51 protein-coding genes and 1 pseudogene (2 of these 52 cut by a window edge) are annotated in these 57,671 nt (G+C 30.4%); 41 read left to right on the forward strand and 11 right to left on the reverse strand.

Annotation, left to right across the window (positions count from 1 at the left end; translation table 11 throughout):
• Window positions 1–506 carry the 3' portion of a patatin-like phospholipase family protein gene (locus tag HGB55_RS06435; RefSeq protein ID WP_168815781.1) on the forward strand. It extends 1,714 nt beyond the left edge of the window, so the window shows 506 of its 2,220 coding nt (coding positions 1,715–2,220); its start codon lies off the left edge, out of view; its stop codon occupies window positions 504–506.
• Window positions 507–553: 47 nt separating this feature from the next.
• Here the strand turns inward: HGB55_RS06435 and HGB55_RS06440 are convergent, their stop codons facing one another.
• Both HGB55_RS06440 and HGB55_RS06445 read right to left on the reverse strand, forming a co-directional pair.
• Window positions 554–2,104: a ribonuclease E/G gene (locus HGB55_RS06440; protein ID WP_168815782.1), complete on the reverse strand. Its 1,551-nt coding sequence runs from the start codon at window positions 2,102–2,104 to the stop codon at window positions 554–556.
• A gap of 263 nt (window positions 2,105–2,367) precedes the next feature.
• Window positions 2,368–2,664, reverse strand: coding sequence for an HU family DNA-binding protein (locus HGB55_RS06445; RefSeq protein ID WP_168815783.1), 297 nt, complete (start codon window positions 2,662–2,664; stop codon window positions 2,368–2,370).
• Window positions 2,665–2,795: 131 nt separating this feature from the next.
• On the opposite strand from HGB55_RS06445, the gene mutY reads away from it, so the two are divergent.
• From mutY to HGB55_RS06470, 5 genes are read left to right on the forward strand one after another with little or no spacing between them, the layout of a single operon-like run.
• On the forward strand, window positions 2,796–3,836 hold the full coding sequence (mutY, locus tag HGB55_RS06450; protein WP_168815785.1) for an A/G-specific adenine glycosylase: 1,041 nt from the start codon (window positions 2,796–2,798) through the stop codon (window positions 3,834–3,836).
• Window positions 3,837–3,871: 35 nt separating this feature from the next.
• Complete coding sequence (locus tag HGB55_RS06455) at window positions 3,872–4,312, forward strand: single-stranded DNA-binding protein (protein ID WP_168815787.1); 441 nt, start codon at window positions 3,872–3,874, stop codon at window positions 4,310–4,312.
• 21 nt (window positions 4,313–4,333) lie between these two features.
• Window positions 4,334–5,644, forward strand: coding sequence for a gliding motility-associated protein GldE (gene gldE, locus HGB55_RS06460; protein WP_168815789.1), 1,311 nt, complete (start codon window positions 4,334–4,336; stop codon window positions 5,642–5,644).
• Window positions 5,645–5,653: 9 nt separating this feature from the next.
• On the forward strand, window positions 5,654–6,208 hold the full coding sequence (gene gldD / locus HGB55_RS06465; protein ID WP_247649186.1) for a gliding motility lipoprotein GldD: 555 nt from the start codon (window positions 5,654–5,656) through the stop codon (window positions 6,206–6,208).
• Entirely contained in the window at window positions 6,199–7,260 is a 1,062-nt protein-coding gene (locus HGB55_RS06470) for a COX15/CtaA family protein (RefSeq protein WP_168815791.1), read from the forward strand. The genes gldD and HGB55_RS06470 overlap by 10 nt, the downstream gene beginning before the upstream one ends.
• Before the next feature lie 56 nt (window positions 7,261–7,316).
• Here the strand turns inward: HGB55_RS06470 and HGB55_RS06475 are convergent, their stop codons facing one another.
• Both HGB55_RS06475 and HGB55_RS06480 read right to left on the reverse strand, forming a co-directional pair.
• Window positions 7,317–7,604: a hypothetical protein gene (locus HGB55_RS06475; RefSeq protein ID WP_168815793.1), complete on the reverse strand. Its 288-nt coding sequence runs from the start codon at window positions 7,602–7,604 to the stop codon at window positions 7,317–7,319.
• Between the two features lie 62 nt (window positions 7,605–7,666).
• Window positions 7,667–8,044, reverse strand: a complete 378-nt coding sequence (locus HGB55_RS06480; RefSeq protein ID WP_168815795.1) for a heavy-metal-associated domain-containing protein — start codon at window positions 8,042–8,044, stop codon at window positions 7,667–7,669.
• Between the two features lie 92 nt (window positions 8,045–8,136).
• On the opposite strand from HGB55_RS06480, the gene HGB55_RS06485 reads away from it, so the two are divergent.
• Window positions 8,137–9,006 carry a DMT family transporter gene (locus HGB55_RS06485; protein WP_168815797.1) on the forward strand — a complete coding sequence of 290 codons (870 nt, stop codon included), beginning with the start codon at window positions 8,137–8,139 and terminating at the stop codon, window positions 9,004–9,006.
• A gap of 50 nt (window positions 9,007–9,056) precedes the next feature.
• On the opposite strand, the gene HGB55_RS06490 is transcribed toward HGB55_RS06485, so the two are convergent.
• A complete protein-coding gene (locus HGB55_RS06490; protein WP_168815799.1) occupies window positions 9,057–11,111 on the reverse strand; it encodes a pitrilysin family protein in 2,055 nt (684 codons plus the stop codon).
• A gap of 14 nt (window positions 11,112–11,125) precedes the next feature.
• Window positions 11,126–12,445 carry a pitrilysin family protein gene (locus HGB55_RS06495; protein WP_168815801.1) on the reverse strand — a complete coding sequence of 440 codons (1,320 nt, stop codon included), beginning with the start codon at window positions 12,443–12,445 and terminating at the stop codon, window positions 11,126–11,128.
• A gap of 320 nt (window positions 12,446–12,765) precedes the next feature.
• Here HGB55_RS06495 and rplU point away from each other — a divergent pair, with 320 nt between their 5' ends.
• From rplU to HGB55_RS06575, 16 genes and pseudogenes are all read left to right on the forward strand, one after another.
• Window positions 12,766–13,407 (forward strand): 50S ribosomal protein L21, encoded by a 642-nt coding sequence (gene rplU, locus HGB55_RS06500; protein WP_168815803.1) that lies wholly within the window; start codon window positions 12,766–12,768, stop codon window positions 13,405–13,407.
• A 35-nt stretch (window positions 13,408–13,442) separates the two neighbouring features.
• Window positions 13,443–13,703 (forward strand): 50S ribosomal protein L27, encoded by a 261-nt coding sequence (gene rpmA / locus HGB55_RS06505; RefSeq protein ID WP_168815805.1) that lies wholly within the window; start codon window positions 13,443–13,445, stop codon window positions 13,701–13,703.
• Window positions 13,704–13,782: 79 nt separating this feature from the next.
• The gene (locus HGB55_RS06510) at window positions 13,783–15,018 is read left to right on the forward strand and encodes a 3-deoxy-D-manno-octulosonic acid transferase (RefSeq protein ID WP_168815807.1); all 1,236 of its coding nucleotides are present in this window, start codon (window positions 13,783–13,785) and stop codon (window positions 15,016–15,018) included.
• Window positions 15,015–15,647, forward strand: coding sequence for a Crp/Fnr family transcriptional regulator (locus HGB55_RS06515; RefSeq protein ID WP_168815809.1), 633 nt, complete (start codon window positions 15,015–15,017; stop codon window positions 15,645–15,647). Before HGB55_RS06510 ends, HGB55_RS06515 begins: the two co-directional genes overlap by 4 nt.
• Before the next feature lie 73 nt (window positions 15,648–15,720).
• Window positions 15,721–16,278 (forward strand): YeeE/YedE family protein, encoded by a 558-nt coding sequence (locus HGB55_RS06520; protein WP_168815811.1) that lies wholly within the window; start codon window positions 15,721–15,723, stop codon window positions 16,276–16,278.
• Window positions 16,279–16,282: 4 nt separating this feature from the next.
• Complete coding sequence (locus HGB55_RS06525) at window positions 16,283–16,696, forward strand: DUF6691 family protein (protein ID WP_168815813.1); 414 nt, start codon at window positions 16,283–16,285, stop codon at window positions 16,694–16,696.
• A gap of 13 nt (window positions 16,697–16,709) precedes the next feature.
• Window positions 16,710–17,342, forward strand: coding sequence for a Crp/Fnr family transcriptional regulator (locus tag HGB55_RS06530; RefSeq protein ID WP_168815815.1), 633 nt, complete (start codon window positions 16,710–16,712; stop codon window positions 17,340–17,342).
• On the forward strand, window positions 17,342–18,328 hold the full coding sequence (gene moaA / locus HGB55_RS06535) for a GTP 3',8-cyclase MoaA (protein ID WP_168815817.1): 987 nt from the start codon (window positions 17,342–17,344) through the stop codon (window positions 18,326–18,328). Before HGB55_RS06530 ends, moaA begins: the two co-directional genes overlap by 1 nt.
• Window positions 18,328–18,981: a phosphoribosylanthranilate isomerase gene (locus HGB55_RS06540; RefSeq protein ID WP_168815819.1), complete on the forward strand. Its 654-nt coding sequence runs from the start codon at window positions 18,328–18,330 to the stop codon at window positions 18,979–18,981. Before moaA ends, HGB55_RS06540 begins: the two co-directional genes overlap by 1 nt.
• A 4-nt stretch (window positions 18,982–18,985) precedes the next feature.
• A complete protein-coding gene (locus HGB55_RS06545) occupies window positions 18,986–20,188 on the forward strand; it encodes a molybdopterin molybdotransferase MoeA (protein WP_168815821.1) in 1,203 nt (400 codons plus the stop codon).
• A 67-nt stretch (window positions 20,189–20,255) separates the two neighbouring features.
• Window positions 20,256–20,561, forward strand: a pseudogene (locus HGB55_RS06550) (four helix bundle protein).
• Between the two features lie 29 nt (window positions 20,562–20,590).
• Entirely contained in the window at window positions 20,591–21,070 is a 480-nt protein-coding gene (gene moaC / locus HGB55_RS06555; RefSeq protein ID WP_211047357.1) for a cyclic pyranopterin monophosphate synthase MoaC, read from the forward strand.
• A complete protein-coding gene (locus HGB55_RS06560) occupies window positions 21,063–22,175 on the forward strand; it encodes an NTP transferase domain-containing protein (RefSeq protein WP_168815823.1) in 1,113 nt (370 codons plus the stop codon). The genes moaC and HGB55_RS06560 overlap by 8 nt, the downstream gene beginning before the upstream one ends.
• Window positions 22,168–23,004, forward strand: a complete 837-nt coding sequence (locus tag HGB55_RS06565; protein ID WP_168815825.1) for a DUF1835 domain-containing protein — start codon at window positions 22,168–22,170, stop codon at window positions 23,002–23,004. Before HGB55_RS06560 ends, HGB55_RS06565 begins: the two co-directional genes overlap by 8 nt.
• Window positions 23,004–24,083: a HesA/MoeB/ThiF family protein gene (locus tag HGB55_RS06570; RefSeq protein WP_168815827.1), complete on the forward strand. Its 1,080-nt coding sequence runs from the start codon at window positions 23,004–23,006 to the stop codon at window positions 24,081–24,083. Before HGB55_RS06565 ends, HGB55_RS06570 begins: the two co-directional genes overlap by 1 nt.
• Entirely contained in the window at window positions 24,084–25,853 is a 1,770-nt protein-coding gene (locus tag HGB55_RS06575; protein WP_168815829.1) for a DNA mismatch repair protein MutS, read from the forward strand.
• Here HGB55_RS06575 and HGB55_RS06580 read toward each other — a convergent pair.
• Complete coding sequence (locus HGB55_RS06580) at window positions 25,850–26,272, reverse strand: molybdenum cofactor biosynthesis protein MoaE (protein ID WP_168815831.1); 423 nt, start codon at window positions 26,270–26,272, stop codon at window positions 25,850–25,852. The two genes, HGB55_RS06575 and HGB55_RS06580, sit on opposite strands and share 4 nt — an antisense overlap.
• Before the next feature lie 35 nt (window positions 26,273–26,307).
• A complete protein-coding gene (locus tag HGB55_RS06585; RefSeq protein WP_168815833.1) occupies window positions 26,308–26,550 on the reverse strand; it encodes a MoaD/ThiS family protein in 243 nt (80 codons plus the stop codon).
• A 155-nt stretch (window positions 26,551–26,705) separates the two neighbouring features.
• Between HGB55_RS06585 and nrfD the strand changes: the two genes are divergently transcribed.
• From nrfD to queG, 3 genes are read left to right on the forward strand one after another with little or no spacing between them, the layout of a single operon-like run.
• Window positions 26,706–28,322: an NrfD/PsrC family molybdoenzyme membrane anchor subunit gene (nrfD, locus tag HGB55_RS06590; protein WP_168815835.1), complete on the forward strand. Its 1,617-nt coding sequence runs from the start codon at window positions 26,706–26,708 to the stop codon at window positions 28,320–28,322.
• Between the two features lie 16 nt (window positions 28,323–28,338).
• Window positions 28,339–31,230, forward strand: coding sequence for a molybdopterin-dependent oxidoreductase (locus HGB55_RS06595; RefSeq protein ID WP_168815837.1), 2,892 nt, complete (start codon window positions 28,339–28,341; stop codon window positions 31,228–31,230).
• 42 nt (window positions 31,231–31,272) lie between these two features.
• Window positions 31,273–32,199 (forward strand): tRNA epoxyqueuosine(34) reductase QueG, encoded by a 927-nt coding sequence (gene queG, locus HGB55_RS06600; RefSeq protein WP_211047358.1) that lies wholly within the window; start codon window positions 31,273–31,275, stop codon window positions 32,197–32,199.
• On the opposite strand, the gene HGB55_RS06605 is transcribed toward queG, so the two are convergent.
• On the reverse strand, window positions 32,181–33,218 hold the full coding sequence (locus HGB55_RS06605) for a LacI family DNA-binding transcriptional regulator (protein ID WP_168815840.1): 1,038 nt from the start codon (window positions 33,216–33,218) through the stop codon (window positions 32,181–32,183). The genes queG and HGB55_RS06605 overlap by 19 nt on opposite strands.
• Before the next feature lie 148 nt (window positions 33,219–33,366).
• Here HGB55_RS06605 and HGB55_RS06610 point away from each other — a divergent pair, with 148 nt between their 5' ends.
• From HGB55_RS06610 to HGB55_RS06680, 15 genes are all read left to right on the forward strand, one after another.
• The gene (locus HGB55_RS06610; RefSeq protein WP_168815842.1) at window positions 33,367–35,991 is read left to right on the forward strand and encodes a TonB-dependent receptor; all 2,625 of its coding nucleotides are present in this window, start codon (window positions 33,367–33,369) and stop codon (window positions 35,989–35,991) included.
• A gap of 190 nt (window positions 35,992–36,181) precedes the next feature.
• A complete protein-coding gene (gene gtfA, locus HGB55_RS06615) occupies window positions 36,182–37,651 on the forward strand; it encodes a sucrose phosphorylase (protein WP_168815844.1) in 1,470 nt (489 codons plus the stop codon).
• A 7-nt stretch (window positions 37,652–37,658) separates the two neighbouring features.
• Window positions 37,659–38,888: a sugar MFS transporter gene (locus tag HGB55_RS06620; RefSeq protein ID WP_168815846.1), complete on the forward strand. Its 1,230-nt coding sequence runs from the start codon at window positions 37,659–37,661 to the stop codon at window positions 38,886–38,888.
• 20 nt (window positions 38,889–38,908) lie between these two features.
• Complete coding sequence (locus tag HGB55_RS06625; RefSeq protein WP_168815848.1) at window positions 38,909–39,766, forward strand: carbohydrate kinase; 858 nt, start codon at window positions 38,909–38,911, stop codon at window positions 39,764–39,766.
• Between the two features lie 151 nt (window positions 39,767–39,917).
• The gene (locus tag HGB55_RS06630) at window positions 39,918–42,197 is read left to right on the forward strand and encodes an NADP-dependent malic enzyme (protein ID WP_168815850.1); all 2,280 of its coding nucleotides are present in this window, start codon (window positions 39,918–39,920) and stop codon (window positions 42,195–42,197) included.
• Window positions 42,198–42,238: 41 nt separating this feature from the next.
• On the forward strand, window positions 42,239–42,820 hold the full coding sequence (gene ruvA / locus HGB55_RS06635) for a Holliday junction branch migration protein RuvA (RefSeq protein ID WP_168815852.1): 582 nt from the start codon (window positions 42,239–42,241) through the stop codon (window positions 42,818–42,820).
• A 3-nt stretch (window positions 42,821–42,823) separates the two neighbouring features.
• The gene (gene sprA, locus HGB55_RS06640) at window positions 42,824–49,861 is read left to right on the forward strand and encodes a cell surface protein SprA (RefSeq protein ID WP_247649187.1); all 7,038 of its coding nucleotides are present in this window, start codon (window positions 42,824–42,826) and stop codon (window positions 49,859–49,861) included.
• 19 nt (window positions 49,862–49,880) lie between these two features.
• Window positions 49,881–50,261, forward strand: a complete 381-nt coding sequence (gene gcvH / locus HGB55_RS06645; RefSeq protein WP_168815854.1) for a glycine cleavage system protein GcvH — start codon at window positions 49,881–49,883, stop codon at window positions 50,259–50,261.
• Window positions 50,251–50,640 (forward strand): VanZ family protein, encoded by a 390-nt coding sequence (locus HGB55_RS06650; protein ID WP_168815856.1) that lies wholly within the window; start codon window positions 50,251–50,253, stop codon window positions 50,638–50,640. The genes gcvH and HGB55_RS06650 overlap by 11 nt, the downstream gene beginning before the upstream one ends.
• Before the next feature lie 41 nt (window positions 50,641–50,681).
• Complete coding sequence (locus HGB55_RS06655; protein WP_168815858.1) at window positions 50,682–51,401, forward strand: energy transducer TonB; 720 nt, start codon at window positions 50,682–50,684, stop codon at window positions 51,399–51,401.
• Between the two features lie 186 nt (window positions 51,402–51,587).
• Window positions 51,588–52,313 carry an energy transducer TonB gene (locus HGB55_RS06660; RefSeq protein ID WP_168815860.1) on the forward strand — a complete coding sequence of 242 codons (726 nt, stop codon included), beginning with the start codon at window positions 51,588–51,590 and terminating at the stop codon, window positions 52,311–52,313.
• A 204-nt stretch (window positions 52,314–52,517) separates the two neighbouring features.
• Window positions 52,518–53,252: an energy transducer TonB gene (locus HGB55_RS06665; protein ID WP_168815862.1), complete on the forward strand. Its 735-nt coding sequence runs from the start codon at window positions 52,518–52,520 to the stop codon at window positions 53,250–53,252.
• 113 nt (window positions 53,253–53,365) lie between these two features.
• The gene (gene deoC, locus HGB55_RS06670; protein WP_168815864.1) at window positions 53,366–54,109 is read left to right on the forward strand and encodes a deoxyribose-phosphate aldolase; all 744 of its coding nucleotides are present in this window, start codon (window positions 53,366–53,368) and stop codon (window positions 54,107–54,109) included.
• A gap of 1 nt (window position 54,110) precedes the next feature.
• Entirely contained in the window at window positions 54,111–54,689 is a 579-nt protein-coding gene (locus tag HGB55_RS06675; protein WP_168815866.1) for an acyltransferase, read from the forward strand.
• Window positions 54,690–54,699: 10 nt separating this feature from the next.
• Complete coding sequence (locus tag HGB55_RS06680) at window positions 54,700–56,769, forward strand: gliding motility protein RemB (RefSeq protein WP_168815868.1); 2,070 nt, start codon at window positions 54,700–54,702, stop codon at window positions 56,767–56,769.
• Here the strand turns inward: HGB55_RS06680 and HGB55_RS06685 are convergent.
• The gene (locus tag HGB55_RS06685; RefSeq protein WP_168815870.1) at window positions 56,766–57,026 is read right to left on the reverse strand and encodes a HypC/HybG/HupF family hydrogenase formation chaperone; all 261 of its coding nucleotides are present in this window, start codon (window positions 57,024–57,026) and stop codon (window positions 56,766–56,768) included. The two genes, HGB55_RS06680 and HGB55_RS06685, sit on opposite strands and share 4 nt — an antisense overlap.
• Window positions 57,027–57,107: 81 nt before the next feature.
• Window positions 57,108–57,671: the 3' portion of a hydrogenase nickel incorporation protein HypB gene (gene hypB, locus HGB55_RS06690; RefSeq protein ID WP_168815872.1), read on the reverse strand. 273 nt of this gene lie beyond the right edge of the window; 564 of the gene's 837 nt are visible here — the last part of the coding sequence; its start codon lies beyond the right edge, outside the window; it ends in the stop codon at window positions 57,108–57,110.

Consider the following 57,671-nt stretch of genomic DNA (forward strand, 5'->3'; position numbering starts at 1 on the left):
ATATTGATTATAGATGGTTTATAGCTTCATCTGATTATAGCGATACGTTTGAGTCTTTTTCTCAATTAAAAGGAAAAGTTGGCTTAGCGCATACATTTTTTAATAAGTTAACTACTCATATTGTATCAGAGGCAGGAATTACTATTGGTGATAATGAAAATAGAGCATTAGATTATAATATTGGAGGTTATGGTGAGAATTATATCAATAACTTTATTCCTTTTTACGGGTATGATTTTGCGGAAATGACAGAAAATTCATTTCTTAGAACGGGCATTACATTAAGATATGAGTTTTTACCTAAAAATTATTTATCTACAGCTGTAAATTATGGAAGGATTGAGAATGATATTTTTGAAGAAGGAAAAATTTTTGATAATACGAAAACCGGCTATATGGTTGGCTATGGGTTAAATACATTTATTGGACCTATAGAGATTAAATATACTTGGTCGCCTGACCATAGTGAAGATTATTGGTATTTTAATATTGGGTATTGGTTTTAAAAAAAGCCCTGTAAATATTACAGGACTTTTTAGATATTGTGAATGCCTTATTTAATTATTTTACCATTTTCATTGGTAAAGTCAAACATTAAATATTGGTAAGCATCTCTAGGTAAAATTTTAATCCACTTTTTATAATTTAAAAACCATCTGTGTTGTATAGATGGAAATCCTTTTTTTAGATATGCAGCAATAAAAGGGTGTACATTTAAAGTAACTTTTTTATGCATTTTTGAACTCATTATTTTATCAACTTCAACTTCAATTTTGTCTAATAAAACAATAGGAGCCTCAACTTCTCCTGAACCACCGGGGTTCGGTTCTTGAGTTTTTATAACCATTTCGGGTCTAACACGCTGTCTTGTAATTTGAACAAGTCCAAATTTACTTGGGGGCAGTATTTTATGTTTTGTTCTATCAAATGCCATTTCAGCTTTTAAATGATCATAGAGTTTTTGTCTATGTTCAGCTGTGTGCATATCAATAAAATCTACAACAATAATACCTCCCATATCACGTAATTGTAATTGTCGTGCTATTTCAGACGCAGCAATTAAATTAACTTCAAGTGCGGTATCGGCCTGTGAAGTAGCTTTATTCGACCTATTCCCACTATTCACGTCAATTACATGAAGAGCTTCAGTATGTTCAATTACCAAATAAGCTCCTTTACTCATTGAAACTGTTTTTCCAAATGATGTTTTTATTTGGCGTTCAATTCCAAACTTTTCGAATATTGGAATTTTCGAATTGTATAATGATACAATCGACTCTTTATCAGGTGCTATTTCTTCTAAATATTCTTTCACTTCTAAAAACAAGGTTTCGTCATTTGTTACAATACTTGAAAAGGAATCATTAAATAAGTCTCTTAAAATTGATGAAACTCTATTTAATTCGCTTAATACTTTTATTGGTGTTTGTTGTGCTTTAACCGATCTGATTTTTTTGCACATTACAATCCAACGTTCTAAAGAATTTTGAAGGTCTTTATCTAACTCAGCCACTTTTTTATTTTCTGCTACAGTTCTTATAATTACCCCAAACCCTTTAGGTTTAATACTTTTTATAAGTCGTTTTAATCGTTCTTTTTCTTGCGGATCAGCAATTTTTTGCGATACTGAAACCCTGTCAGAAAAAGGTACTAAAACTAAATATCTACCTGCAATTGAAATTTCAGAACTCATACGAGGTCCTTTGGTAGAAATAGGTTCCTTAACAATTTGTACTAATAAATTTTGACCTGTTTTTAGTACATCAACTATACTTCCATTTTTATCAATGTCTTTTTCTAGTTGAAAATTTTTTAAAGTGTAATCTCTAATTTTACCTGTGCTTATACCTTTTATAAATTTATTTAATGATAATAGTTGCGCACCTAAATCATGATAATGCAGAAAACCATCTTTTTCGTATCCTACATTAACAAAAGAAGCATTTAAACCGGATAAAACTTTGCCAATTTTGGCTAAAAATATATCTCCAACAGAGAATTTATTACCGTTTGTTTCTTTGTTTAGGGCTGTTAATTTACCATCTTTTAATAAGGCAAAATCAATATCAGAGGAGTTTGATCTAATAATTAATTCTGTTTTCACTCTGAATTGTTTTTGTGTCCAAATATTAATAAATGGACGATTTATAATAAGTTTTACAGGAATTTATACCCAACAATATTTGCACTTGTGCAAATATTTATTTCAATGAACTTTTAAAAATAAAGAAAAAGTAAGCTTAGCTTACTTTTTCTTTTTGTGTCTATTTGCTCTAGCTCTTTTTTTACGCTTGTGTGTAGAGATTTTAGCTCTTTTTCTTTTTTTACCACTTGGCATAATATAATGTTGTTTTTTGTTAATAATTTTTATACCTGTTCTACAGCTACTTTATCTTTTACGCCCTCTACAAATACTTTTGCAGGTTTAAATGCAGGAATGTTATGAGCAGGTATTTTTATTGTAGTATTTTTTGAAATGTTTCTACCAGTTTTTTCAGCTCTGGTTTTTATAATAAAACTTCCAAAACCTCTTAAATAAACATTATCACCTTTTTCTAATGATTTTTTTACCTCTTCCATAAACGCTTCAACAGTTGCTAAAACATCTGCTTTTTCTATTCCAGATTTGTCTGAAATATTCGATACAATCTCTGCTTTCGTCATTTTTTAATATAATTATTATGTTATTACAAATTTAAGACGGCAAATATATGACATATTAATCAAAATCAAAAAGTTAATTCACTAAAATTTAATCAATTAAAAGATGTAATATTGCATTTTATAAAAAAGTAATGATTTTTTCTAATCGTTTAATATACTGGTATTTACAAAATAAAAGAGATTTGCCATGGAGAAATACACATGATCCATACAAGATTTGGCTGTCTGAAATTATTTTACAGCAGACAAGAGTTGATCAAGGAATGGCTTATTATTATAAGTTTATAAAGCATTTTCCTACGGTTATTGATTTGGCAAAAGCTACTGAAGAACAAGTTTTGAAACTTTGGCAAGGTTTAGGGTATTACTCACGTGCACGGAATTTACATTTTTCGGCAAAATATATTGTTAATGAATTTAAGGCTGAATTTCCAACTACATACAATGAAATTATTAAACTTAAAGGTGTTGGCGATTACACAGCTTCAGCAATTGCATCAATTTGTTTTAATGAAACAGCTGCTGTAGTTGATGGGAATGTGTACAGAGTATTAGCTCGATATTTTGGTATTGATACACCAATTAACTCAACAAAAGGAATAAAAGAATTCAAGCAAATAGCTCAACAGTTAATCGATAAAAAAAATCCGGGGACACATAATCAGGCAATTATGGAATTTGGGGCTCGTTTATGCAAACCTCAAAACCCCGATTGTTTATTATGTCCTTTAAATGATAGTTGTGTTGCACTATCAGAAAAAAGAGTAAAAGAACTACCTGTAAAAGACAAAAAAATTACAATCAGAAAACGATATTTTAATTATTTGGTTATTCATACAAAAAATAACAAAACAAAATTTGTAAAAAGAAATAATGGCATCTGGAAAAACTTATACCAGTTTCCTTTAATTGAAACAGCTTCAGATATTAATGAACAACAACTTGTTGAACACAATAACTTTAATAGTATATTTAAAGGCTTAAATGTGACTATAAAACTTTTTAATAAAGATAGTACGGTACATAAATTATCACATCAGCATATTTACACAAAGTTTTGGATAATTTCTTCGGAAGAATCAGATAATTTCTCAGATTCTTGGGAAACTATCAATAATTATCCTGTACCTATATTAATCGACAAATTTATTAACCTGTATAAAGTAAGCTAATTTTTTAGTACTTTTGATTATTAAACACATAAGTTATGGCAGGAACTATTAATAAAGTAATACTTATAGGGCATTTAGGCGATGAAGTAAAAATGCATTATTTTGAAGGCGGAAATTCTATTGGACGTTTTCCTTTAGCAACTAATGAAACTTATACTAACAGACAAACAGGTGAAAAAGTAACTACAACAGAATGGCATAATATTGTAGTAAGAAATAAATTGGCAGAAATTTGTGAAAAATATTTAACAAAAGGAGATAAAGTATATTGTGAAGGCAGAATAAAAACTCGACAATGGGAAGGTGAAGATGGCGCTAAAAGATATACAACAGAAATTCATGTGGTTGATATGACATTTTTATCTGTAAAAAAAGAATTAAATACACCACAACAAAATACAACTTCAAAACCGGTTGAACCAACAAAAAATGAGATTTCTTCCGGAGATATTGAAGATGATGATTTACCATTTTAAGTTTAATTAAATTGTAAGAACTTGGACCCTGAACCCACGATTTTATTAATATTTTTAACTCAAACTTTTAATTATTGGCTTGTAATCAGCTTAATAGCACTTATTTTATTGTTAACCTCATCAGCATTAATTTCAGGTGCAGAAGTGGCTTTTTTTTCGCTGTCACAAACCGATTTAAATTTAGCTTCGGAGTCAAAATCCAGTAAAGAAAAAACCGTTGTAAGTTTATTGCAAAACCCTCAAAAACTGTTAGCTACCATATTAATTTCAAATAATTTTATAAATATTTTAATTGTTTTAATATTTGCGTACATAGGTGATTTTATATTTAGCGGTATAGCATCAATTCTTTTAAAATTTTTAATAGAAGTTGTGCTGGTAACTTTTTTAATTTTGCTTTTTGGTGAAGTTTTACCCAAAGTATATGCTTCCAGAAATTCACTGAAATTCGCTTCATTTATGGCTTATCCTATAAAAATAGTTGATTATTCGTTGTCGTTTATAAGTGTTCCATTAATGAATTTAACGAATATAATTGAAAATAAATTAGGGAAAAAGAAATCAAGTTTGTCTGTAGAAAAATTATCTCAGGCTTTAGAACTTACTTCAAATGAATCTACTACAAAAGATGAACAAAAGATTTTAGAAGGTATTGTAAATTTTGGGAATACTGAAACAGCTCAAATAATGACACCTCGTATTGATATTTTTGCGCTTTCTACAAAAGAATCGTACTCGGATGTGATTTCTAAAATAGTAACTAAAGGCTATTCAAGAAATCCTGTTTATAATGAAAATATTGATGATATTGTTGGGGTTTTATACGCAAAAGATCTTTTACTTCATTTAAATAAAACTGATTTTAATTGGCAAAGTTTGATTAGAGATCCTTATTTTGTTCCTGAAAATAAAAAATTGGACGATTTGTTAAAAGAATTTCAAGAAAAGAAAAATCATTTGGCAATTGTAGTTGATGAATATGGTGGAACAAGCGGAATAATTACATTAGAAGATGTTATTGAAGAAATTGTTGGAGATATTAGTGATGAGTTTGATGATGATGATATTTCTTATTCTAAACTCGACGACAGTAATTTTTTGTTTGAAGGAAAAACCAATTTGAAAGATTTTTATAAAATTTTAGAAATAGATAACTCTGAAATTTTTGAAGAAAATAAAGGTGAGTCTGAAACAATTGCAGGATTTATTTTAGAAGTACATGGTAAATTTCCGAAGAAAAGTGAAATAATAAAATTTGAGAATTTTTTATTTAAAGTTGAATCTATGGATAAAAAAAGGCTTAAAAGAATTAAAGTTACAATAAAAAGGTAGCTTAGTAATATGATGAAAAATTTTGGAATACTTTTTATATTGGCAACTATTGTTATTTCTTGTAAAAATGAAACTTTACCCAAGCCAAAATCATATTTAAAACTTCAATATCCGGAAGCTGTTTATAAAAAAATTGAGACAGATTGTCCATATAATTTTGAAATATCAAACTCTTCTAACTTTAATTTAAAAAACAATTGTTGGGCTAGTATTGAATATCCTCAAATAAAAGCTACAATTCATGTAACTTATAGAGCGGTAAATAATAATTTGGAAGAAATTTTAAAAGAAGTAGAAAAACTTACTTTTGAGCATACCATAAAAGCAAATGCAATTAATGCAATTCCGTATGAGAATTTAGATAAAAGAGTATTTGCCAAATTGTATAATATTGAAGGAGATGTAGCAACAAATATACAATTTAGAGCTACCGATAGCGTTAAGCATGTTCTTTCAGGATCGTTGTATTTTTATGCAAAACCTAATTACGATTCAATTTTACCCGCAATTAAATATATAGAAAAAGATATAGTTCATTTAGTTGAAACTTTAGAATGGAAATGAGAATAACTAATTATAAGTACACAAAAACAATTAGAATTTGGTTGTTAATAGGTTTAATTATGTTAATTGGACAAGTAATTTTAGGAGGAATTACCCGATTAACAGGCTCAGGCCTTTCAATTACAAGATGGGATGTTATAACAGGTGTTATACCTCCGTTAAATTCTGAACAATGGATAAATGAATTTGAATTGTATAAACAAACTCCTCAGTTTCATAAAATAAATTCAACATTTACATTAAAGGATTTTAAATTTATTTACTTCTGGGAATATTTTCACAGGCTTTGGGTTAGAACGCTTGGATTTATATTTTTGATACCATTTATCTTTTTTGTTGTTAAAAAGAAAATAGATTTTTATTTGATAAAAAGACTTGCTTTGGTGGTTTTGTTAACTATAATTACTGCTTCAGCAGGTTGGATAATGGTACAAAGCGGTTTGGTAAACAGGCCTTGGGTAAATGCATATAAACTTACCATACATTTTGTATTAGCACTATTAGTAATAGCGGCAATGGTTGAAACTGTAGCCGATGTTTATATGTTTGGCACTAAAAAATCTACCAATTTTAAAAAATTAGTTCTTGGAATTTTAGGTATAACATTTATACAAATGATTTTTGCCGGACTTATGTCTGGGATGAAAGCAGGATTATATTACCCAAGTTGGCCTGATATGAACGGAGAATTTATACCCGAAGTTTTACTAGATTCTAAAAATTGGAATTGGGGAAATATGATAAATTATGATAGTTATTTGTTTGCTCCTGCCTTAATACAATTTATTCATAGAATGCTGGCTTACATTTTAGTTTTGCTAACAATTTATATGTACTTTAAATTAAAAGGTAAAATTGTAACAACTTCTAAAAGATGGGTTAATTTTTCATTAACTTTTGTATTTATACAGGTTACTTTAGGAGTATTAACTGTATTAAATGTTGAAGGGAAAATACCATTATTTTTAGGTGTAAGTCACCAATTAGTAGGCTTGTTGTATTTTATGAGTTTACTGTTTTTATATTATTCTTTAAGAAAAAGTAAACTATAAAAAAACTCCAATAGCCTGGCTATTGGAGTTTTAGAATGTTTTAGAACTAAAAAATCTTAGTTTTCTACTGCTTCTTTAACAGCATCAACACCTTCTTTAACTTCTTTTACAGTTTCTTTTGTAGTATCTACAGCATCTTTTACTTTTGCAGCAGTACTGTCAATAACTTCTTCAGTTGCTTCAGCAGCATCTTTTACTGCATCTTCAGTTGCTTCAGCAGCGTCTTTAACAGTTTCTTCAGTTGCTTCAACAGCATCATTCATGTCTTTTTTAGTAGATTCTTTACATGACATAGCAAGAACACCAATAAGTGCAATTGCAATTAAAAATTTGATTTTTTTCATCTTCGATTGATTTTTATTGTTTGTACAAATTAACAACAAATATATTATAGTTTAAAATTAATTTATTCAGTTTTTTTAAATATTTTATCAATTTCTACTGTTTTTGTTACAGAATACAAATCTCCACCGGCAATTTCGCCTATTTTATTGGCTATATCGTCTTTAGAAAGCTTATTTGCATCATAAGTAAACTGCCCTTTTTTGTCTTCAAAACTAACTTTTGAGTACGAAATCCCGTCAACTTTTGATAATTTTGACTCAATTGTGCGCGCGCAACCAATCTCACACGTCATCCCTTCAATGTCAACTTCAACACTTTTATAATTTGCAACTATATCTTCTTTCTTTTCTTTTTGATTTTCAGGTGATGCTTCTTTTTTAGCTTCGTTACAAGAAATTAAAAAAAAGATACTAAAAAAAAGGAGCGTTAATTTTTTCATAATTAGAATTTTATAAAATATTTATGCGAATTTATAAACTAAAAATTTCAAATCCGAATATTTATTCGATTTTTGCTTTTTTAAATTGATAAATGGAGCAAAAAAAACTACGTTGGGTTTATTTAATAACGCTTTCAATTATTTGGGGGAGTTCATTTATTTTAATAAAAAAAGGGTTGGTGGGCTTAACTCCAACTCAGTTAGGCGCTCTTCGTATTGTTTTTACTACTATTTTTTTAGGTTCATTTGGTTTTAAAAGTATTAGGAATGTGAAACCAAAAGAATGGAAATGGTTAGCGTGGTCAGGATTTTTTGGTTCTTTTTTTCCTCCGTTTTTATTCGCATTGGCACAAACAAAAATTGATAGTTCAATTGCTTCTATTTTAAATTCATTAACACCATTAAATACTGTTATTTTAGGAGTTTCATTTTTTGGATTTATAATTACCAGAAGACAAGTTTTTGGAGTATTAATTGGTCTTATTGGCACCGTAATATTGATAAGTAAAGGAGGAGAGTTTTCTTCAAACCAAAATTTTTGGTATTCATTTTTAATAATTATAGCCTCTTTAGGGTATGCTTTAAATATTAATATTCTTAAAAAACATTTGGAGGGTTTAAGCGCTTTAGCTATTAGTGTTGGTCATTTTGTTTTAATAGGGTTGCCTGCTTTTATTATTTTAATTTACACAGGATTTTTCAATACAATTTTCGAATCTAAAGAAATGCAAATTGCAGTTTTGTACGTATTAATACTATCTTTTTTTGGAACTGCAATTGCAAAACTATTATTTAATAAAATGATAAAAATATCGAGTCCGGTTTTTGCAGCATCAGTTACTTACACAATTCCTTTAACTGCAGTTTTATGGGGAATTTTGGACGGTGAAAATATAAGCTTAACGCAACTGGTAGGAGGAGTAATAATTTTATTAGGCGTGTATTTAGCTAACAGAAAATAAAAAACCGAAACAAATTTGTTTCGGTTTTTTAAAATGTATGCTATTGTTTTTTATTCAAAATCACTTTCGGTAACTCCTTCATTAATTTTAGCATCAATTAAAGTGAATTCAACATTTTGAGGTCCTAAACTTCCTGTTTTAATTCCAGGGAATTTTACGCCGTTAAATTCTTTGTAATTACTATAACTAGCTTCTTGGTTTTGAGTTTGACCTCCCATACTAATTGTTTGAGCTTCTTTAACTTTTAAACCTGTTTCAACATCAAAATAGATAGAAGTTGAAACAATATCTCCTTTAGTGGTAATTACATAAGCATCTTTTCCTTCAATAAGTTCAATACCTGTAAGTTTAGAGTTTTCATTATTTAATAAACCCATTTCTAAAAATGTACCTAAAGTATAATTCATTTCACCTGCCATTGCAGGAGGTAAAGGCTGTTTATTCATAAAAACGCCATCTTTAGTCATAACCACTTTCATCATTACATTTCCGCCCATACTTGTTTCTCTTGCATATTTTTCAGTAGTTCTTTTTTCAGTATTTTGAATGGTATTACCCATAGCATTAGCTTCATATGTTACCAATGTACTAGCTAATGATTTTATTTTATCTAAACCTCCAATAGCATTAAAGTAATTTTCAATAACAGTTTGTTTTGTAACATTGGCCGGAACTTCTTTTTTCATTTCAGGTTTAGAAGCAGGGTTTGCTTCTTTATCAAAATAATTGATTTTATAAGGAAGTTTTTCTAAGTTTGGTAATACATCTATTGCCTTACTTGTAACAACAATTCTGGTATTGTCTTCACTAAAATATTTTTGAGCAACTCTTTGAATATCATCAACAGTAACAGCGTTTAGCTTTGCTAAGTATGTTTCGTAAAAATCTTCAGGTAAATTATTGGTTTTAATGTTTAGAGCATATCGAGCAACTGTTTCGGGTTTTTCAATATTTCTAACAAAACTACCTACATAAGCAGCTTTTACATTTTTAAGTTCATCTTCAGTAACTTTTTGACTTCTGATTTCTTTTAGCTCTTTCATTATTTCAATCACAGTGCTATCAACAACAGCATTTCTAACTTGTGCGCCTGCGTAAAACATTGCAGGAGTATATTTTTCTGCACTTAAATCAGATCTGGCTCCGTAAGTATAACCATTCTCTTCACGTAAATTCATATTTAAGTGACTGTTAAAATCGCCACCAAATATTCTGTTTGCTAACAAAGCGGCATGGTAATCGTTATCACTCATTTTAAAATCAACGGTGTTTACAACTGTTACGTCAGATTGAACAGCATTTGGCATGTCTATAAAATCAATTTCAGTTTTTGAAATATTTTCAGGAACCGGCAAGGTGTAAGTTGGAAGTGTTCCTTTTTGCCATTTACTGAAATTTTTGGTTATTAATTTTTTTACATCCTTAAAATTAACATCTCCGGTAATTACTAAATAAGCATTATTTGGTTTGAAGTAAGTACTATAGAAGTTTTGAACATCGGCTAAAGTTACTTTTGAAGCAGATTCTTGTGTTGAGAATTCTCCATAAGGATGATTTTTTCCATAAGCAAGAGCGTATTGAACTCTGTTTGAGATGTTGCCAACACTTTTTTCTTCTGATTTGATACCGTCTAATAAAATGTTTAATTGTTTATCAAATTCGTCTTGAGTAAAAATCGGGTTTAAAGCTGCATCTGCAGTTAATTCTAATACTCTTGGAAAATATTTAGACAGTGAACTGGCTCTGGCACTTTGGCTGGAAAAGAAAATTCGAGCTCCTAAATAATCAACTTCTTCATTAAAATCGTCTTTACTAATAGTTTTGGATCCTGCTCCAAGCATACTTCCGGTTAAACTTTTTACGCCGGCTTTATCTCCTTCAAATACAGGATTGTTATCAATAGTTAAAGTGGCTGATACTCTTGGTAATTTATGATTTTCAACTACCAGAACTTTTAAGCCATTTTTTAATTCGAAAGTTTGAGGTTTTCCTAAATTAATTTTTGGTGAAGATCCCGGTTTTGGTTGAACTGATCTATCTATTTGGGCAGACATTGAAAATGTCAATAAAAATACAGTTAGTATTGATATAATTTTTGTTTTCATGTTTGGTAAATGTTTTATTCTTTATCTTTTTCTGGTAAATAATCTAAAACTAAGCGTTGGCTTGGTTTTAAATACTTTTTAGCAACATCTCTAATTTCTTCTCTGGTAATAGAATTGTAAATATCAATTTCTGTATTAATTAAATTAATATCATCATACAATAAATAATAAGTTGCTAAAGAGTTTGCAATACCTTCAACACTTGAATTAGAGTTTACAAATTGATTTTCAAACTTATTTCTAAGTTTTTGAAGTTCTTTTTCAGAAATTAATTCGGTTTGAATTTTTACAATCTCTTCGTCTATTTCATTTACCAAATCATCTAAGGTGTTTTCGCCTAAAGGAAGTGAAAGCACAATATAAGCTCCATAATCTTCTAAAGAATAATTAAATGCGGCAACTTGTAGCGCTTTTTTCTTTTCGTCTACTAGTTTTTTATAAAGGCGAGAACTTTTACCGTCGCTTAAAATGGTTGAAACCATATCTAAAACTCTTGCATCGCGTGTTGTCATTGCAGGAGTTCTGTAAACAGTAAATACTGCAGGTATTTGAATGTTTGGGTCCTCGTATGTTACATTTAATTCTTCTTCAATTGGATCTTCATTTATAACGTTACGTTCTATAGTTTCTCCTTTTGGAATGTCACCAAAATAATCTTCAATCATTTTTTTTGTTGAAGTAGGATCAATATCTCCCGCTACAACAAGTACAGCGTTGTTAGGAATATAGAATTTTTTATTAAACGCTTGAAATTCTTCTAATGTGGCAGCATCTAAATGATCCATAGAACCAATTGTTGTCCATCTATACGGATGTTTTTTAAATAGACTTTTAAACATTTCACCAGTCCATTGACCGTAAGGTGAATTGTCAACACGCAATCTCTTTTCTTCTTTAACTACTTCATTTTGAGTATCTACGCCAATTTGATTGATAATTGGATGTAGCATTCTTTCGGATTCCATCCATAAGCCTAATTCAACATTATTTGAAGGGAAAACTTCATAATAATAAGTTCTGTCTTGTGTGGTGTTAGCATTGTTTGTTCCTCCATTAGAAGATACAATTTTAAACCATTCACCTCTTTCTATATTTTCAGTACCTTCAAATAAAAGGTGTTCAAAAAAGTGTGCAAAACCGGTTCGTTCAGGGTTTTCATCTTTGGCTCCTACATGGTACATTACTGATGTTGTAACAACAGGTGCCGAATTGTCTTGATGTAAAATTACATGTAAGCCATTGTCTAAGTCGTACTCTTCAAACTCAACTTTTTGTGCAAAAATACTAATGCTTAAAAAGAGAGTTAAAAAGCTAAGAAAATAATTTTTTTTCATAGTTATAAATAGGTTTGTTAAAATTTTATTATGTGTATATGACGCATGTTTTAGTTTGATGTTACAATTCTGAAAGGTTAGATTTTAAACATACAAGTCTTTATCATAGCATTAATACTGATTAAAAGTATCAAACTTTTAGTTATTTTACCCGAATAATTTAAAAATTAACAGAATATTAATAAAATAATTTAAATCACTCATAATGAGTGATTTCTTTAAAGAAATTTTGTTTTGTTGAATAAGAAAAAAGTCATATATTTGCACCCGCCTTAATTAAAATAAGGTAGTAAAAATTAATAATAGCGAAAAATTAACTTATGTACGCAATTGTAGAGATAGCAGGGCAACAGTTTAAAGTAGCAAAAGACCAAAAGGTTTACGTACACCGTTTACAAGAAGAAGAAGGAGCAAAAGTTTCTTTTGATAAAGTTCTTCTTTTAGATAATAATGGTGCTGTAACCGTTGGCGCCCCAGCTATAGAAGGAGCCGAAGTAACGGCTAAAATCTTAGGTCACTTAAAAGGTGATAAAGTTATCGTTTTTAAGAAAAAACGTAGAAAAGGATACAGAGTAAAAAATGGTCACAGACAATCTTTTACTGAAATTCAAATTGAAGGTATCGCAGCAAGTGGTGCTCAAAAAAAGACTTCAGCTAAAAAAGAAGCTAAACCAGTTGTAAAAAAAGCTCCTGTTAAAAAATCTTCTAAAGGAGATGATTTAAAGAAAGTTGAAGGTATTGGACCTAAAATTGCAGAAATATTTGTAGCTGCTGGGATTGATACTTTTGCTAAATTAGCTGCAACTGAAGTAGATAAATTAAAAGAAATTTTAACTGCTGCAGGACCAAGATATGCTTCTAAAACACCTGATTCATGGCCAAAACAAGCTAAAATGGCTGCTGAAGGGAAATGGGATGAATTAAAAGAATGGCAAGATAATACTAAAGGCGGTATTGAATAACCAAATTTGTTTAACAATTTTAAAACCATAATATAATGGCACATAAAAAAGGAGTAGGTAGTTCGAAGAACGGTAGAGAATCAGAATCGAAACGACTTGGAGTAAAAATATTTGGTGGTCAAGCTGCAATAGCAGGTAATATTATTGTTCGCCAAAGAGGAACTCAACACCATCCTGGTGAAAACGTTTATATGGGAAAAGATCACACATTACACGCTAAAGTTGATGGTGTGGTTAAGTTCCAAAAAAGAAAAGACAACAAATCATATGTTTCTATTGAGCCTTTTGAAGCTTAATAAAATGTGAAAATAAAATTAAAACTCCCAGACTAAAGTTTGGGAGTTTTTTTATGGGTTATTTTGTACATTTGCATTTATGTACTTTTTATACAACATACTTGTTTATACTGCACAGTTTTTATTGAAAATAATTGCATTATTCAATAAAAAAATTAAACTTTTTGTGAGTGGGCGTAAAAAAACATTTACACAATTACAACAAGCTATTTTTAAAGAAGATAATGTTATATGGATGCATTGTGCTTCACTTGGAGAATTTGAACAAGGTAGACCTATTATCGAAAAATTAAAGGAACAGAATCCTTTAAAAAAAATAGTAGTAACTTTTTTTTCTCCATCAGGATATGAGGTTAGAAAAAACTATGATGTAGCAGATGTTGTATGTTATTTACCTTTGGATACTGAAAAAAATGCTAAAAAATTTCTTGAAATTGTACACCCACAAACAGCTGTTTTTGTTAAGTATGAATTTTGGCCTAATTTATTGAAAGAACTTAAAACTAAAAATATTGAAACTATTTTAGTTTCAGGAATTTTTAGGGAAGATCAGCTATTTTTTAAATGGTATGGAGGTTGGATGCGAAAATCATTAAATGCTTTTTCACACCTTTTTGTACAAGATGAAAATTCAAAAAAATTATTAAGTTCTATTCAATATAAAAATGTTACCGTAAGTGGAGATACTCGTTTTGATCGTGTTTTAGAGATAACCAAACAAAATAATCAGCTTTCTTTTATTGAAGAATTTAAAGAAGATGCTTTTATATTGGTTGCCGGAAGTACATGGAAAGAAGATGAAGATTTATTAATTGATTATATTAATAATTCAACTTTTGAAAATGAAAAATTTATAATAGCTCCACACAATATAAATTCAAACGATATTAGCGAGTTAAAAAATAGGATTACAAAAAAAACGGTACTTTTTTCAGAAAAAGAACATAAAAATCTTTCAGAGTTCAATGTTTTTATAATAGATACTATTGGAATTCTTACCAAAATATACAGTTATGCCAATGTAGCTTATGTTGGAGGAGGATTTACAAAAACAGGTGTGCATAATGTGCTGGAACCCGCTACTTTTAGTGTACCAATAATAATTGGACCTAATTATTATAAATTTAATGAAGCTATAGAGCTAGTTAAAAAGGAAGCTTGTTTTGTGGTTGATAATTCTCAAAAATTATCCGTACTTTTAAAAACGTTTTTTCAAGAAAAAGAAAATACTATAAAAACAGGTAGTAAAGCAAAGAGTTATGTAATTTCTAAAACAGGAGCTACTACAAAAATTTTAAATTATATAGAAAGATGAGAGAAAAGTTAGACAGCTATTATTCATTTGTTTTTGAAAAAGAATTACTTGATGAAATTGAACAAGTTGGAGTTTATAAAAAACTTCGAGAAAATGAATTATTGGTCGACTTAGGTGATCAAATGAAAGGAGTTCCTCTTTTACTTAACGGAGCAATTAAAATTGTAAGGGAAGATAAAAAAGGAGAAGAAATCTTGTTATATTTTTTGGAAAGAGGAGATACTTGTGCCAGCTCTTTTGCAAGTGCTATATCTAACAATAAATGTGGAATTAGAGCCATAGCCGAAAAAGAATCGGAAATTATTTTTCTGCCAAAAGAAAAATTAGACGAGTGGTTGGTTAAATATAAGTCTTGGAGAAATTTTGTAATTGATAGTTACAATATTCGACTTAATGAAATGATGGAAACTATTGATACATTGGCATTTATGAGAATGGATGAGCGTTTGTATAAATATTTGACAGATAAAGCTCAAATTTTGAGAGAAACATCTCTAAACACAACACATCAAGATATTGCTTACGATTTACATACATCGCGTGTTGTTATTTCAAGATTGTTAAAACAACTTGAAAATGAAGGTAAAATCAAGCTGAATAGAAATAAAATTGAGATTTTAGAATTCTAACTTATGTAACAATAGTTACAAAGAGGCGCGATTTATACAATACATTAGATTATACTAACTAAAAATAATAATTATGGAATTTATAAGTCAACCTTGGGCTTGGTATGTTGCAGGCCCTGTAATTGCGTTGGTCATGTTTTTACTTTTCTACTTTGGCGAACGCTTTGGAGTTTCTTCAAACCTTGAAACATTTTGCTCTATTGGTGGTGCGGGAAAATTTGTAGATTATTTTAAAATTGACTGGAAACAAAATGTGTGGAACTTAATTTTTATTGCTGGTTCAATTGCCGGTGGTTTTATTGCTACCCAATGGCTTTCAACTACAGAAGTAGTAGATATAAACACACAAACGGTTAAAGATTTAGCCGATATAGGTATTGCTAATGCAGGAACATCTTATTTGCCCGATGAGATTTTTAGTATAGAAACTATGCTAACACTTAAAGGTTTTATTATTTTGATAGTAGCAGGGTTTATGGTTGGTTTTGGAGCACGATGGGCAGGTGGATGTACATCCGGACATGCTATTGTGGGATTAAGTAATTTAGAAATTCCTTCTGTAATATCAGTCATTGGATTTTTTATAGGTGGTTTAATAATGACCTGGTTTATTTTACCTCTAATATTTTAAAAAGATGAAATATATTAAGTTTTTTTTAGTAGGCATTCTTTTTGGAATAGTAATGACTAAAGGAGAAATTATATCGTGGTATAGAATTTACGAGATGTTTAAATTTCAGTCTTTTCATATGTATGGAGTTATAGGTTCTGCTGTAGTTCTAGGTATAGTAAGTATGTATTTATTCAGAAAAAAAATGGTAAAAACCTTTGAAGGAAACGAAATACATGTTGCCCCAAAGAAAAAAGGGTTGTATCGCAATCTTTTAGGAGGAATTTTATTCGGATTAGGTTGGGCTTTAGCAGGAGCATGCCCGGGACCAATGTTTGTATTAATTGGTAAAGGTGTTGTTTCAATTTTTATAGTAATTTTTGGTGCTACTTTAGGAGCTTTCTGTTACGGATTATTTAAAGATAAACTACCTCACTAAAAGGTATGTTCACATGAAAATAAATGAAATAGTTACGCAAAGTTTTTCAGATATTTTTGAAAAAAATTTACTTCAAGAAATATATAATTATGGTATTTTAAAACAAGCAACTTCTGAAAAAATAATTTTAGAAATTAGAAGAGAAATAAGCTTTATACCTTTAATTGTTTTTGGAGTTGTAAAAGTAATGAGAAGAGATGGTAAAGGTAATGGCATTTTTTTACATTATTTGTCTGAAAAACAATATAGTGCAATAGCAGTAACTTATGGTCTTGAAAATAAAGAAAGTGAAATTAGATTGGTAGCTGAAAGTGATGTTACTTACATTGCAATACCTATAAAAGTTGTAAATTCGTGGTTTTTAAAGTACAAATCTTGGTCGGTATTTTACAATAAATTAAATCATCAGCAAACATCTTATTTAATTCAAAATATTAATGATATTTGTTTTACAAATTTGGAATTCAGGTTGTTAAAATATTTAGAGCAAACACGTTCAGTTAAAAAAAGAAAAACTATTTTAAAAAAACATTTTGATATAGCACGTGATTTAAATGTATCTCGGGAAGCAATATCCAGAATATTAAAAAAATTAGAAAAAGAAGAAAGAATAACTTTAGGTAGAAATAAAATAATACTCAATTAATGGAGTTGTTAGATAAATTTGGCAGAAAAATTACTTATTTGCGATTAGCAGTTACCGATCGTTGTAATTTGCGTTGTCAATATTGTATGCCTGCACAAGGAATTGATATTGTTGATAGGAAAGAATTATTGTCGTACAAAGAAATGTATCGAATTACTCGTGTGTTATCAGAATTGGGAGTAAATAAAGTACGTTTAACCGGTGGTGAGCCATTTGTTAGAAAAGACTTTGTAAACTTTTTAGAATCGTTGAGTTTTAATGATAAGCTTGAGGAAATCAATATCACAACAAACGGGGCTTTAATTTCAAATCATATAAATAAGTTGGAAGAATTGAACATACATTCAATTAACTTAAGTATAGATAGTTTACAAAAAGAAAAGTTTGCTAAAATTACCAGAAGAGATGTTTTTGATGGTGTTTTTAACACATTTGATTTGTTAGAAAAAAGCAATCTTAAATTAAAATTGAACGTTGTAGTACAATCTGGTTTTAATACCGATGAAATTATTGATTTTATAGAGCTGTCAAAAGAAAAAGAGATAGAAGTTCGTTTTATTGAAGAAATGCCTTTTAATGGAAGTGGAAAAAGAAATGTTGAGGAGGTATGGAATTTTAACAAAATACTGGATTATATAAAAAATCACTATCCAACTATTGAAGAACTTAACTCAAAAAAATCATCTACATCTTATAATTATAAAATACCAAACTACAAAGGTTCATTTGGTGTAATTCCTTCATATACAAGACTTATTTGTAAAGATTGCAATAGAATTAGAATTACAGCCACAGGCTTGTTTAAAAATTGTTTGTTTGACGGTGGCGTTTTTAATGTGCGCGATTTTATTAGAAAAGGAGCAAACGATGATGATTTAAAAGAATTATTTATTTCAACAGTACATCACAAACCCGAAAATGGTTTTATAGCTGAAGCTAATAGAGCAACTAACGTTTCAGAAAGTATGTCTACAATTGGAGGGTAATGAGAATTCCAAAAGTAAAAATTTGTTGTATCAGCAGTATTAAAGAAGCAAATTTAGCCGTTAAAGCAGGTGCATCTGCAATAGGTTTGGTTGGGCATATGCCAAGTGGTCCGGGAATTATAAAAGATGAATTAATTGCTGAAATTACTCAAATTGTACCCAAACATATTGATACTTTTTTGCTAACCAGCGAAACAGAAGTAGAAAAAATTATTGAACACCACTCAAAAGTAAACACAACAACCATTCAAATTGTTGATGCACTCACAAAAGGAACACACCAACAATTAAAAACAGCTTTACCAAATGTAAAAATAGTTCAGGTTTTACATGTTTTAGACGAAAAATCAATTGATGAAGCCATTGCAATTTCAAAAAAAGTAGATTGTATTTTGTTAGATAGTGGAAATCCTAATTTGAAAACCAAAGAGTTAGGTGGTACAGGTAGAGTTCATAACTGGAAAATAAGCAAACAAATTGTTGAAAAAGTAAATATACCTGTGTTTTTAGCAGGAGGTTTATCGTCAATCAATGCAAAAGAAGCTATAGATAATGTGAATCCCTACGGACTTGATTTATGTAGTGGTGTTAGAACTAACGGAAAACTTGATTCAACTAAATTAACAGCCTTTTTTAGGGCTATAAAGCATTAGTAAAATGGAATTAACAACAGTAAAAGAAGCCTTAGAAATAATTTTAAAAAACACTCACGATTTTGGAACGGAAGAAGTAGATTTTTTAGATGCTGTTGGAAGAATTTTAAAAGAAGATATTGTTGCCGATAGAGATTTTCCGCCTTTTGATAGAGTTAGTATGGACGGAATTGCTATTTCTTCGGAAGAATTCAATAAAGGGCAACGGGAGTTTAAAATTGAAGGAGTTCAGGCGGCAGGAAGTGAACAACTTTTACTTCAAAATAAAAATAATTGTATTGAAGCAATGACCGGTGCGATACTTCCTAAAAATACGGATGCTGTTATTCAGTACGAGCAATTAGAAATAACCAACGGTATAGCTAAAATTCTGATTGATGAGGTTAAATATTTAAAAAATGTTCACAAAAAAGGGTTGGATAAAAAACAAGGAGATGTATTAATTTATAAAAATACGCTAATTTCTTCTGCTGAAATAGGAGTGTTGGCTACAGTTGGAAAATCAAAAGTTAAAGTTGCAAAACAACCAAAAGTTATGATTGTTTCAACCGGTAATGAGTTGGTAAAGGTTTCTGAGGTACCTGCAGAACATCAAATTAGAAGAAGCAATGTTTTTACGTTGGTTTCATTGTTAAATAAATTTAAAATAAAAGCAGAGACAGCACATATTTTAGATAATAAAGAAACGTTATTAACTAAAATAGACTCTTTTTTAAATAAGTATGATGTGCTTATTTTTAGCGGAGCAGTTTCTAAAGGAAAATTCGATTTTATACCGGAAGTTTTAGATACTTTAGGTGTTGAAAAATTATTTCATAGGGTAAAACAAAAACCGGGGAAACCTTTTTGGTTTGGTAAAAAAAGAAATACAACAATTTTCGCATTTCCCGGAAATCCGGTTTCAACATTTGTAAGCTGTTTAAAATATTTTTATCCGTGGTATCAAAAATCTGTTGGATTGAATTTTAAAAATAAGCAACAGGCAATTTTAAGTGAAGATTTTTCATTTAAACAAGGACTGACTTATTTTTTACAGGTAAAATTAAATGTTGAAGAAGGGAAATTATTAGCAACACCTGTAGCAGGAAAAGGTTCGGGAGATTTAGCTAATTTAGTTGATGCTGATGCTTTTTTGGAATTACCGGATGATAGAAGTAATTTTACCAAAGGAGAAGTTTTTCCGATACTTATGTATCGTAGTTTTTAATTTTGAGTGTTGAGTTATGAGTGAAAGTATTATTAGTAATAAAAGTTTTCAGTTTTAATTAAAAATAATTCAGCTTTATAAAAAGTTATTAAACGAAAAAGAATTTATTATTTCAAGACAATTACTTAAAAGCGGAACTTCAATAGGAGCAAATATTGAAGAAGCATTAGCAGGACAAAGCAAAAAAGATTTTATTGCAAAAATGTCAATTTCATAAAAAGAAGCGAGAGAAACTAAATATTGGTTACGTTTGTTAAAAGAAAGTGAATTAATAATATTAGATGTAAATGATGAGTTGAAAGCAGTAGAAGAATTAATAAAAATGTTAACAGCTATTGTTAAAACCTCTCAACAAAACATAACTAAAAACTAAACATTTAACACTTAAAACTATAGTAGAAATTGAAAAAACATTTTTCTCATATCAATAAAAAAAACCAACCAAAAATGGTAAATGTTGGTGATAAAAAAGTTACCAAACGTAAGGCTACTGCTAAAGCTGTGATGTTTTTAGGTGAAGAAATAATTGCTTATTTTGAAAATAAGGAGTTAACTACCAAAAAAGGTCCTGTTTTTCAAACAGCAATAATTGCTGGAATTCAGGCTGTTAAAAAAACATCAGAATTAATACCAATGTGTCATCCGTTATTAATTAGTGGAGTTGATATTGATATCAATGTTATAGATATTGAGCATATAGAAATTTTATGTACTGTTTCTATTGAAGGTAAAACAGGTGTTGAAATGGAAGCTTTAACCGGAGCAAATATTGCTGCTTTAACGGTGTATGATATGTGTAAAGCTATTTCTCAAAAAATGGTAATTAAAGAAGTTAAACTAGTAGAAAAATCGGGAGGTAAAAGCGATATTAAAAATGAGTAAACATCAAAAACATACCAAACTAAAGTTAAGAAGTAATGATAATTTTGCACCAAATGAAATTGCAATTGTAGGCACAAAGTGTACTATAGTTTCTAGTTTGGTTCAGCAAATTTCAGAAAAATTACCCCAATATAAATTGGGATATTTAGACGCTTCACACAGTGAAAATAAACCGATGAGTACTTTGCAAACCTATACATTTCATTCACAAGGTTCGGTAGAAATCACTGCTCAAAATTTAGTGAATAAATTCAACCAACGTGTAGAATTTTTTCAGTTAGACTTTTTATTCATTAATGGTAATCATTATCAGGGAGCTAAACAAATTTTGGTATTGGATAATGATAAAGAGGCTTCGGTTTTAAAAAGGCTCAATCAGTTAAATAATGTACAATTTGTTATAAAATTAACAGATGATTCCAACTATTTTGGTTTTTTAGAAGAAAAGTATCCTCAAATTAAAAATTTGCTGTGTTATCAAATAAGTGAAATTGATAAAATAGCTAAGCATATTGAAAATTTAATTAAAGAAAAAACAGCACCAATTAAAGGGTTGGTACTAGCCGGAGGGAAAAGTACCAGAATGGGAACAGATAAAGGAACGCTTAACTTTTATGGTAAAAACCAACGCGATGTAGCAATTGAATTGTTAGAAAAAAATCATTTAAAAACCTATTTATCGGTTAGAGAGGACCAAGAAATTGATGTAAAAAATAAAATTACCGATAAATTTTTAGGTTTAGGTCCGTTTGGAGCAATTTGTTCTGCTTTTCAAGAAGATCCGGATGTGGCTTGGTTAGTATTGGCAACCGATTTGCCTTTTGTGAACGATGAAGTTATTAAATTACTTTTAAAACATCGAAATCCATCAAAAGCAGCAACCACTATAAAAGGTAAAAGCAATCAATTTCCAGAGCCTTTAATTACCGTTTGGGAGCCAAAAAGTTATACGTTAATGCTCAATTATTTAGCACAAGGGTATTCGTGCCCGCGAAAAGTTTTGATTAATGCCAATGTTGAAATAGTTGAAGTTGATGAACATTTTATAAGAAATATCAATACACCTGAAGAATATAAGTCTGCATTTAAAGAAATCAATGAATAATATTTTACACATAGTAAATGGTGATTGTACGGCACAAATTTTAGCTAAAACTTCATTAAAAGGTGATGTTGTTGTATGGAGAGAAATGTTGTGTGAAGGACCTTTACACAAAAATGTGGCAAGTGATGAATTTTGGAAGAAAAGATATGCTTTTTTTGAAGAAGAACATAACATTCAAAAATTAGAGTACTTTGATAAAACCATTAAAGAAATTGTAAAAATTGAAAATATTGAAGCTTATAATGAAGTTGTTTTATGGTTTGAATTCGATTTATTTTGTCAGGTAAATTTATTGGCTTTATGCAGTTATTTATTGCAAAATTTCAGAAAAGACATCAACTATTATTTAGTTTGCACAGGTAAAGTAAAAGGAAAAGAAAAATTGCAAACACTTTCAGATTTTTTACCGGAAGAATATTCGTTATTGTATAAAAATAAAGTGAAATTAACTAGAAATAACTTGTTGTTTGCCGAGAATTGCTGGAATGTGTATGTAGAAAATAATTTAATAAAACTGCAGCAATTTAACTTTGATAAGAGTTCTAAATTTCAATATTTACAACAGGCAATCCTCCAGCATTTAAAACGATTTCCATCGGAAAATGGTTTAAATCAGATTCAAAATAAAATAATGAGCATTATCAATTCTGAAGTATTATCAGCAAAAGAAATAGTACATAAATTATTGATTTGGCAAAGTTCAGCAACTGTTTATGGTTTTGGTGATTTACAATATTACACGTATCTTAAAAAATTGAGTGATTATGTTGAGGTGAAAGATGAAAAGTATTATTTAACTGCCAAAGCAAAATTATTGATAAGCGAATAATGGAAATTAGTAAAGAAGCATATTTCATAAGGCAAACCACACTTCCTGAAATTGGTAAACAAGGTCAGGAAAAATTACAAAACGCTAAGGTTTTGATAATTGGTTGTGGAGGTTTGGGTAGTCCGGTTGCTGTATATTTAGCTGCAAGCGGAATTGGAACGCTTCATTTGGTTGATTTTGATGTTGTTTCGGTTTCCAATTTACACCGCCAAGTTTTTTATAAAACGGAAGATGTTGGTAAACCAAAAGCTGAAATTTTAGCTTCAGAAATAAAAAAAAGAGCACCTTTTACACAGGTAACTTTTAGTAATAAAGAAGTAGATAAAAACTCAATATTAGAGCTTATTTCCAAGTTTGATGTTGTTGTTGATGCAACCGATAATTTACCTGTAAAATATTTGATAAATGATGCTTGTGTAATCGCTCAAAAATCGTTGGTTTATGGCTCTTTATATAAATTTGATGGTTATGTAGCAACATTTAATGTATCTGATAATCAGGGTAATATTAGCTGTAATTTGCGTGATGCTTTTCCAAAAATAGCAACCGATATTCCTAATTGCGAACAAGCAGGAACTTTAAATCCGATAGTTGGAATTATTGCAATGCTTCAAGCCAACGAAGTGATAAAATTGATTACAAAAACAGGTAAATTATTAGCTAATCAGTTGTTAATTTACAATGCTTTAGAAAACAGTCAGCTTAAAATAAAACTCAAAAAAAATGCAGACTTAAATATTCATGAAATTTTTAAAAATTCAACTTATATAGATAAAGATTGTAGTGTTCAGGATCCCTCTATGTTAATTTCAGGTTCAAGTTTAAAAAAAATTGTGAATGATGATAATTTTAAAATTGTAAGCATTTTAAACGAAACGGATATAGAACTTCCATTCAACGTACATCAAAAAATACCGTATGCTATTTTTGATGTTGAAAAATTCAATCCTGATTTTTCAAAAAGCTATGTGATAGTTTGCCCAAAAGGAATTACAAGTTACGATGTAACTTTAAAATTAAAAGATAAATACCCATTACTTTCTGTTTTTAGTTTAAAAAACGGTATTATAAATTATTAAATGCAAAATCCACTAGAATTTTACACAGCTGAAAAAGCACATTTTGAGCAAGAGTTGAAAAAGTTAAAAAAGAAATTAGCCGTTTCAAGCTCATTGCGGTTACTCATTTTTTTAAGTACCATTTTTGGTGTTTATTTCTTTTTTGGCACTATTAAAATTATGATTTCTATTGTAGTGATTGGAGTTAGTTTGTTTATCTATTTAATAGCAAGGCATTCAAACTTGCAATATAAAAGCAACCTAAATAAAGCGTTAGTTGAAATAAATGAAACAGAAATAAAAGTTTTAAATCGAGATTATGTATCATTAAATGACGGAAACGAATTTGTTGATCATTCACATCCATTTAGTTATGATATTGATTTGTTTGGGAAAGGTTCTTTTTTTCAATATTGTAATAGAACTGTAACAAATGATGGTAAAAAGGAGTTTGTTGACAAACTAATTACAAATGATATTACGAATATTAAGGAAAAGCAACTTGGAATTAAAGAATTGAGTCAAAAACCTAAATGGAGACAACAATTTTCAGCTTTAGCAAGTTTGGTAAAAGTAGAACATCCTGCAGAGGAAATAGTAGATTGGATCCATAATTACAAATCCGAATTTCCTAAATTCATATCGTTTTTACCCAAGGTATTTTCTATGATTTCAATTGTGTTAATAGCACTTGCCGTTATGGGAATTATAGCAGAACAAGTGCTGTTACTTTGGTTTTTTGTTGGTTTAGGAATTTCCGGTGCGTACCATAAAAGAGTAAATGAATTGTATAATGATGCAAGTAATACTAAAGATACGTTTAAACAATATCATAAATTATTAAATGAAATTGAATCAATATCGTTTACATCAGAAATTTTGAGAGAAAAACAGCAACAAATTCAAACAGAATCTCAAAAAGCATCAACAATATTTGCGAAATTTTCTAAAGTTTTAGATGCGTTTGATCAGCGTAACAACCTTTTAATTGATTTTTTTGGTAATGCTTTTTTGTTGCGTGATTTACAACAAGTTCATAATGTAGAAAAATGGATGAATAGGTATAAAGATGTTGTGGAAGATTGGTTTAAAGTGATTGCTTTTTTTGATGCACAAAATTCGTTGGCAAATTTTGCATTTAACCATCCAAATTATGTTTTCCCGGAAATTGAAAAAAATAAGGGCGTGATTATTTCTAAAAATTTAGGACATCCTTTATTGAAAGAGTCTGAACGCATTGATAATGATTTTAAAATAGAAAATCACCAGTTTTTTATCATTACCGGAGCAAATATGGCAGGTAAAAGTACTTTTTTAAGAACGGTTTCATTGGCTATTGTTATGGCAAATATGGGTATGCCGGTATGTGCCGAAAAATTTAAGTATTCTCCCATAAAATTGATTACCAGTATGCGAACTTCAGATTCATTAGCGGATAATGAATCGTATTTCTTTTCTGAATTAAAAAGGCTGAAATTTATTGTTGATGAAATAAAAAATGAAGATTATTTTATCATTTTAGATGAAATTTTAAAAGGAACAAACAGTACAGATAAAGCCATTGGTTCGAAAAAATTTGTGCAAAAATTAGTAGCTTCAAACTCTACAGGAATTATTGCTACACACGATTTAAGCTTGTGTGAAATTGAAAAAGAATTATCAGAAGTATTAAATTATTATTTTGATGCTGAAATTATAAATGATGAATTGCATTTTGATTACAAATTAAAAGTAGGCACTTGTAAAAATATGAATGCTTCTTTTTTGTTAAAGAAAATGGAAATTGTTTAAGGATGTGAATTTACCCAAACTTCACCATTTTCAAAATGTTCTTTTTTCCAAATAGGGACCGTTTTTTTTAATGTGTCAATAGCATATTCGCAAGCTTCAAAAGCAGCTTTTCTATGAGCAGACGAAACAGCAATAATTACAGGAATATCACCAATTTTAAGTTCTCCAACAGCGTGGTGAATGGCTATTTTTGTAATTGAAAATTTTTCTAAAGCAGTATCAGCAATTTTTTGAATTTCCTTTAAAGCCATTGGCTCATAAGAACTGAAATCTAACAACGTTACTGTTTTGTTTTCAGTAGAATTTCGAACAGCTCCTATAAAAACAGCTATTCCGCCACAAGAAGCATCTTGTACAAAATCATAACAATCTTGTATATTTAATTTGTTACTTGTAAGTAAAACAGAAGTTTTTTTCATAAACTAAAATCTAAATTAATAACAACTAAAATTATTTATCCACCGCTAACCGGAGGTATAATAGCCACAATATCACCTTTTTTCAACATTAAGTTATCTTCGGCATAATCTTCGTTTACTGCAATAGCAAAGTCATTTATATTTTTTAAACTGCTATATTCTTTTGTCAAGTCATATTTTAATTGCTTGATAGTTGTTTTTTTTTCTACCAAAAGAATAATAGAATTTTTTCCAACTAAATCAGCAGTAATTCCAAAAAATAATACTTGAATTTCCATTTATTTGATGATTTATGCAAAAATAACGTATTTAAAATTAAAAAATAACTTACTTATTTAAAATTATTCTAAATAATATATTGTGTGATTTTAATCACAAAACTAATACAACCAATAGTTAAATTTGTTTAATCCTATAAATATTTTAACAAAGAATGAAATATGGTTTTATAATAGATAACCGAAAATGTATTGGTTGTCATGCTTGTACAACGGCCTGTAAATCAGAACATGATGTAGCTGTTGGAGTTAACAGAACGTATGTTAAACAAGTTGAAAAGGGAGAATTCCCCAATACTCGAAGAATTTTTTCTGTAATGCGTTGCAATCATTGTACCGATGCTCCTTGTGTAGAAATTTGCCCAGTTGAGGCACTCTATACACGAGAAGATGGTATAGTAGATTTTGATAACAATCGGTGTATAGGTTGCAAATCGTGTATGCAAGCTTGCCCTTATGATGCGTTGTATATTGACCCTGATAATAATACTGCAGCAAAATGCAATTATTGTGCGCATAGAGTTGATGTTGGTCGTGAACCGGCTTGTGTAACTGTTTGTCCGGAACATGCAATTATTGCAGGAGATATGCACAATCCAACTACTGAAATATCACAATTGTTGGCACGCCAACATGTAAAAGTTCGTAAACCTGAAAAAGGAACAAATCCAAATTTGTTCTATATTGATGCAGATGAAGCCTCTTTGAACCCTGAAGCAACCGATAAATCAGGTCCAAGTTTATGGAATTCACAAGCTCGTGGTGTTGGACATTTTGCGAAAGCTGCAGAAAAAATGATGCATACAAATGATGATGTTGATTTATTGCAAATGACTATAGATAATGAAATTCAAGCAGCATATCAGAAAAAAGAAACTGAAAACCCAAATTATATTGATGTTTTAAGTGGGAAAGCCCGTAGAGTATACGATACACCAGACAAAGGAATTCTTTGGGGATGGGAAGTGTCAACCTATGTTTTTACTAAAGCAATAGCTGCAGGTGCTTTCTTAATTCCATTTTTAGCCATCATGTTAGGATATGATGTTTCAAACACAGCTAAACTTTGGTCGGCTGGAATTTCTCTTGTTTTTTTAGGATTAACAGGATTATTCTTAGTAATGGATTTAGACAGACCGGATCGTTTTTTAAATGTTCTTTTAAGACCACAATGGAATTCATGGCTAGTTAAAGGAGGTTATATTTTAACCATTTTTGGATTATTAGTAACTATTTGGGGAGTATCAACTTTGTTTGGTTGGAACATTCCTGAACAATCCTTGTTATGGGTAACCGCTGTTTTTGCAATATTGTTAGCCGTGTATACTGCTTTCTTATTTGCACAGGCAAAAGGACGTGATTTTTGGCAAAGCCCTACATTACCATTACACATGTTGGTTCATAGTGTAATGGCAGGAGCTGCAGTTTTTATTTTAGTCGGATTTGTTTTGGGTTATGAATATTGGATGGATATTTTAAAAATCACTTTAACCATCGCATTAGTTGTAAATGTATTTACGTTAATAACCGAGTTAACTGTAACTCATCCAACAACAGCCGCAAAAAAAGTTGTTAAAATGATTACCAAAGGTAGATATAAAAATCTGTTTTGGTTTGTAACTGTACTTATAGGAAATATTATTCCAATAGCACTTTTATTTTATGGAAACAGCGAAATAACAATTATTATAACAGCTGTTTTAGTTTTAATAGGAATTGTTTTTACAGAGAAAATTTGGGTTGAAGCACCTCAAAGAGTACCGTTAGCTTAATTAAAAAATAAAAATCATGGGATATAAAAAACCATCATTTATAGAAAATATTGCAGAAAAGTTAGGGATCATTCCTAATTTGCATAAAGAAGGATATCAAGAATTTGATAAAGATATGCGTCATTTTACCGACGAGGAAGTGGCTCAAATGTACGAGAATTTCCCATCACCTGAAAAATGGGATAATTGGGTGGAATACAACCCGAAAGTATGGCCTAAAAAGGAGAAAAAAACCTATCAAATTGTACCTACTACGTGTTTTAATTGTGAAAGTGCTTGCGGTTTAACTGCTTTTATTGATAAAGAAACTCAAGAAGTTAAAAAATTCGAAGGCAATCCGTATCATCCTGGAAGTAGAGGACGTAATTGTGCAAAAGGTCCGGCAACTATAAATCAAATTACTGATCCGGATCGAATTTTATTTCCTTTGAAAAGAAAAGGAAAAAGAGGAAGTGGAGAATGGGAACGTGTTTCGTGGGATGAGGTTTTAGACACCATTGCCGAGCGTATCAGAAATGCAATTAAAGAAAACCGTCATAATGAAGTTGCATATCATGTTGGACGCCCAGGTGCAGAAGGATTTATGAATTGGGTATTACAATCGTGGGGAATTGACGGACATAATTCTCACACCAATATCTGTTCTTCAGGAGCTCGATTTGGATACAATTTATGGTATGGGTACGACAGACCTTCACCTGATCATTCTGAAGCAAAATTCATTTTATTGGTATCTGCACATTTAGAGTCGGGACATTACTTCAATCCGCACGCACAACGTATTATTGAAGGAAAAATGAAAGGAGCAAAATTAGCAACTATGGATCCAAGATTATCTAATACGGCTTCCATGTCCGATTATTGGTTGCCTTCATATCCTGGAACTGAAGCTGCAGTTTTGTTAGCTATGGCTTTAATTATTTTAAAAGAAGGATTGTATAATAGAAAGTATTTAGAAAATTGGACAAACTGGAAAGAATATTTAAAAGCTCGGCATAGCGATAAAGAAGTAACTTTTGAGAACTACATTGCCGCTATGATTGATGAGTATAAAGAATTTACCCCCGAGTTTGCTGAAAAAGAATCAGGAGTAAAAGCCGAAATGATTGTTGAAATTGCGCATAAAATTGGTGAAGCTGGCGAACGTTTTGCTTCGCATAACTGGCGAGCAGCCGGAGCCTCAAATTTAGGTGGTTGGGCAGTAGCACGTTGTTTGCATTTTCTAACAGTGTTAACAGGTGCCGTTGGAGCCAAAGGAGGAACATCGCCAAACTCATGGAATAAATTTAAGCCTCAAGTACCAAATCCGCCAAAACCTCAAAAACAATGGAATGAGCTTCATTTTCCAAAAGAGTATCCTTTAGCATTTTTTGAAATGAGCCAACTTTTGCCACATATGTTAAAAGAAGGTCGTGGTAAAATGGATGTCTATTTTTCACGGGTTTTTAATCCTGTTTGGACGTATCCTGATGGATTTACTTGGATGGAAATGTTATCGGATGAAACTAAATTTGGACTACACGCAGCTTTAACTCCAACTTGGAACGAAACAGCTTTTTATGCAGATTTTGTATTGCCAATGGGATTGGCTTCTGAACGCCACGATTTAAACAGTTATGCAACACATAGTGGAACTTGGGTGGCTTTTCGTCAGCCTGTATTGCGTGAAGCAGCACGCAGAAATGGCAAACCGGTTGAATATACTTATCAGTCTAATCCGGGTGAAGTTTGGGAAGAAGATGAGTTTTGGATTGAATTGAGTTGGAGAATTGATCCTGATGGAAGTATGGGAATTCGTGAGCACTTTGAATCGCCTTATCGACCGGGTAAAAAAATTACAATAGATGAATACTACCAATATGTTTTTGAACGTGTAAAAGGTTTGCCGGAAGCTGCTGAAAAAGAAGGCTTAACAGCATTAGAATATATGCAAAAATACGGAGCTTTTGAAATAGAAAAACAGGGTTATAAAAAGAATGAAGTTAAATTAACGAAAGAACAATTAGAAGGTTCTGAAGTTGATAAAAATAACGATGTTATTTATAAAGACGGTAAAGCTATTGGAGTGATGGTTGATGGAGAAGCTTGTGTAGGTTTTCCTACACCATCTCGTAAAAACGAGTTTTATTCACAAACTATGGTAGATTGGAAATGGCCTGAGTATGCTACGCCAACGTATATTAAAAGCCATATTCATAATGATAATTTAGATAAATCTAAAGGAGAATACGTATTGGTGCCAACTTTTAGATTGCCTACTTTAATTCATTCTCGATCAGGAAATGCAAAATGGTTGGTGGAAATTTCCAATAGAAATCCTATTTGGATGCATCCGAACGATGCTGCAAAATGGGGCTTTAAAACCGGTGATTTGGTTAAAATGAATACTGATATAGGCTATTTTATTGATAAAGTTTGGGTAACACAAAGTATGAAACCGGGTGTTGTTGCGTGCTCACATCATATTGGACGTTGGCGTAGACAACAAGATAAAATTGGAAACCGCTGGGCAACAAATACTGTAGATATACAAGGAGATGGAAAAGGCAGGTGGAAAATGAATACAATTGCGGGTATAAAACCTTTTGAATCTGATGATAAAGATTCTAAACGAATTTTTTGGAAAGATGGTGGTGTGCACCAAAATATTACACATGCTGTACATCCTGATCCAATTAGCGGAATGCATTGTTGGCATCAGCGAGTTAAAATTGAAAAACCAAAAGAAGGTGAAAAATATGGAGATATTTTTGTTGATACGAATAAATCTCATGAAATTTATAAGGAATGGTTAGCAATGACTCGTCCTGCTCCAGGACCAAATGGTGAGCGTAGACCTCTTTGGTTTAAAAGAGCATTTCAACCAGATGAATCAGTCTATTACATTAAGAATAAAAAAGAAGAATAATTTAAATCCCGCAATTGTGGGATTTTTTTAGTTTTGTATGTGTTGAAAAATCTGCAAACATATTCCAATTTAATTAAAGCCGAAGCTAAACGATTAGGCTTTGACAGTTGTGGTATTGCCAAAGCCGAATTTTTAGAAGATGAAGCTCCAAAATTAGAACAATGGCTTAAAAATGGTTATCATGGCAAAATGCAATACATGGAGAATTATTTTGATAAACGGCTCGATCCTCGGTTATTAGTTGATGATGCAAAATCAGTTATTAGTTTATCATTTAATTATTTTCCTGAGAAATTTCAAAAAAAAGATTCCTATAGAGTAGCAAAGTATGCCTACGGAGAAGATTATCATCATGTGTTAAAATCAAAAATAAAAGAACTTACACATTTTATACAAAATACTATTGGTGAAGTTAATGGAAGAGCTTTTGTAGATTCTGCACCAGTTTTAGAACGTGCTTGGGCGCAAAAAAGCGGTTTGGGTTGGCAGGGAAAACATTCATTAATCATTCAAAAAAATAAAGGTTCGTTTTTCTTTTTGGTTGAACTGATTTTAGATATTGAATTAGCTTACGATTATCCTTTTGTAACAGATCATTGCGGAAAATGTACAAAATGCGTTGATGCGTGTCCAACGGAAGCTATTTTATCAAATAATATAATAGATGCCGGTAAGTGTATTTCGTATTTTACTATTGAATTAAAAGATGAATTGCCTTCAGAAATGAAAGGTAAATTTGAAGATTGGATGTTTGGCTGCGATATTTGTCAGGATGTTTGTCCGTGGAACCGATTTTCAAAACCACATTCCGAAGAAAAATTTAAACCTCATCCCGATTTGCTAACTATGAAAAAAAACGATTGGGAAGAAATTACGGAAGATGTTTTTAAAAACATTTTTAAAAAATCGGCTGTAAAGCGCACGAAATTTTCAGGTTTAACTCGAAATATTCAATTTTTAGAAAAATAATTTAATGTTGAATTTCTTTTAATAACACCTGTAGGTAGCACAATAGTTTGATGTTGAAATTCTTTATGTTTTTTTAATGCTTTAATTTCTTTAAGTAACAATTTTAAAGCACTTTTCCCCATTTCAAAACCAGGTTGATCTATAGTACTTAGTGAAGGGGAAATTACTGATGACATAAACCAGTTACTAAATCCAATAATTGATATTTGTTGAGGTATTTTAATCCCAACCTCATTAAAATAAGCAATAACTCCAATCGCTACAGGATCCGTTACTGCGAAAACACCATCAACATCTTTTTGTTCAGTATGAATTTGTTTTGCAAACCCATACCCTTCTTCAAAAGTAACCTTTTCACAAGTATATATTAATGATTTATCAAAAGTAATCTTATTGTCTTCTAAAGCTTTTTTATAACCTAAAAAACGGTCAATTGCATTTTGGGGGTTTAAAGGACCTCTTATATGAGCTATTTTTTTACAGCCAGAGTTAATTAAATGGCACGTAGCATCGTAAGCGGCTTTTCTGTCATCAATAACTACTTTTGAACAATTTAATAATTTGGTGATTTTATCAAATAGCACCAAAGGAACATTGTGGTCAATAACTTTTTGTAGATGTTCTATTGTTTTTGTGTTATTTGATAACGATATTAAAATACCGTCAACTCTTTTATCCAGGAGTAAATCAATCTGTTTTTTTTCTAATTCAAGAGATTCGTTTGATTGTAATGTAATAACTAAATACCCCTTTTTTTCAGCTTTTTCAATAATTGCATTTACAATACTTGAAAAAAAGTGATGAACAATTTCAGGTATAATTAAACCAATAGTTTTAGATTCTTGAGTGCGAAGATTTACAGCAAAAGAATTGGGTTTGTAATCAAGTTTATGAGCAAGTTTTAATACTGCTTTTCGAGTTTTTGGGCTAACATCAGTGTAATTTTTTAATGCTTTTGAAACAGTTGTAATTGAAATACCTAATTCTTGGGCAATTTCTTTTAGGGTAACTTCCTTCATAGTACAAAATTAAAGATAATAAATCATTTAACGAAAACGATTTCGTGCTTTTCGAAAACGATTTCGTTAATAATACAGAACATAAAGGTGTTAATAATAAATATATTTAACTAATTAAATGAGTTAAAATAATAATTAAATACTTATTATGAAAAAAATATTTTTATTTATCAGAGATTTCGTATTTGTAGCTTCCTTTCTAATTACAAGTTTTTCTTTTGCACAAAATACGAGTATAACAGGAGTTGTAACGGGCTCTTTTGGGGAACCACTTCCCGGAGTAAATATTGCTATTAAAGGCTCTGTAATAGGAACAATTTCAGATATGGAAGGTAAATATATCCTATCAAATGTTGAAAAGGGAAATTATACTATTGAGTTTTCTTATATTGGTTTTAAAACTGTTTTAAAAGAACTTAAAGTTGAAGGAACCGATTTAGTTGTTAACGTAGTTTTAATAGAAGACGTAATGTCTTTGGATGATGTGGTTATAACAGGAATTGCAAATCCACGGTCAAGAATTGAATCAAGTATTTCAGTAACAACAATGAAACCAGAAGTTATAAAGCAATCAGCACCTAGATCAACAGCTGAAATCTTTAGAACTATACCAGGAATTCGTTCTGAATCATCAGGGGGAGAGGGGAATGCTAATATCGCTGTAAGAGGTGTGCCAATTTCATCAGGAGGTTCAAAATATGTACAAATACAAGAGGATGGATTACCAGTATTATTATATGGTGATATTTCTTTTGCAACAGCAGATATTTTTACACGTTTTGATTCAAATATAAGAAGAATTGAAGCTATAAGAGGAGGTTCTGCATCAACCTTGTCTTCAAACTCACCGGGAGGTATTATTAATATAATAAGTAAAACAGGTAAAGAAGAAGGAGGCTCTGTAGGAACTACCTTTGGAGCAGATTATAATAGTTTTAGAACAGATTTTGATTATGGAGCACCAATTGGTAATGGTTTATATTTTCATATAGGAGGTTTTTATAGAGGAGGAGAAGGAGTTAGAGAAACTGATTTTACAGCAAATAATGGAGGTCAATTAAAATTTAATATTACAAAAGAATTTGAAAAAGGTTATGTAAGGATATATACTAAATTTTTAGATGATAAAGCGGCCGCTTATATGCCAATGCCTGTGAAAGTTACAGGTAGTAATAGCGATCCTGATTGGAAAAATGTTCATAATTTTGATGTTACTCACGGAGCTTTACAATCCTCTTATTTAACACAAAACAACAGTTTAGGTGCGGAAGGGAACATACATAGAACTAAAGTGTCAGAAGGAATGCACCCTGTTTCCTCCTCTGTAGGTATAGAAGCTTCTTTTGAATTAAACGATGGTTGGAAAATAAAAAATAATGGAAGATATTCTTCTAATAGCGGACATTTTATAGCTCCTTTCCCTGGAGAAGCGGCGAATACAGCCTCAATTATTTCAGAATCTTTTGGGGAAGGTTCAACTTTAACTTATGCAACAGATGGTTCTTTAGTAGATGGAAATCAATTAGTACATAGAATAGTAATGTTTGACACCAAGTTAAATGATTTCAATAATTTCATGAATGATTTAAGAATTACAAAATCATTTGAAAATCTGGATATTACAGTAGGGTATTTTAAGTCTATACAAAATTTATCTATGACCTGGATGCCAAATACATATTTACAGGAGGTTTCAGATAATAATGCACGATTGATAAATATATTTGACTCTTCAGGAAATCTTTTAACAGACAATGGGTTGGTAAATTATCATGCACCTTGGGGAGGAAGTTATAGTAATTATGATACAGAATATAATGTTTCAGCACCGTATGCTAATGTCTCTTTTGAAGCCTCTGATAAAATTACATTAGATGGTAGTATTCGTTACGATAAAGGAAAAGTTGATGGGTCGTTTGCAGGTATGACTAATACTGAGTATGATATAAATAAAGATGGAGAAATTTCTGTGCCAGAACAAAGTGTCGCAGTTATAGATTACACTAATGCTACACCTGTTAATTATGATTATGATTATGTGTCTTTCTCCGTAGGGGCTAATTATAAATTAAAAAATAGAGAAGCAGTATTTTTAAGATATAGTAGAGGTGCATCTGCCAAAGCAGATCGTGTTTTGTTTTCAGGATTAGATTATTTCAATGGAGACAAAGTTAATGATACAGATTTTCTTAATCAGGCAGAATTAGGGTATAAAAAAGGATTTGAAAATGGAGCGCTTTATGCTACTGCATTTTATGCAAAAACAGAAGAAGAAGGAGGTTATGAAGTTACATCAAACAGTATTATTGAAAACGATTATAAATCTTTTGGTATAGAATTAGAGGGTTTTTATAATTTTAATAACTTTAATTTAAGAGGAGCACTAACTTGGACAGATGCAGAAATAGACTCTGGTGAGAATGACGGTAATACACCAAGAAGACAACCGGATTTTATTTATAATATTATTCCATCTTATAGCTTTGGTAATGAAAAACAAAATTCGGTAGGATTAAGTTTTGTAGGTCAAACTAAAGCCTATGCTCAAGATTCAAACAAATTGGAAATGCCTGGATTTGTATTGGTAAATGGGTTTATAACTGTTGGGATTACAGAAAGTTTATATGTTAATTTAGCTGCTAATAATATTTTTGATTCTATAGGAATAACAGAAGCTGAAGAAGGAAGTATTACAAAAGGAGTTGTTAATTATGTGAGAGCAAGGTCTTTACCAGGAAGATCTATATCTGCCTCTCTTACTTATAATTTTTAAAAGTTTATTATAATAATTACAGCTTCAATTAAGAAAATTGACAAAAAGAGGTTAAAATATTGGCCGTTTAATATTCAGAAATTAACAAAAAAGGTGTGCCTATTTAAAATACTAATTTGCAATTTATGCTAAAACAATAAAAAAAGATAGGTCACCTTTTAAATATTTAACACTAAAATTATCGAAGCACTTGAAAAATAAGATACAATTAATTACATACGTTGATAGATTGGGATGTAAGAACATCCAGGATTTAAATTTACTGTTCAAAAATGAGTTTAAAGGGTTTTTTGGAGGTGTACATATATTACCTTTCTTTTTTCCTTTTGATGGAGAAGATGCAGGGTTTGATCCAATAAACCATCAATTAATAGACCCAAGATTAGGTGATTGGGATGATTTGAATGATTTAAGTAATGAAGTGGATATTATGGCTGACTTAATTGTAAATCATGTATCTGCAAAATCAGAAGAATTTAAAGACTATATTGAAAAAGGAAAGAAATCTGCACATGCCTCCATGTTTTTATGTTATGAAAAGGTTTTTCCAAAAGGAGCTTTAGAAGCCGATTTATTAAAAATATACCGTCCTCGTCCCGGGTTTCCGTTTACAGCTTTTAAGTTAAATGATGGATCAAATAAATTAATTTGGACCACATTTACAAGTAATCAGATAGATATTGATGTTACAAGTGAGATGGGAGCTAAATATTTAGAAGACATTTTAACAACATTTCAAAATGCAGGAATTACCATAATTCGCCTTGATGCTGCAGGGTATGCAGTCAAAAAAAAAGGGACAACCTGTTTTATGATTGATGAAACTTTTGAGTTTATTTCACAGTTAACAAAAAAGGCGAAAGCTAAAGGTATGGAAGTATTGGTTGAAATACATTCATATTATAGAACTCAAATTGAAATTGCAAGAAGAGTAGACTATGTGTATGATTTTGCACTTCCAGTATTGGTTTTGGATACACTTTTTAATAAAAATACATTAAGTTTAAAAAAATGGTTAAAAGTAAGTCCGAGAAATGCAATAACTGTACTTGATACACATGATGGAATTGGAATAGTTGATGTAGCTGCAGAAGATGATAAACCGGGTTTAATTGAAGATGAAATATTGGATAAAATTGTTCAGCAAATTCATATAAATAGTAAAAAAGAAAGTTTAAAAGCTACAGGAGAAGCAGCTTCAAATTTAGATTTGTATCAAGTAAATTGTACTTATTTTGATGCTTTAGGAAGGGATGAAAAAGCATATCTTATTGCAAGAGCCATTCAGTTTTTTGTTCCTGGTGTACCACAAGTATATTATGTTGGTTTATTTGCAGGAGAAAACGATATGGAATTACTTGAAAAAACAAATACTGGAAGAGATATTAATAGGCATTATTATACACCAAAAGAAATTATTTCACAGTTGAAAAAACCGTTCATTAAAGAATTAACGGAATTAATGTTTTTCCGTAATAATCACAATGCTTTTAATGGAGATTTTAATCTTATTAACACAGAAAGCCATATTCTAAACATAAAATGGATAAATAATGATGACTGGGCAGAGCTTTTTATTGATTTAGATACAATGGAGATGAAAATTAAATTTTCAGCACACAATAATAAATTAAATAGCAAGCGGGATTGTTTTAAATAAAAAAATAATGATTAATCAAGATATTCATAAAAACACGTATAATCAACGAAATATTAAATGGCTTACATACTTAATGTTCATGATGTTTGCCATGACAACTGATGCTGTTGGAGTTATTATTCCAGAAGTAATGGGAAAATTCAATTTATCCATGACAGCAGCAGGTCTTTTACACTATGGTCCAATGACAGCGATTGCTTTAGCAGGTATTTTTCTTGGGTTTTTAGCAGATAAATTAGGGAGAAAAAAAACGATTGTTATAGGTCTCACCATATTTGTTATTAGTTCTTATTTGTTTCTTATAGGAAATACTTTTGGGTTCTTTCTACTTCTCTTAATAATTTCAGGAGTTGCAATTGGTATTTTTAAAACAGGAGCATTAGCATTAATTGGAGATATGTCAAGGTCTACCAATGAACATACATCAACAATGAATATTGTTGAAGGTTTTTTTGGTGTAGGTGCTATTATTGGACCATTTTTAGTAAGCTATTTTTTGTCTCAAAATGTAGATTGGAAGTGGCTTTACATAGTGGCAGCAACATTGTGTGTGGTTTTAATAATAATGGCTTTATTGGCAAAATATCCGGAAACCAAGAAAACTACTGAAGAACCAATTAATGTAAAACGAACATTAAAAATGGTTAAAGATCCATATGCATTGGGGTTTTCAATGGGTGCTTTTCTATACGTATCAATAGAGGCCGCTATTTATGTATGGATGCCAACATTAATTGCAGATTATGACGGAAGTTTTATGTTTATAGCAATTTATGCTTTGCCTATATTTTTTATTTTAAGAGCTGGAGGAAGATTTTTTGGGGCTTGGTTATTAGCTAATCTTAATTGGACGGTTGTATTAACTATATCAAGTTTATTAATTTTCTTATGTTATGCTTTTAGTTTTTTAAATGATACAGCTACTGTAATTTTATTACCGCTTTCGGGTTTATTTATGTCGGTAATTTATCCGACAATAAATTCAAAAGGGATAAGTTGTTTTCCAAAATCAAGCCACGGTTCAGTTGCTGGAATAATTTTATTTTTCACATCAGCAGGAGCTGCTATAGGACCTTTATTAATGGGAGTTATTAGCGATTTATTTGATTCTCAAGCAAAATATGGTTTTATATTTGCAACTGTATTGGCAGGTTTATTATTTATAGGATTTCTTTTGAATATGATATTTAAACCAACAAAAAAACGTTTGGAATTATTAAATAAAAGTGAGTATTAAAAGAGCAAATAAAAATTATTATGATAAGAAAGAAGTTTAATGTTGTTGGAATTGGAGAATTACTTTGGGATGTATTGCCTGATAGTAAAGAGTTAGGAGGAGCTCCTGCAAATTTCACATATCATGCTAATTATTTGGGAGCAAACTCTACTATTATTAGTGCTGTGGGTGATGATGAACTAGGTGAAGAGATTCTTTTACTTTTAAAAGAGAGAAATTTAAAATATACAATTAACATAGTTGAATATCCTACAGGTGAGGTTTCTGTACAACTTGATAATGGAATTCCAAATTATGTTATTCATGAAAATGTAGCGTGGGATTTTATAAAACTTAAAAAAGAGGCAATTTCTATTTTAAAAAAAGCTGATGCTATTTGTTTTGGAACGCTATCACAACGTTCAAAAGAATCTTTTAAAACAATTCAAAAGGCTTTGAATTTAGTTCCTGCTACTGCATTAAAAATTTTTGATGTTAATTTTAGGCAATCATATTACAGTAAAAACATTATCGAAAATTCTTTAAAATATGCTAATGTCTTAAAGCTTAATGATGAGGAACTTATAATTTTAAGTAATATGTTTAATTTACCAAACAGTCAGGATGAAGCTTGTAAAAAATTATTCAATCAGTTTGATTTGAAATTGTTGGCATTAACTATTGGGTCAAAGGGTAGTGTTCTGTTTAATCAAAAAGAAATATCCAGATATTCTGTTCCAAAAGTAGTAGTCGTTGATACTATTGGAGCTGGAGATTCTTTTACTGCTGCATTGGTAGTGGGAATGCTAAAGGGAAAATCTTTAGAGCAAATTCATAAAGATGCAAATGAACATGCTGCTAAAGTTTGTATGTATAGAGGAGCTACCCCTACATTTTAATTTTAGAATAATAATTCTCTCATTATCATTCAATAAATCAATAATCCATCTTAAGTTAGAAAGGTTACAAAGCGCAATATTTCAAATGAATAAAAGACTAATTAATCATTTTTTGCTTTATCTTTGTTAGTTCATACAAAATACTGTTTTCATGAGAGATTCAAGAAAAAAGAGTGAGGCTTTATTATACCACTCAACACCTACTCCAGGGAAAATTAAAGTAGTACCTACAAAAAAACATTCAACACAACGCGATTTATCATTAGCCTATTCGCCGGGTGTTGCAGAACCGTGTTTAGAAATTGAAAAAAATCCTGATGATGTATATAAATACACTGCTAAAGGGAATTTAGTTGCAGTAATTTCTAACGGAACAGCTGTTTTAGGATTGGGAGATATTGGACCTTTAGCAGGAAAGCCTGTTATGGAAGGGAAAGGACTTCTTTTTAAAATATTTGCTGATATTGATGTTTTTGATATTGAAGTAGATACAAAAGATGTAGAAAAGTTTATAGAAACAGTTAAAAATATAGCACCAACTTTTGGAGGTATTAATTTAGAAGATATTAAAGCACCTGAAGCATTCGAGATTGAGCGTAGGTTGAAAGAAGAATTAGATATTCCTGTAATGCACGATGATCAGCATGGTACTGCAATAATATCGGCAGCCGCACTAAAAAACGCACTTGAAATTACAGGAAAAGATATTACAAAAGTTAAAATTGTGGTAAATGGAGCCGGTGCGGCAGCAATTTCTTGTACTCGTTTGTATTTAGCACTTGGAGCAAAAAGAGAAAATGTTGTTATGTGCGATAGTAAAGGTGTAATTAGAAAAGATATTGAAAACTTGTCACCACAAAAAGCTGAATTTGCAACATCAAGAGATATCAGAACTTTAGCTGAAGCAATTATTGATGCAGATGTATTTATTGGCTTGTCGGTTGCTGATGTTTTTACACCAAAAATGTTATTAGCAATGGCTAAAGACCCAATTGTTTTTGCTATGGCAAATCCAAATCCTGAAATTGCTTATGATGTTGCCATTAAAACAAGAAAAGATGTAATTATGGCAACGGGTCGTTCCGATCATCCTAATCAGGTAAATAACGTGTTAGGGTTCCCATTTATTTTTAGAGGAGCGTTAGATGTAAGAGCTTCTAAAATTAATGAAGAAATGAAGGTGGCAGCTGTACATGCTTTGGCAAATTTAGCTAAAGAGCCTGTACCTGAGCAAGTTAATATAACGTATGGTGAAACAAATATTCAATTCGGAAAAGACTATATAATTCCTAAACCATTCGACCACAGATTAATTACTGAAGTTCCGCCGGCAGTTGCAAAAGCCGCTATAGAATCTGGAGTTGCGAAAGAACCTATTACCGATTGGGAGGCATATAAAGAAATTTTAGCCGAGCGTTTAGGTACAGGAAGCAAATTAATGCGTATGCTTATGACTAGAGCAAAAACTGATTTAAAAACAATTGTTTTTGCTGAAGCCGATCATTTAAATGTATTAAAAGCTGCCCAAATTATTTATGATGATGGAATTGGGAAACCAATTTTATTAGGAAATAAAAAGATTATAAAAGAATTAATGGAGGAAATCCATTTTGATGCAGATGTAACTATTATTGATCCTCATTCCGAAGAGGAAGCTGAAAGAAGAAAAAGATTTGCACATTTGTATTGGGAGAAAAGACAACGTCACGGATTAACATTACTGGACGCTCAAAAATTGATGAAAGAGCGCAATTATTTTGCCGCTATGATGTTAAATGTCAATGAAGCAGATTCTTTGGTAACAGGATATTCAAGAAATTATCCTGCGGTTGTAAAACCAATGATTGAGTTAATAGGTACTCAAAGAGGTGTTGATAGAATTGCTGCTACCAGCATTATGTTAACCAAAAGAGGCCCAATGTTTTTCTCAGATACTGCAATAAATATCAATCCATCAGCAAAAGAATTAGCTAATATTGCATATATGACAAATATTGGAATTAAAATGTTTGGTTTTGAACCAAACATAGCAATGTTATCATTTTCAAATTTTGGATCTTCAAAATCAGATGAAGCTAATAAAGTTTCAGAAGCTGTAGAGATATTGCATAAAAAACATCCAAAAATAAATGTAGATGGTGAACTGCAAGCCGATTTTGCATTGAATCCTATAATGCTAAAAGAAAAATTCCCATTTTCTAAATTAGTTGATAAAAAAGTAAACGGTTTAATTTTTCCAGATTTACAATCAGCAAATATTGGGTATAAATTAATGAAAGAATTCAACAGTATTGATACTATTGGCCCTATAATAATGGGACTTAAAAAGCCTGTTCACATTATTCAGCTTGGAGCAAGTGTAGACGAAATTGTTAATACAGCTTGTGTTACACTTGTACATGCTCAAGAACAAAGTAAAAATAAACAATAATTTTATTACATTTGGAGCATAAGAAATAAGAAAGCTGTAATATGATTACTCACATAAAAGGCAAATTGGTAGAGAAAAACCCTACCTATGCTGTTATTGAAACAAACGGAGTAGGATATTGGTTAAACATTTCATTAAACACATATACTCAGTTGCCAGACACTGAGGCAGTGATGCTATATACTCATTTACTGGTTAGGGAAGATTCAAATACTTTGTATGGTTTTATTGATAAAATTGAAAGAGAAATATTCAGATTACTAATTTCGGTATCAGGAGTTGGTCCCAGTATAGCTCGCACAATGTTATCTTCTATGACAACTGATGAAATTCAATCAGCAATAGCTTCAGGAAATGTAGGTGTAATTCAATCTGTTAAAGGCATAGGTGTTAAAACTGCTCAACGGGTGTTAGTAGATTTGAAAGATAAAATTGATAAAACCTATAATATTGGTGAAGTTTCTTCAACAGAAAACAATACGAATAAAAATGAAGCGTTATCTGCTTTAGAAGTATTAGGTTTTGCCAGCAAACAATCAGAAAAAGTATTAGATAAAATTTTATTAGAAGATAAAACCTTAAGTGTAGAAGTTTTAATAAAAAAAGCGCTAAAAAATTTATAGGATTTGAAAAAATTACAATTTATAATTAAAACCCATTTTTTATTTTTTTTATTGTTGTTTTTTCATTCAGCAGTAAAAGCACAAGCAATTCCAAACACTAATTTAAAAGATACAACTAAAGTAGAAGTTTCAAAAGATACTTTAAAATATCCTTTTAAAAGTGATGAAGTGGGTAGTTTATTTTTGAATAATCCTTCTGAAACAGAAATAATTTACGATACTGAGTTAAAAAAATATGTAATAATTGAAAAAATAGGTGATTATTACATTAAGCATCCTATCTATATGTCTCAGGAAGAGTACAAAAAGTATAAGCAACAAAAAGATATACTTAAGTACTATAAAGATAAAATAAGTGCAACAAACAGTAAAAAGAAAGGAAGTGCAGAAGCTCAAAAAAACTTACTGCCTACGTATTATGTAAATTCTGATTTTTTTGAATCTGTTTTTGGAGGAAATACTATTGAAGTAAATCCTCAAGGTTCGGTGTTGGTAAAAATGGGTATTTTATATCAAAAAGTAGATAACCCACAATTATCAGAACGAAATAGAAGCAGTTTTACGTTTGATTTCGATCAGGAAATAAGTGCCAGTATACAGGCAAAAGTAGGAACACGATTAAAAGTAGGCGCTCAATACGATACACAATCAACGTTTAATTTCCAAAATCAAATAAAATTAGAATATACACCTAATGAAGATGATATTTTACAAAAAGTAGAAGTAGGTAATGTAAGTATGCCTTTAAAAAACTCCTTAATTGTAGGTGCTCAAAGTTTATTTGGTGTTAAAACTCAACTAAAATTTGGAAATACAACTGTTACAGGTGTTTTTGCAGAACAAAAATCGCAAACACGTTCTGTAGCTGCGCAAGGAGGTTCTACAATTCAGGAATTTGAACTTCAAACAACTGATTATGATGAGAACAGACACTTCTTTTTATCACAATATTTTAAAGATGCTTATAACAATGCTTTAAAAGACTATCCGCTAATTAATAGTCCGGTAAATATTACTAAGATTGAAGTTTGGGTTACTAATAGAAATGCAACAACTACAGATATTAGAAATATTGTTGCTTTAGCCGATATTGCAGAAGGAGATCCAAATAATATTGGACCTGCAAATGTAACACCAACTCCCGGAGCATTTTACCCGGAAAATGAAGCCAATAATATTTCGCAAATTTTAACTACAACAAATCCTGTTAGAAAAATAGCTACAGTTGGAGATGGATTGGCTCCATATAGTATGCAACAAGGGCGTGATTATTCAGTTTTAGAAAATGCAATTAAACTGAATCCGGATGAATATAGAATTCACCCTCAGTTAGGATATATTTCATTAAACAGAAGGTTGGCTGATTCTGATGTGTTGGCAGTAGCTTTTGAATATACTATAAGTGGAGACTCTAAAGTTTACAAAGTAGGTGAATTTACAAGTGATGGAATTGTTTCTCCAGACAATATTGTTGTTAAATTATTGAGAAGTGAAATTATAAGTACCGAAATTCCTATGTGGGAACTAATGATGAAGAATATCTATTCATTACAAACCTACAGAATGCAGCAAGATGGTTTTAGGCTAGAACTTTTATATGCTGATGATGCTACAGGTGTTTCAATAAATGTATTACAAAATGCTCAAACAAGTGGAGTTTCGGACAGAACTTTATTGAATTTGTTTGATATTGATAGGCTAGATCAAAATCAATTTTATACACCGGAAGGCGATGGCTATTTTGATTATGTTGAAGGATCTACTGTTAACTCTGAAAAAGGATATATTATTTTCCCAACAGTTGAACCTTTTGGTAAAGATTTAGAATCAAAACTTACCAATTCAAATGATGCCAATTACGTGTTTAATGAGCTTTATGAAATGACTCAATCTGAAGCAAAAAACAACTTTCAGCAAAAAGATAAATATTTAATTAAAGGATATCATAAATCAGAAAGTGCCAATGGTATTCCTTTAGGGGCTTTTAATGTTCCACAAGGCTCTGTAAGAGTTACTTCTGGAGGAAGAGAACTTGTAGAAGGTGTAGATTATGTGGTTGATTATCAAATGGGACGAGTTCAAATAGTAAACCCTAGTTTAGAGGCTTCAAATGCACCAATAGAAGTTTCAGTTGAAAATAATGCGGCATTTAACTTACAAACTAAACGATTTTTAGGTATTGATATTGAGCATAAATTTTCGGATAAATTTATGGCAGGTGCTACAATTTTAAATTTAAATGAAAAACCAATAACTCAAAAAGCATTATTTGGACAAGAACCTATAAATAATACAATTTTCGGTTTAAATGCAAGTTATGGAACTGAGGTGCCAAAATTTACAAAATGGGTAAACTATTTACCAAATATTGATACCGATGTTGAATCTAATTTTTCAATTAGAGGAGATTTTGCCTATTTAAAACCGGGTTCACCAAAAAGAATTGAGCAAGACGGCGAAGCAACTTCTTATGTTGATGATTTTGAAGGGTCGCAAATTCCTTTAGAAATAAAATCAATTCAGCAATGGCATTTAGCAAGTACACCACAATATCAAACACAATTTGATTTTAATGGAAATGCATCCGATTTATCTTATGGATATAAAAGAGCAAAATTAGCTTGGTATATAATCGATCCTCTTTTTTACGGCGGGTCGTCACTAAAACCGGGAAGTATTGATAATGATGAGCTTTCACGTGCAGAGGTTAGAAGAGTTAGGTATGAAGAATTATTTCCGGAGCAAGATTTAGACTTAACTCAATCTACAATTGTTAGAACATTGGATTTGGCTTATTTTCCGAGTGAAAGAGGTAGTTATAATTTTGACACAAATAATGTAGGAGCTGATGGTAAGTTTACCAATCCTGAAGATAGGTGGGCAGGTATAACAAGAGCTTTAACAACTACCAATTTTGAACAATCTAACGTAGAATACATACAGTTTTGGTTAATGGATCCGTACGATCATTATTCAATTACACAAGAAGAAGGTTTACCTGCAGGGATTAATCCGAACGATCCTTCAAATCAAGTAGGAGAATTATATTTTAACTTAGGGAATATTTCTGAAGATGTTTTAAAAGATGGTAGAAAAATGTATGAAAACGGATTGCCTGAAAATCCGTTAAGTACTAATAATACTGATGAAACCATTTGGGGTAAAATACCAACAAACCAATCCTTATTGTATGCTTTTAGTGATAGTGATAATGAAAGATTAAGCCAAGATGTTGGTTTTGACGGATTGAATGATGAAGAAGAGATTGTTAAGTTTGGATCAAATTTTGGACCGGATCCGGCGAATGATAACTATATGTATTTTAGAAGTTCAGAATATGATGATACCGAAGCTTCAATAATTACACGATATAAAAAGTTCAATAATACTCAAGGTAACTCTCCAACAAATAATCTTTCACCTCAAGGCTATCCAACAGCAGCAACTTCATATCCTGATACAGAAGATATCAATAAAGATCAAACAATGAATTCTGTTGAAAGCTATTATCAATATAAAGTATCGTTGAATAAAAACGATTTGGTTGTTGGTCAAAACAATATAGTTGATGAAAAAAATGTAAAAGTAGAATTGGCTGATGGAAGTGAAAAAGAATTCAGATGGTTGCAATTTAGAATTCAGGTAAGTACGCCCGATGAAGTAGTTAATGATATTACAGGATTTAATTCCATTCGATTTATGCGAATGTTTTTAACCAAATTCAAAATGCCAATTGTATTGCGTATGGGAGAATTGCAATTGGTTCGTGGAGATTGGAGAAGATACACTAAAACACTTGAAGCAGACAATACACAACCTCAGGATTTAACCAATGCTCAATTACAAAATTTTGAAGTAGGAGTAGTTAATATACAAGAAAATGAAGATAGAACTCCTATACCTTACGTTTTACCTCCGGGAATTAAAAGAGAAATTTTAAGAGGCAGCACAACTTTACAAAAACAAAATGAGCAATCCGTTTCATTAAAAGTAACAGATTTAGAACCGGAAGAAACCAGAGCAATATTTAAAAACGTAAAAGTAGATCTTAGAATGTATAAGCGTTTAAGATTGTTTTTACATGCCGAAGGAGTTCAAACCAAAACTCAAGTTCAAAATAATGAACTAAAAGCGGTAATAAGGTTGGGCAGCGATTTAAATGATAACTATTATCAAATAGAAAAATTACTTACAATTTCCGATTATGGAGCTACAACACCATTAGAAATTTGGCCTGAAGAAAACAATTTAGATGCTTTTTTAGAAAATTTGGGAAAACTTAAATTATTAAGATTTAAAGAAGGTATTGCTCCAAACATATTATATCCGGCAATTGATGCGCCATCTCCAATAGAAGGATTAGAAGGTTATGAGATAAGAGTTAAGGGAAATCCAAATTTAGCCAATATAAAAACCATAATGCTTGGGGTTAATAATGTTTCAAACAATAACCAAAGTGCAGAAGTTTGGTTTAATGAAATGCGTGTTTCAGAATTTGATAATGAAGGAGGTTGGGCAGCAATTGTAAGTGCCGATGCAAATTTTGCCGATTTTGCCGATGTAGCTATAACAGGAAGAATGGAAACTGAAGGATTTGGAGGTATAGAGCAACGAGTTAATGAACGCAGTCAGGAAGATACAAAGTTATACGATTTTGTAACAAACGTAAATATTGGAAAACTTTTACCAAAAGATTGGGGAATTCAATTACCGCTAAATTATAGTATTGCCGAAGAATTTAGAGATCCAAAATACGATCCTCAATACCAAGATGTACTTTTTGATGATGCAAAAGATATTAACCCTAATAGCGATAAAGCAAGAGATTATACAAAACGTAGAAGTATAAGCTTTATAAATGTTAGAAAAGAAATAAACCCAAATGCAACAAATAAGCAGCATTTTTACAGTGTTGAAAATCTATCTGTTTCTTACGCTTTTAGTGAAACATATCATAGAGATTATAATGTTCAAAAATATGTTGATCAGAATGTAAGGGCTTCAGCAAATTATAATTATAGCTTTGAGCCAAAAACAATTGAACCTTTTAAAAACTGGGAATCATTAAATAGTAAATATCTTAAATTCATTAAAGATTTTAATGTGAATCTTTTGCCTTCTACAGTTTCAGTAAATTCAAATATAATTAGACGTTATAACGAGCAGTTATCAAGGAGTTTAATAGAAGGTTTGCCTGAGCTTCCAACTTTAAAACAGCGACATTTTATGTTTAATTGGGATTATAATATTGGGTATAATTTAACAAAATCATTACAATTTAATTTTAGAGCAGCAAATAATTATATTTATGATGATTTTGATGCTAGTGATGATATTGAGTTGTTCGATAATTTCTTTACTGTTGGAAGACCGGATCATTATCATCAAACATTAAATGGAACGTATAAATTACCTTTAGATAAACTGCCATATCTTAATTTTTTGAAGGCCGATTATACTTATACAGCAGATTTTGATTGGCAAGCATCATCTCAATCTTATGTAGAAAGTGTTGGAAACGTTATTCAAAATGCAAATACACATACTTTTGGTACCGATATCGATTTTAATAAGTTTTATAAAATTATTGGTGCAGACAAATTATTTAGTGCTAAAAAAATAATTCCGTCTAAAAAGGATCCGAAATTACCTGTAGCACCTAAAACAGTTGCTGCTAAAAAGAATAAAAGTATTGGTTATAAAATTGGTAAAGGATTTTATAATGTAGTAACATCAATAAAAAAAGCACGTATCAATTACTCTGAAAATAATGGTACATTTTTACCTGGGTATGTTCCTGAAATAGGATTTTTAGGAAGAGATAATTATAGTGGTGGTTTGGCTCCAACTTTTGGATTTGTATTTGGAAGCCAGATTGATATCAGACAAAAAGCTGTTGAAAAAGGATGGTTACTTTCAAGAAATGAAGATGACCCTTATTATAACAAAACATATAGCCAAACTCACTACAATAAATTGGATGCTATAATAACTGCAGAGCCTTTTAAAGATTTTGATGTTGAGTTTAGAGGAAGTAAAACATATACTAAAAGTACTTCACAACAACTAGATGTTGTTGATAATAAATTAAATACTGAATCTCCAGTAACGCAATACGGTAACTTTAGTATAAGTCATAACATGATAAAAACATCATTTAAAAATAATGATGAAACTTTTGAAGAATTTAAAAAGAATAGAGAAATTATTGCTCAAAGATTAGCTGCAAAATCTGGGCAACCGATAGATGGGTTTGGTAAAAACAGTCAACAGGTAATGTTGCCTGCGTTTATAGCGGCTTATTCAGGTACCGATGTTTCAAATGTTAGTTTAAAAGCTTTTAGAGATGTACCAATACCGGGTTGGCAAGTTACCTACAAAGGACTTATGAGAATGAAGTGGTTTAAAAGTAATTTTAGAAGTTTCTCTTTATCGCATAGTTATAACTCATTATATTCAATCACTAGTTTTAGTAATAATTTAGAGTACGATGCCGAAAATCCGTATGCTGAAACTGATATTGCCGGAAATTACTTTAACAAAACACTTTTTACAAATGTTAACTTATTAGAAGAATTTTCTCCTTTAATAAAAGTAGACATGAAAATGAAAAATTCAGTATCTTTCAGCGGCAGAATTAATAAAGATAGAGGACTTACTTTAAACTTTAATAATAACACGCTTACTCAAATAAAAGGTGTAGAATATATTGTGGGTTTAGGATATAGATTTAAAGATTTAGCGATGAAATTTAGATTTGGAGGTAAATTAACCAGATTAAAAGGAGACTTAAATTTAAGAGCAGACATATCGTTAAGAGATAACAAAACTATAATTAGAGATATTGATGAAGATAATAACCAAGTAACAGGAGGTCAACGTTTATTATCATTAAAATTCTTTGCAGATTATGCTGTAAACCAAAATTTAACAGCATCATTTTATTTTGATCAAAGCTCTTCAAAATATGCAATTTCAACAACTTACCCTAGGCAATCAGTTAGTGCAGGGTTAAGTGTTAGATACGTTTTAGGTAATTAATAATTAAATAAATATAGAAATGAGTATTCCGTCAGAATTAAAATACACTAAAGATCACGAATGGGTGAAAATAGAAGGTGACAAGGCAATTGTTGGTATTACACACTTTGCACAAGGCGAATTAGGAGATATAGTTTATGTTGATGTTGATACTGTTGATGAAACAGTAGAGAAAGATGAAGTATTTGGATCAGTAGAAGCAGTAAAAACAGTATCCGATTTATTTATGCCTTTATCTGGCCAAGTTATTGAGTTTAATGAAGCATTAGAAGATGAACCGGAAAAAGTGAATTCAGATCCTTATGGTGAAGGATGGATGATAAAAATTACAATTTCTGATTCATCAGAGATTGAAGAATTATTATCTGCAGAAGATTATAAAGAACTCATTGGGGCGTAGCTACTACTTTTATATTGCATTTTTCATTACCCTTGCAATTGGTGTTGGAAGTTTAATTTCAACTAACAATGCAAAAGTTGAAAATATACTTATGTACGACAAAGTTGTGCATGCAGGAGCTTATTGTATATTAACATTGAGTTGGCTTTTAGCCTTAAATAATAAAGTTAAAAGTTTAAAAAGCAGTATTTTAATTTTAATATTGATTTTTATTTATGGCATAATTATTGAGCTTTTGCAAGGGGTGTTTACAAGTGACAGAAATGCCGATTTATTAGATATTATTGCTAATACTGTTGGTATTTTAATAGCAATTATTGTATTTAAAAGTATTTTGAAAAAAAATAAATTATTTAAAAAAATATACTTGGAAAAGTAATTTTAAAATTATTAAATTAGCACACTATAAAATTATTACAAATGGAAATTAAAAAAAATCCAAAAGCAAATCTAGAAAACTACAGTAAATTGTTCATGCAGTTGGGGTTAGTTTTGGCACTTTTAGTGGCGTATATGGCGATTGAAAGAAAGACGTACGATAGAGTTATTGCAGATTTAGGTCCTGCTAACTACAATGTTCAAGAGGAGGAGCAAATTATTGAAATAGAGCAAATAAAACCGCCAGAACCAAAAACTCCACCACCACCAACACCAGATAAAATTGAAGTTGTTGAAGATGAACAAGATGTTGAGGAAACAGTTATTGAATCTACAGAAACTGATGAGAATGAGGCTGTTGAAGTAGAAGAGATTATAGAAGTTGAGGAGGAAGAGGAAGTTATGGAGGATGTTCCTTTTGCAATTATAGAAGATGTGCCTGTTTATCCTGGATGTAAAGGAAATAAAGCTCAGTTAAAGGAATGTTTACAAGATAATATTACAAAACATGTAAACAGAAAATTTAATTCTGATCTGGCATCTGATTTAGGATTATCTCCTGGAGTTAAGAGAATTTTTGTAATGTTCAAAATTGATAAAAACGGAAATATTACGGATGTAATGGCTCGTGCACCTCATAAGAGATTACAAGATGAAGCTATTAGAGTGGTAAAATCTTTACCAAAAATGCAACCAGGAAAACAACGTGGTCGTCCAGTGGGTGTTAAATATAGCTTACCTATTGCATTTAAAGTAGAATAGAATTTAATAAATAGAACAGTAAAAGCTCAACCAATTGGTTGAGCTTTTTTTTTGGTATGTTTATTGATGTTAACAAAATATTAACATTTATTCTTTAAAAGCCTATATTGTAATTAATAGTCTCAATACCACTCAAAACATTAATTCAAAATAAGTTATGTAAAGAATAAGCTAAATTTTATTCTTATGAAAACAAAAAAACATCCCAAAGCAAATTTAGACAATTACACTAAATTATTTGTTCAACTAGGCTTAGTATTATCGCTAATTGTTGTTTATTCACTAATTCAAAATAAAACTTTAACAAAAAATACAATTGTTTTAAATGAGAAAATAAGAGTTCATACTGAAGAACCCATACAAATGGTTGATATAAAAATTGAAAAACAAATACCCAAAACAACTTTTAAAAAACAAGTATTACCTGAAATAATTATAAAAGCAGAAAACAATTCTAATATTGATGAGGTTTTTTTTGATAATATTGACACAAGTGATCCTGTTGATATAAATAGTTTTGTTGATGAAAAAAATGAGGATGAACCGATGGGAATTGATGTTGTTGATTATGTATTTTTAGAAGAAGCACCATTGTTTCCGGGCTGTAGTGGTACAAATGAAGAAAGAAAAGCCTGTTTTTCTAATAAAATAAGTAAATATATCAATAGAAAATTTAATACGGAATTAGCATTTGAATTAGGTTTAAAACCCGGGATTCAAAAAATTTATACGCAATTTAAGATAGATAAAAACGGTAATATTACTGATGTTCAAGCCAGATCACCTCATAAAGAATTACAACTTGAGGCAATTAGAGTTATAAACTTATTGCCAAAAATGGAACCTGGAAAGCAACAAGGAAATCCAGTAAAAGTAAGATATTCAATTCCAATTGTATTTAAAGTTGAATAGTTTAATAATCAACTGTTTGTTTAAGTAATTTAACTAAAAAAAATTGTAAATTATATTAAAATATTGTAACTTTAATATGAAGGAAATCTTGCAAGATTTTACTTCGTTATAAGTATTCTGAGATGTAAATCTTGCATTATAAATTATCCTGTATAAATAATACAGTTCTGTTTAGTTGTTTTTGTTTAACTTAAAACATTAACCATGCAAGTAAAAAAATATCCAAACGCAATTCTTGAAAATTATAGTAGAATTTTAATTCAATTAGGGTTAGTATTGTCACTTTTTGTGGTTTATCAATTCATGAAAATGAAATCATATCCTAGAGAAGCTAAAGAATTGGTTGGTACCTACATAAATGTAGAAGACACAAAAAACTTGATCGAAATTAAAAATATAGAACCCGAAATACCAAAACAACAAGCTCAGGCAGTAATTCCTGAGAAAATAGTTAAAGTTGAAGACGAAATTGATGTTCAGGAAACAATTATTGAAACTACAGAGACCGATGAATCTGAAGCAATTTCAATTTCTGTTGATAAAGATATAGTTGAAGTTAAGGAAGAGGAAGAAGTGCTGGAAGATGTTGCATTTGTTGTAATTGAAGAAGTTCCTGTTTTTCCTGGTTGTACAGGAGGTAAAGATGAACTCAGAGCTTGTTTCTCAAATCAAATATCCAAATTTGTAACAAGAAATTTCAATTCTGAATTAGCCTCTGATTTAGGTTTGCAAACAGGAAGTATTCAAAAAATATTTGTAATGTTTACAATTGATAAAGATGGAAGTATTACAAATATTCAAGCAAGAGCACCTCATGTAAAACTGCAAGATGAAGCAATAAGAGTTGTTAAAATGTTACCTAAAATGACACCTGGTAAACAAAGAGGCAGACCTGTAGGTGTTAAGTATGGATTGCCTATTGTATTTAAGGTAGAATAAAATAATTTTAAAAGATAAAAACCCGCTTAAGCGGGTTTTTTTATGACGTATTGCTAATTAAAAAACTATATTTGTTATGTAAATTAGTATTTTCGTAAAATAAAATTAAAAAAATGAACATCAATCAATATTTAGATTCAACCTATTTAAAAACAGCAGAACAAGCAGGTATTTCTGAAGAAGAAACAAAAGAAAAAGTTGTTGAATTAGTTAATGAAGCTATTGAAAATGAATTCAAATTAGCAATGATTCGCCCAAAATTTGTTGCAATGGCTCGTGAAATGGTAAAAGCAGCCAATTCAAGTACGTTAGTTGGTACTGTTATTGGATTTCATGAAGGAACTTATGAAACAGAAGAAAAATTAAAAGAAGCTCAAAAAGCAATTGAAGATGATGTAGATGAGTTAGATTATGTTGTTAATTATACAGCCTTTAAAGAAGAGAAAATTAATTTAGTTAAGGCAGAGGTTTTTAAAGGCACAAAATTAGCTTTAGACAATAATAAAGTTGCTAAGTGGATTATTGAAATTGCCGCTTTAACAAACGATGAAATTATTGCTTTAACTCAACTAATTAGAGATGTTGTTATAGATAATTTTGGAGAAGAAAATGCCGATAAGGTTTTTGTAAAATCATCAACAGGGTTTTATAAAACTGAAGGAGGTAAACCAAATGGAGCTACTTTTGAAGCAATGGAACTTATTGTAGAGCATGCAAAACCATTACCTGCTAAAGCTGCCGGTGGCGTTAGAAATTATGAAGATGCTGTAAAAATGGTAGAGTTAGGCGTAACCCGAATTGGAACTTCATCAGCTAAAGTAATTTCTGAAGGAGGTACAGCTAAAGGAGGCTATTAAAATGGATACTTTTTTTGCACATGAAACCGCAGTAATTGATGAAGGCTGCGAAATAGGAGAAGGAACTAAAATTTGGCATTTTAGCCATATTATGACCAATTCTAAAATTGGGAAAAATTGTAATATTGGTCAAAATGTTGTTGTTTCCCCTCAAGTGGTTTTAGGAAATAATGTAAAAGTGCAAAACAATGTGTCAATATATACCGGTGTTATTTGTGAAGATGATGTGTTTTTAGGGCCGTCAATGGTATTTACAAATGTAATTAATCCAAGAAGCGCTATTATTCGTAAAAATGAATACCAACAAACTATTGTAAAAAAAGGAGCAAGTATAGGTGCCAATGCTACAATTGTTTGTGGAAATGAAATAGGTGAGTATGCATTTATTGGTGCAGGAGCAGTTGTAACTAAACAAGTACTGCCTTATGCATTAGTTGTAGGAAATCCTTCAAAACAAATTGGTTGGATTAGCGAGTATGGACATCGATTAGATTTTGATGAAAAAGGATTTGCCACTTGTGTTGAGAGTGGAGAAAAATATCAATTAATAAGTAATAAAAAGATTGTTAAAATTTTGTAATTAACTACTAATGAGATATACATTTATAAGTTTCCTTTTTCTCCTTTTATCTTTTTCAGTTTATGGTCAAATCCAAAAATATCCCGTTTTCAAAACCTGCGATACGGTTATTATTGAGAAACTATCTTATTGTTTTAAAAAGGAATTAAAAGAAGCTGTTATAAGTGAATTTAAAGTGCCTGATAATCTTGAAAAAGAGAATTTTAAAGCAACAGTTAATATTGTTTTTTTAGTAAGTTCAGAAGGAAATTTTAAAGTAATATATGTAAACTCTCCTTATAAAGAATTAAAAGCCGAAGCCGAACGTGTTTTTGATTTGTTACCACAAATTACACCTGCAAAATACAATAACCATCCTATTGAAATGCAATTTGTGTTGCCTTTAAAAATTCCATTAACTGAAAATTCTGAAGAAATTTATGTTGAAGAAGAAAAGGCAGAAGCTATTATTGCTGATGAAGAAGTTACTGATATTATTGAAAAAAGACCAGATGATACGTTGTTTCCTGAGCATAAAAGTGAACTAAACATTCCTTTTGTACATTCTGAATATAGTAAATTCGATTATTATTTGAATCAACAAGATAATTCACATACAGCAGTTAAACCCTATATTTATTCTGAAATGAGTAAATATGTAGATTTGGATGCTCAAAAAAATAAATTAATAAAACCAAAGCAAACTTGGTTTGGACGAAAGTTGTTAAATGAACACATGGTGTATGTTAAAGGGAAGGATTATTGGTTTACACTAAATCCAGTAGTAGATTTACAGTTGGGTAGAGACAGCAAAGATGTAAATACATTTAACAATACACGTGCAGTTCAAATTAACGGCGGTTTAGGAAAAAACTTTAACTTTTCTGCTAGTTTTTACGAAAGTCAGGGACGTTTTGCAAAATATGTAAACGATTATGCTAATTATATAAAACCTGATGGTGGAAATCCGGCAATAGTACCGGGAAGAGGAATAGCCAAAGAAATTTATACAGATGCGTATGATTATCCTGTTTCTGAAGCTTATTTATCATACACGCCAAGTAAGTTTTTTAATTTTCAGTTTGGATACGGTAAAAATTTTATAGGCGACGGCTATAGATCTTTATTTTTATCGGATGTAGCTTCACCACACTCTTTTTTTAAGATAAGCACTAATTTTTGGAAAATAAAATATACCAATATTTGGATGTGGCTAGAAGATGTTAGACCTGAACTTACGGTAGATGGTGCACATAAACAAAAGTTTATGGCTATACATTATTTAAGCTGGAATGTTACCAAAAAACTGAATTTAGGATTTTATGAAGCGGTGATTTGGGATAAAGCCAACGATAGAGGTTTTGAAGTAGATTACGCCAATCCGCTTTTATTTTATAATGCTATTGAATTTTCGAGAGGTTCAAGAGCAGGAAATTCATTACTTGGTTTAAATTTAAAATACAAGCTTAAAAACATCTCATTATATTCTCAAATACTTATTGATGATTTAAGATTCTCAGAGATTACCGACAGCAAAAGTTGGTGGGGAAATAAATATGGAATTCAGTTAGGTGCTAAATATTACAATGCATTCAATATTGAAAATTTATATCTTCAAGCAGAATTTAATTCCGTAAGACCTTACACCTATTCTCACGATGAGTTGAATTATAATTTTGGACATAAAAACCAATCTATGGCACATTTATGGGGTTCAAATTTTAATGAAATTATTGGAATAGCTCGTTATACTAAAGAGCGTTGGTTTGCAAATGCCAAATTAATAGTTGGTGAAAAAGGTTTTGATTACAATAATGGATTGGATACGTATAGTTATGGTGGTAATATTTTTAGAGATAATGATGACAGAGCTTCAGATTATGATAATGAAATAGGACAAGGAAACAATGCCAAAATTTTTATTGGAGATTTACAAGTAGGTTATTTGGTAAACCCAACAACCAATTTAAAACTGTTTGCCGGTTTTACATATCGTAATTTTGATCCAAACGAGCCAACAAATATGTTTGTTAAATCCAATTCAACTTGGGTTACTTTTGGATTAAAAACAGATGTATTTAATTGGTATTTTGATTTTTAAGAGTTTTCTAAAGACTCAAAATCATCAAGTTCATTAAGCTGTTTTAAGAGATCGAAAGTTTTTTTAGCTTCATCTTCATCAACTATCGAAATAGCAGCACCTACGTGTACTAAAACATAATTACCAACAGTAGCTTCAGGTACTAAAGTTAAACTTACTTCTTTTATAATTCCATCAAAGGAAACTTTACCAACTCTAAAGGTCTCATCTAATTCAGAAGTGATTTCAATTAATTTTCCGGGTATAGCTAAACACATACTTTCTTGTTGTTTAATTGTTTAATAGCGTATTTGTTTTTTTTGATACTTAAAAAGTCCTTTCCTTTGGAAAGAAAGGATTTAGGATGGGTTTTTTAACCACTCATACCATTTTTCCATACCTTCACCTTTGGTGGCAGACATTTCAAAAAACTGCAAATGAGGATTTACCTGCAATGCATAATTCTTTAATTTTTCAATATCAATATTAACATAAGGTAATAAATCCATTTTATTTATAATGCAAATATCTGCAGTATGAAACATATCAGGATATTTAATTGGTTTGTCTTCACCTTCTGTAGTGCTCAAAATTACAACGCGTTTGTTTTCACCTAAATCAAACATTGAAGGGCAAACTAAATTTCCAACATTTTCGATCATTAAAATTGAATTGTCTTTAATCTCAAGTTTTTTAACGGCATCATATACTACGTCACTTTCTAAATGGCAGCCTTTGCCGGTATTAATTTGAACTACAGGTATTTTAAGTTTGTCAATTCTGTTGGCATCGTTCAATGTTTGCTGATCTCCTTCAATAACATAAAAAGAAATGTCATTTTTTAAATCGGCTAAAGTACGTTCTAGAATTGAGGTTTTACCAGATCCGGGAGAGCTGACTAAATTTAACGCAAAAATATTTTT

Source organism: Lutibacter sp. B1 (genome assembly GCF_012524075.1).
In the GTDB taxonomy this organism is placed as follows: Bacteria; Bacteroidota; Bacteroidia; order Flavobacteriales; family Flavobacteriaceae; genus Lutibacter.

Excerpts from the sequence above, each read along its gene's own strand:
- HGB55_RS06525 (WP_168815813.1), top strand. The coding sequence starts at position 16,283 with ATGAAATATATTAAGTTTTTTTTAGTAGGCATTCTTTTTGGAATAGTA.
- HGB55_RS06565 (WP_168815825.1), top strand. The coding sequence starts at position 22,168 with ATGAATAATATTTTACACATAGTAAATGGTGATTGTACGGCACAAATT.
- HGB55_RS06680 (WP_168815868.1), top strand. The coding sequence starts at position 54,700 with ATGAGATATACATTTATAAGTTTCCTTTTTCTCCTTTTATCTTTTTCA.
- mutY (WP_168815785.1), top strand. The coding sequence starts at position 2,796 with ATGATTTTTTCTAATCGTTTAATATACTGGTATTTACAAAATAAAAGA.
- deoC (WP_168815864.1), top strand. The coding sequence starts at position 53,366 with ATGAACATCAATCAATATTTAGATTCAACCTATTTAAAAACAGCAGAA.
- HGB55_RS06475 (WP_168815793.1), bottom strand. The coding sequence starts at position 7,604 with ATGAAAAAAATCAAATTTTTAATTGCAATTGCACTTATTGGTGTTCTT.
- HGB55_RS06605 (WP_168815840.1), bottom strand. The coding sequence starts at position 33,218 with ATGAAGGAAGTTACCCTAAAAGAAATTGCCCAAGAATTAGGTATTTCA.
- HGB55_RS06665 (WP_168815862.1), top strand. The coding sequence starts at position 52,518 with ATGCAAGTAAAAAAATATCCAAACGCAATTCTTGAAAATTATAGTAGA.
- HGB55_RS06530 (WP_168815815.1), top strand. The coding sequence starts at position 16,710 with ATGAAAATAAATGAAATAGTTACGCAAAGTTTTTCAGATATTTTTGAA.
- HGB55_RS06470 (WP_168815791.1), top strand. The coding sequence starts at position 6,199 with ATGGAAATGAGAATAACTAATTATAAGTACACAAAAACAATTAGAATT.
- HGB55_RS06490 (WP_168815799.1), bottom strand. The coding sequence starts at position 11,111 with ATGAAAACAAAAATTATATCAATACTAACTGTATTTTTATTGACATTT.
- HGB55_RS06660 (WP_168815860.1), top strand. The coding sequence starts at position 51,588 with ATGAAAACAAAAAAACATCCCAAAGCAAATTTAGACAATTACACTAAA.
- HGB55_RS06545 (WP_168815821.1), top strand. The coding sequence starts at position 18,986 with ATGGAATTAACAACAGTAAAAGAAGCCTTAGAAATAATTTTAAAAAAC.
- HGB55_RS06655 (WP_168815858.1), top strand. The coding sequence starts at position 50,682 with ATGGAAATTAAAAAAAATCCAAAAGCAAATCTAGAAAACTACAGTAAA.
- gcvH (WP_168815854.1), top strand. The coding sequence starts at position 49,881 with ATGAGTATTCCGTCAGAATTAAAATACACTAAAGATCACGAATGGGTG.
- HGB55_RS06610 (WP_168815842.1), top strand. The coding sequence starts at position 33,367 with ATGAAAAAAATATTTTTATTTATCAGAGATTTCGTATTTGTAGCTTCC.
- HGB55_RS06495 (WP_168815801.1), bottom strand. The coding sequence starts at position 12,445 with ATGAAAAAAAATTATTTTCTTAGCTTTTTAACTCTCTTTTTAAGCATT.
- HGB55_RS06675 (WP_168815866.1), top strand. The coding sequence starts at position 54,111 with ATGGATACTTTTTTTGCACATGAAACCGCAGTAATTGATGAAGGCTGC.
- HGB55_RS06515 (WP_168815809.1), top strand. The coding sequence starts at position 15,015 with ATGAGAGAAAAGTTAGACAGCTATTATTCATTTGTTTTTGAAAAAGAA.
- HGB55_RS06445 (WP_168815783.1), bottom strand. The coding sequence starts at position 2,664 with ATGACGAAAGCAGAGATTGTATCGAATATTTCAGACAAATCTGGAATA.
- HGB55_RS06630 (WP_168815850.1), top strand. The coding sequence starts at position 39,918 with ATGAGAGATTCAAGAAAAAAGAGTGAGGCTTTATTATACCACTCAACA.
- HGB55_RS06560 (WP_168815823.1), top strand. The coding sequence starts at position 21,063 with ATGAGTAAACATCAAAAACATACCAAACTAAAGTTAAGAAGTAATGAT.
- HGB55_RS06485 (WP_168815797.1), top strand. The coding sequence starts at position 8,137 with ATGGAGCAAAAAAAACTACGTTGGGTTTATTTAATAACGCTTTCAATT.
- HGB55_RS06575 (WP_168815829.1), top strand. The coding sequence starts at position 24,084 with ATGCAAAATCCACTAGAATTTTACACAGCTGAAAAAGCACATTTTGAG.
- HGB55_RS06620 (WP_168815846.1), top strand. The coding sequence starts at position 37,659 with ATGATTAATCAAGATATTCATAAAAACACGTATAATCAACGAAATATT.
- HGB55_RS06510 (WP_168815807.1), top strand. The coding sequence starts at position 13,783 with ATGTACTTTTTATACAACATACTTGTTTATACTGCACAGTTTTTATTG.
- HGB55_RS06595 (WP_168815837.1), top strand. The coding sequence starts at position 28,339 with ATGGGATATAAAAAACCATCATTTATAGAAAATATTGCAGAAAAGTTA.
- HGB55_RS06520 (WP_168815811.1), top strand. The coding sequence starts at position 15,721 with ATGGAATTTATAAGTCAACCTTGGGCTTGGTATGTTGCAGGCCCTGTA.
- HGB55_RS06625 (WP_168815848.1), top strand. The coding sequence starts at position 38,909 with ATGATAAGAAAGAAGTTTAATGTTGTTGGAATTGGAGAATTACTTTGG.
- HGB55_RS06685 (WP_168815870.1), bottom strand. The coding sequence starts at position 57,026 with ATGTGTTTAGCTATACCCGGAAAATTAATTGAAATCACTTCTGAATTA.
- HGB55_RS06570 (WP_168815827.1), top strand. The coding sequence starts at position 23,004 with ATGGAAATTAGTAAAGAAGCATATTTCATAAGGCAAACCACACTTCCT.
- moaA (WP_168815817.1), top strand. The coding sequence starts at position 17,342 with ATGGAGTTGTTAGATAAATTTGGCAGAAAAATTACTTATTTGCGATTA.
- HGB55_RS06580 (WP_168815831.1), bottom strand. The coding sequence starts at position 26,272 with ATGAAAAAAACTTCTGTTTTACTTACAAGTAACAAATTAAATATACAA.
- HGB55_RS06585 (WP_168815833.1), bottom strand. The coding sequence starts at position 26,550 with ATGGAAATTCAAGTATTATTTTTTGGAATTACTGCTGATTTAGTTGGA.
- rplU (WP_168815803.1), top strand. The coding sequence starts at position 12,766 with ATGTACGCAATTGTAGAGATAGCAGGGCAACAGTTTAAAGTAGCAAAA.
- nrfD (WP_168815835.1), top strand. The coding sequence starts at position 26,706 with ATGAAATATGGTTTTATAATAGATAACCGAAAATGTATTGGTTGTCAT.
- rpmA (WP_168815805.1), top strand. The coding sequence starts at position 13,443 with ATGGCACATAAAAAAGGAGTAGGTAGTTCGAAGAACGGTAGAGAATCA.
- gldD (WP_247649186.1), top strand. The coding sequence starts at position 5,654 with ATGATGAAAAATTTTGGAATACTTTTTATATTGGCAACTATTGTTATT.
- HGB55_RS06455 (WP_168815787.1), top strand. The coding sequence starts at position 3,872 with ATGGCAGGAACTATTAATAAAGTAATACTTATAGGGCATTTAGGCGAT.
- ruvA (WP_168815852.1), top strand. The coding sequence starts at position 42,239 with ATGATTACTCACATAAAAGGCAAATTGGTAGAGAAAAACCCTACCTAT.
- HGB55_RS06480 (WP_168815795.1), bottom strand. The coding sequence starts at position 8,044 with ATGAAAAAATTAACGCTCCTTTTTTTTAGTATCTTTTTTTTAATTTCT.
- HGB55_RS06540 (WP_168815819.1), top strand. The coding sequence starts at position 18,328 with ATGAGAATTCCAAAAGTAAAAATTTGTTGTATCAGCAGTATTAAAGAA.